Here is a 43,992-nt window from a genome sequence, read left to right as displayed (position 1 = left end):
GGTGTCTGGGTTCAGGACATCGTGAACGGCTGTCTCGGGACATCGTGAACGGCCCGCGCGTGTGGCGGCGGATGTCTCAGGACATCGTGAACGGTGGCCAAGTACGAAGTGCTGATCAAAGCCGTCACCGTCCAGAAGCTGTCCTACGGCGAGGTCGCCCGCCGTTACGGGGTCTCCAAGACCCTCGTGCATAAGCTGCACCACCGGTGGCTCGAGGAAGGAGACGGCGCGTTCGAGCCGAGATCGCGGCGCCCGCACGCCAGCCCGAACCGCACCGCCCCCACCGTGCGGGAGCGGATCCTCGCCCTGCGCGATCAGCTCGCCGCCGCTGGACTGGACAACGGCGCGGACACGATCGCGGAACTGCTCGCCCGGGAACGGGTCACCGTCTCCCGGGCAACGGTCTGGCGGATCCTCACCGCGGCCGGCCGGGTCAGCCCGCAGCCGCAGAAGCGGCCCCGCTCGTCCTGGCGCCGGTTCACCGCGGACCGCCCCAACGAGCTCTGGCAATCCGACTTCACCCACGTGACCCTCACCACCGGGCAAGAGGTCGAGGTCATCGGCTGGCTCGATGACCACTCCCGCTACCTGCTGCACCTGACCGCGCACCGCCGCGTCACCGGCCGCACCGTGACCGACACGTTCACCACCACCGCGACCGAACACGGCTACCCGGCCGCCACACTGACCGACAACGGCATGGTCTACACCACCCGCCTCGCCCGCGGCGGCCGAGGCCGCGGCGACGGCGGCGGGAACGGATTCGAGACCCTGCTCGCCACCCTGGGCATCACCCAGAAGAACGGGAAGCCGTTCAAACCCACCACGCAAGGCAAGATCGAAAGGTTCTGGCAGACGCTGAAGAAGCACCTCGCCACCCGACCAGCTCGGTCCCTGCTCGAGCTGCAGGCCACCCTCGACGCGTTCCGCGACCACTACAACCACGCCCGCCCACACCGCGCCATCGGCCGTCACACCCCCGCGTTCGCCTACCAGCTGATCCCGAAAGCGACCCCGACCGCGCCCGAGGACCCCGGCATCTGGCGCGTCCGCTACGACACCATCGACAACGACGGGAAGATCACCCTCCGCCACACCGGCCGCCTCTTGCACCTCGGCATCGGCAGAGCACACACCCGCGTCGAGATCATCTGCCTCGTCCACAACGACAACGCCACGATCATCGCCACGGCCACCGGCGAAATCCTCGCCGACTTCACCCTCGACCCCACCCGCAGCTACCAACGCAAAAACGGATGAACCCCCGAAACCGGGGGTTCATCCGTTCACGATGTCCTGAGACATCACAACCGTGCGCGAGGGGGGACTTGAACCCCCACGCCCTATGCGGGCACTAGCACCTCAAGCTAGCGCGTCTACCTATTCCGCCACCCGCGCTGGTGTTTTCGGCTGTTCCCAACCGAAGATCGAGATTAGCACGTTCCGGAGGGGTGCTCGAACCAGGGCGCACCTCGGGCGCGTCGCCGCCCTCCGATAGCCTGGGCTCATGCCCGACACCGATGCCGAACTGCCCGAGGTCGCCCGGATCGCCGCCGAGCTCATCCGCTTCGACACGTCGAACTTCGGCGGCGGCGACGCGCGGGGCGAGCGCGAGGCCGCCGAATACGTTGGCGCCTACCTGGAGTCGCTCGGACTCGAGCCCGAGTACTACGAGCCGATCCCGCGCCGCACCAACGTGATGGCCCGCGTGCGGGGACGCAACCGGGACAAGCCCGCCCTCGTCGTGCACGGCCATCTCGATGTCGTCCCGGCGATGGCCGACGACTGGTCGGTGGATCCGTTCGCGGGCGTCGTGCGCGACGGCATGCTCTGGGGCCGCGGCGCGGTCGACATGAAGAACATGGACGCGATGATCCTCACCTCGGTCGCGGAGATCCTCCGCGCGGGGGAGCAGCCCGAGCGCGATCTGATCCTGGCCTTCTTCGCCGACGAGGAGAACGGCGGCGTGGAGGGATCCGCGCTGGTCGTGCAGAACCGCCCCGAATGGTTCGCCGGGGCGACCGAGGCGATCAGCGAGGTCGGCGGCTACTCGATCCCCGTCGGAGACCGCCGTGCCTACCTGCTGCAGGTGGGTGAGAAGGCGCTCATGTGGATCCGGCTGGTCGCCCGCGGCCGCGCAGGGCACGGCAGCCGGTTCCACCCCGACAATGCGGTCACGAAGCTCGCCGAGGTCGTCGCGAAGATCGGCCGCACGCAGTGGCCGATCCGCCTGACCGACACCACGCGCGACTTCCTCGACCGGATGAGCGGGATCACCGGACTGCCGGTGGACGACCCTGACGCGCTCGTCGCCACGGCCGGCCCCGCGGAGGCGTTCCTGCGCTCGACCCTGCGCACGACCACGAACCCGACCGTGCTGCAGGCCGGATACAAGCACAACGTGATCCCCGAGCGTGCCGAGGCCCTCATCGACGTGCGCGTCATCCCGGGCATGGAGGACGAGGTGCTGGATCAGCTCCGCGCCCTCGTCGGCGAGGACGTCGAACTCGAGATGGTCGTGCAGGACATCGGCATGGAGACGCCGTTCGAGGGTTCCCTCGTCGACGCCATGGTCGCGGCCCTCGGCAGGCACGACCCCGGCGTCCCGGTGATCCCGTACCTGCTCGGCGCCGGCACCGACAACAAGGCGCTGAAGTGCCTGGGCATCACCGGCTACGGATTCGCGCCGCTGCGGCTGCCCGCCGATCTGGACTTCACCGGCATGTTCCACGGCATCGACGAGCGGGTCCCGGTGGAGTCGCTGGTGTTCGGCCAGCGGGTGCTCACCGATCTGCTGCGCACCTACTGACCGACGTTCCGACCGGCGTCCGCGCACCGAGCCCCTGCGGCCGGCGCACGACGCGAAAGCGATCCATGCACCTCCTCGAAGCCATCCTCCTCGGCATCGTGCAGGGACTCACCGAGTTCCTGCCGGTCTCGTCCAGCGCGCACCTGCGCATCGTCGGGGCGTTCCTGCCGCAGATCGAGGACCCCGGTGCCGAGTTCACCGCGATCACCCAGATCGGCACCGAGGCCGCGGTCGTGGTGTTCTTCTGGCGCGACATCGTGCGGATCGTGCGGCACTGGCTGCTCGCGCTGCGCGGACGGATCCCCCGGAACGACCCCGAAGCCCGGATGGGCTGGCTGATCATCATCGGCAGCATCCCGATCGTCGTGCTCGGGCTGGTCCTGAAGGACCAGATCGAGACCGTGTTCCGCGCGCTCTGGCTCGTCGCCGCGATGCTGATCGGGTTCGGCGTGCTGCTGGGCGTCGCGGACGCGATCGGCGCCCACCGGCGCCGGCTCGGGGATCTCACCCTCGGCCACGGCATCGTGTACGGGCTGGCGCAGTCGCTCGCCCTGATCCCCGGAGTGTCGCGCTCCGGGGGCACGATCACCGCGGGCCTGCTGCTCGGCTACGAGCGCGCGGCGGCCGCCCGGTACGCGTTCCTGCTCGCGATCCCCGCCGTGTTCGGATCCGGATTCTACGAACTGGTGAAGGGCATCGGCGCGCCCGGCGTGTTCTCGCCGGGCGAGACGCTCGCGGCGACCGGGATCGCGTTCGTGGTCGGCCTCGGCGTGATCGCCTTCTTCATGCGCTGGATCTCGCAGCGCAGCTTCCTGCCGTTCGTCGTCTACCGGATCCTGCTCGGCATCGCGCTGCTGATCCTGCTGGGCACGGGCGTTCTCAAGGGTTGACGGGCACCCCTCAGCGGGCGGCGGTCGCCCGACGCCCGGCGGCGCTCAGCGCTTGTGGTCGCCCGGACCCGGCTTGTGGTCGCCCGGACCCTCGCCGTTGCGCCGGAAGAACCGCTCGAAGGCCTGCGCGATCGCCTCGCCGGACGCGTCCGGGGACTCCCACGTGTCGCGCTTGGTCTCCAGCTGCTCGATGTAGGCGGCCATCTCCTCGTCCTCCGCGGCGGCGGCGTCGATCGTCGCCTCCCACATCGCCGCCTCGGTCGCGAGCTGACCGCGGGGCACGTCGACCCCGGTCACCTCGTGCAGCCGGTCCAGCAGCGCCAGCGTGGCCTTCGGGGAGGAGCCGCCGGTCTGCACGTAGTGCGGCACGTTCGCCCACAGCGACAGGGCCGGGATCCCCGCCTGCTCGGCGGCGTGCTCGAGCGCGGAGAGGATCCCGATCGGGCCCTCGTACGTGGAGCGCTCGATCCCCAGCGCCTCGCGCACCTCGGCGTTCTCGCTCGACGCGAAGATCGAGATCGGCCGGGTGTGCGGCACGTCCGAGAGCATCGCGCCGAGCGTCACGAACCCGGTGATGTCCTCGGTGAGCGCGACGTCGATGAACTCGGCGCTGAACGCCTGCCAGGCGCGCGCGGGCTCGGTCCCGGTGAGCAGCCAGAGCCGCGGCTCGGCCTGCTCGTCGGTCGGACGGAGCATGCGCGCCTCGGGCCAGCGCAGGCTGCGGGTGCCGTCGGTCGACCGCTTCAGCGTCGGTCGCGCCCACTGGTAGTCGAAGTACAGCTCGGGGTCGACGGCGTGCACCACGTCGTAGCCGTGGCCGGCGTCGATCTGACCGACGGCGGCGGTCGCGGCCTCTCCTGCGTCGTTCCACCCGTCGAAGGCGGCGACGACGATCCGGGATCCGAGTACCTGCACGACATTCCTCTCGGCCCGCGATCCACTCCGCGGGCTCCGTCCAGGGTAGCCCCCGCCGGCGGAACGGGCGCGGGCGATCGCTACGATGGAGCAGTGACACAGCACCCTCATGCGGTCCTCTGGGACATGGACGGAACCCTCGTCAACACCGAGCCCTACTGGATGGACGCCGAGACCGACCTCATCGAGTCCTTCGGCGGCACCTGGTCGCACGAGCAGGCGCTGGAGCTCGTCGGCAACGGGCTGATCGACAGCGCCATCGTGCTCCAGGGCGCGGGGGTGCGGATGGGCGCGGTCGAGATCGTCGACGAGCTCACCGAGCGCGTCAGGGTGCGTCTGCAGAAGGACGGCGTCCCGTTCCGTCCCGGCGCCCGGGAGATGCTGCGGGGCCTGCGGGACGCGGGGATCCGCACCGGGCTCGTGACGATGTCGCTGCGGCGCATGGCCGAGGACATCGTCGACCTGATCGGATTCGACGCCTTCGACGTGATCGTCGGCGGCGACGACGTCGAGCGCCCCAAACCGTTCCCCGACCCGTACCTCAGGGCGGCCGAACTCCTCGGCGTCGACATCGCCGACACGATCGCGCTGGAGGACTCCCGCACCGGACTCCAGGCTGCGGTCGCCTCGCAGGCGGTCGCGATCGGGGTGCCGCATCTGGTGGACCTGGACGGCGTCGGCGCCGACGCGATCTGGGACACCTTCGAGGGGCGCACCGTGGACGACCTCTTCGCCGAGTTCGGCCGTGCCCGCAGCTGCCGGGCGGGGGCCGCATCGTGACCTCGCAGCGGCCGAGCGGGCCGTTCCGCGAGGGCGACCGCGTGCAGCTGACCGGCCCGAAGGGCCGCATGCACACGATCACGCTGCGCGCCGAGGGCGAGCTGCACACCCACCACGGCGTGCTCTTCCACCGCGACCTGATCGGGCTCCCCGACGGATCCGTCGTGGCCAACAGCTCGGGCAACGAGTACCTGGCGCTGCGTCCGCTGCTGCGCGACTTCGTCATGTCGATGCCGCGCGGAGCCGCGATCGTCTACCCGAAGGACGCCGCGCAGATCGTCACGCAGGCCGACGTGTTCCCCGGGGCGACCGTGGTCGAGGCGGGGGTGGGGTCCGGCGCGCTGTCGCTCTCCCTGCTCCGCGCGATCGGGCCGACCGGGCGGCTGGTGTCGTTCGAGCGCCGCGACGATTTCGCCGAGGTCGCGACCGCCAACGTCGAGACGTTCCTCGGCGAACTGCCCGACTCCTGGCGCGTCGTCGTCGGCGACCTGCAGGAGGCGCTGCCGGGCGAGTTCGCCGCGGGAACGGTCGACCGGGTCGTGCTGGACATGCTGGCGCCGTGGGAATGCATCGACGTGGTCGCGGAGGCCCTCGCCCCCGGTGGTGTGGTGCTCTGCTACGTCGCGACGGCCACCCAGCTCTCCCGTGTGGCCGAGTACGTCCGCGGGACCGGGCTGTTCACCGACCCCGAGGCCTCGGAGACGATGGTGCGCGGCTGGCACGTCGAGGGACTCGCCGTCCGGCCGGATCACCGCATGGTCGCGCACACGGGATTCCTGATCACCGCACGCAGGCTCGCCCCCGGCGCGATCCCGCCCGACGTCAAACGCCGTGCCGCGAAGAAGCCGACCTACGGCGACGAGGACGTCGAGCTGTGGACTCCGGGCGCCGTGGGGGACCGGGAGATCACCGACAAGAACCTGCGCAAGCGGGTCCGAGAGGCCCAGCGTGCGGCGGGTGGAGCCCGGCTGGCCGCATCCGGTGACGCGGCGCCGGGGGCGGACGGAGCATCGGATCCATCCGCATAGACTGGAGCGCGTGCGTAAGACTGCCGCTGCTCTGATCACCCTCGGCCTCGCCGCCCTCGCGCTGACGGGCTGCTCCGGTGCCCCGTCGTTCGACGGCAAGGGCTGCCCGTCGAGCTCTTCGAGACTCACCGGATCGGTGACGGTCACGGGCGCGGTCGGGAAGGCTCCGACTGTGACCGTCGACACGCCCATGCACGTGCAGAGCACCACGGTCGACGTGCTGACCGCCGGCAAGGGGACGCGGATCACGGCGCAGCACCAGCCTCTCGTCGCCGACGTGGCGCTGTACAGCGGCCGGACCGGCAAGCAGCTCGTCGCGACCGAGTTCAACGGCGACACCTCCCGCGTCGGCGATGTCGCGAGCTGGGCGTCGCAGGCGAAGGGCATCGGCACGGCGCTGCAGTGCGCCACCGCGGGTTCGCGGATCATCGCGGGCATCCCGTTCGGCGACCTCTCCTCGCAGCTCGCCAGTGGCCTGAACCTGACCTCCGGCGACTCCGTCGTCGCGGTCGTCGACGTGCTCAAGGTCTACCTCCCGCACGCCGAGGGCTCGCTCGAGTACAACGACGCGCTGGGCCTGCCGACCGTGGTGCGCGCTCCCGACGGCCGCCCCGGCATCATCGTTCCCGACGCGAAGAAGCCGACGACCCTCGTCGCGCAGACCCTCATCCGCGGCAACGGTCCGAAGGTCAAGGACACCGACACCGTCCGCGTGCAGTACACCGGTGTGGACTGGGACACCCGCAAGGTCTTCGACTCCTCGTGGGACAAGCAGTCCGCGAGCTTCGCGCTGAACCAGGTCATCCCCGGGTTCGCCAAGGGCCTGACCGGCAAGACCGTGGGATCGCAGGTGATGCTCGTGGTGCCGCCCAAGGACGGCTACGGCGCGCAGGGCGGCGGTTCGGTCGGCCCGAACGCCACCCTCGTCTTCGTCGTCGACATCCTCGGCATCGACGCGCCCGCGGCCTCAGGACAGTAGATGGCAGCGCGGATCCCTGCGGAGGAGCGCCTGACGAATCTCGTCGTGGCGCTCATGGCCACGGAGATCGGCCTGACCAAGCAGCAGATCCTCGCGTCGGTGTCCGGATACCGGCAGCGCGGCGACGCGAAGCCGGATGCGCTGGAGAAGATGTTCGAGCGCGACAAGGACGAGCTGCGCGCGCTCGGCATCCCGATCGAGACGCTCGGAGACCACGCGGATCCGAACGACCTGCGTGAGGCGCGCTATCGCATTCCGAAAGCGGAATACGACCTGCCCGTCGACATCGACTTCACCCCCGCCGAACTCGCGGTGCTCCGCCTCGCCGGCAGCGTGTGGAGCGAGGAGTCGCTCTCGAACGACGCCCAGGCGGGCGTGCGCAAGATCCGCGCGCTCGGGATCGACGTGGACGAGCCGATCATCGGCTTCGCCCCCCGGATCACCGCCCGCGACGCGGCGTTCGCCCCCCTGCAGAGCGCGATCGAGCGCAGCACCGCCGTGGCCTTCGACTACCTGAAGCCGGGGGAGGAGGCGCCGCGCCGCCGCCATGTGCAGCCGCTCGCGCTGGTCGAGTACGAGGCGCGCTGGCACGTGTTCGGGCGGGATGTGGACGCCCACGGCGATCGCATGTTCCTGCTCACGCGCATCGTCGGCGACGTCGCCGTCACGAACGACGCGTTCCCCGCCGAGCTCCGCGAGGGCGCCGGTGAACGGGCCCTCGCGAGCCTCGAGGCGGTCGCTGCCGCGCACTCGGCTCTGCTCGAGGTCACCCCCGGCACGGAGGCCGCGCTCCGTCTCGGCCGCCGAGCCCACCCTGCGGTGCAGGGGATCCGGCTGCCGTACGTGGACCTGCACATCCTCGCCGACGAGCTCGCCTCATACGGACCCGAGGTCCGGGTGGTCGAGCCGGAACTGCTCCGCGACGCCGTGATCGCGCGGCTGCGGGCCGCGGCGGCGATGCACGCCGAGCCGCTCGCGACGGGCGGTGCCTGATGGCCGATCGCAAGCCGCTGCTGTCCTCGGACCGGGTGCGCGCCTACCTCACCCTCGTGCCGTACCTGCTCGAGCGCGGCGAGGTCTCGCTGGCCGAGGCGGCCGCCGAGTTCGACATGACCGTGCCGCAGATGCGCGCCATGGTCGAGAAGCTCACCGTCATCGGCCTGCCCGGTGACGAGGGCTACTGGCAGCCGCCGCAGGAGCTGTTCGACATCAACTGGGACCTGCTCGACGAGCAGGGCATCATCGAGATCACGAACGACGTGGGCCTGCGCCGGGTGCCGAAGTTCACCGCACGCGAGGCCGCGGCCCTCGTCGCGGGGCTGCAGCTCGCCTCCGCCGTGCCCGGCGTCGCCGACTCCGGCGTGGTCCAGGGACTCATCGCCAAACTCTCTCGCGGCGCGGCGGGCCTGCCCGCCGACGTGATCGTGGCGCCCGAGCCCGTGGACGAGGTGCGCACCCTCGTCGCCACCGCGCTGCAGGAGCACGTCGCCGTCTCGTTCACCTATCGCGCGCCGGACGCCGAGCCGACGACCCGCACCGTGGACCCGGTCACGGTGCTCATCACGAACGGCCAGTGGTACCTGCAGGGGTGGTGCCACCTGCGTCGCGCGATGCGCACCTTCCACCTGGACCGCGTGAGCGCCCCGCGCCTCACCGAGATCCCGATCGAGCACGGCGACGAGCCGGTGCCCGAGCTGTTCGCGGGCGACGGCGAGAGCGGCGAGGCGGTCATCCGGTTCCCGGAGAACCTGGCGCCGCTGCTGCGCGACTATCTCAGCCGGGCCGAGGCGCACGCGGACGACGGCGTCGTGACCGCGACCCTGCGCGTCGGCGACCCGCTCAGCCTGAAGCGCCTCGCCTCGCGGTTCGGCGGGGCGGTGGAGATCCTCGAGCCCGCCGCGGCCCGGGGCGCCGCAAGGGACTGGGCGCGCGCTGGGATTGCGCTGTACAGCGAACAAACCGCCCTATAGTGACGATAGACTTGCCGGAACTTCAACCTTCAGGAGATCACCATGTTCGCCGGACTGTCCGGATGGCACCTGCTCATCCTCCTCGCCATCGTTCTTCTGATCTTCGGTGCCGCCAAGCTCCCCGCGCTCGCCAAGAGCATGGGTCAGTCCGCCCGTGTCTTCAAGGGCGAGATGAACGCGATGAAGGACGAGGACGCAGCGCGCAAGAACGGCGAGAACGGGAAGCTCGACAGCAAGGCTGACGACACCACCCCGCCGTCGCCGCGCGACGACGACTCTTCGCGCTGATAGGCGTGGCCCGGGACTCCTCCGCGACGCCGAAGCAGAAGCCGAGTCGCGACCGCACGATGTCCCTCGGGGGACACCTGCTGGAGTTGCGCCGACGTCTCGTGATCGCCGCACTGGCGCTGGTGATCGCGATGGTGGTCGCGTTCCTGATCACGGATCCGATCATCAGCTTCATCACCGACCCGATCCGTCAGGTGGCGAAGGCACGCGGTGACGACTTCGCGGCGCTGAACTTCGGCACGGTGACCGCGGCGTTCGACATGCGCATGCGGATCGCCTTCGCGATCGGCATCTTCCTCTCCGCGCCCGTGTGGCTCTGGCAGATCTGGGCGTTCATCATGCCCGGCCTGACCAGGAAGGAGATCAAGTACACGCTCGGCTTCGTCGGAGCAGCGGTGCCGCTGTTCTTCGCCGGCTGCTACGTGGGCGTGCTCGTGATGCCCCACATCATCGAGTTGATGTGGGGGTTCACGCCCAAGGGCGCCGTGAACTTCTACGCCGCGCAGGACTACTACGACTTCGTCTTCAAGCTGATGATCGTGATCGGCGTCTCGTTCATCATCCCGGTGTTCCTCGTCGCCCTGAACCTGGCCGGGATCATGTCCGGCCGGGGGATCCTGAAGGCCTGGCGCATCGCGGTCCTCATCGCCTGCGTGTTCGCCGCGCTGGCCACGCCCGCGGCCGACATCGTCAGCATGCTCCTGCTCGCCGGGATCCTCATCGTCCTGTTCTTCGCGGCGGCCTTCCTCTCCATGCTGTTCGACCGGCGCAAGCGCAAGCGCGACAAGGAGTTCCTCGAGGGGTCCGCGGTATGACCTCGCCGGCGGATCGCTACGCCGCCGCCCGCGCCGCTCAGGACTACCCCGCGACGTCCGCCTTCGCCGATTCCCAGCGCTTCCGGCTCGACCCGTTCCAGATCGAGGGCTGCCACGCGCTCGAGCGGGGCAACAGCGTGCTCGTCGCGGCGCCGACCGGCGCGGGCAAGACCATCGTCGGAGAGTTCGCGATCCACCTGGCGATGACCGCGCCCGGGGACAAGGCGTTCTACACGACGCCGATGAAGGCCCTGTCGAACCAGAAGTTCCGCGAACTCGTGGACGTGTACGGCGCCGACGAGGTGGGCCTGCTCACCGGCGACGTGAACATCAACGGATCCGCCCGCATCGTCGTGATGACGACCGAGGTGCTGCGGAACATGATCTACGCGGACTCGCGCGCTCTCGACGGCCTGCGCTACGTGATCATGGACGAGGTGCACTACCTCGCCGACCGGTTCCGGGGTGCGGTGTGGGAAGAGGTCATCATCCACCTCCCGCCGAGCGTGCGCCTCGTGTCGCTGAGCGCGACCGTGTCCAACGCCGAGGAGTTCGGCGACTGGCTCGACACCGTCCGCGGCGGGACCGAGGTGATCGTGTCGGAGGTCCGTCCGGTGCCTCTCGAGCAGCACGTTCTCGTCCGCGACGATCTGGTACCGCTCTTCGACGGCCGCTCCGGCATGGCGACGGCCCAGGTGAACCAGGAGCTGCTGCGGATCCGTTCCTTCGGCGGACAGAACTACGAGCGCAACCGCAGCGCGCAGGAGTACCGCAGCGCGCGTCACGCCGGGGCACAGGCGAAGCGCCCCCCGCGCGGTGGCAGGCGCCCCGTGCGCTCCGCGAACGTGCGCCGGATCGAGCGCCTGGACCGTCCGCAGGTGGTCGATCTGCTCGACCGGGCGAACCTGCTGCCGGCGATCTTCTTCATCTTCAGCCGGGTGGGCTGCGACGCGGCGGTGCAGCAGGTGCGCCGCTCCGGGCTGCGCCTCACCACGGCCGAGGAACGGCAGGAGATCCGCGCGATCGTCGAGGACCGGGTGCGCACCCTCCGCGACGAGGATCTCGCGGTGCTGGGCTACTGGGACTGGCTGGACAACCTCGAACGCGGCGTCGCCTCGCACCATGCCGGACTGCTCCCCGCCTTCAAGGAGATCGTCGAGGAGCTCTACCAGCAGCGGCTGCTCAAGGTCGTCTTCGCGACCGAGACGCTCGCGCTCGGCATCAACATGCCCGCCCGCACCGTCGTGCTGGAGCGGATGGAGAAGTTCAACGGCGAGGCGCGGGTCGCGATCACGTCGGGGGAGTACACCCAGCTCACCGGGCGCGCAGGGCGGCGTGGAATCGACGTCGAGGGTCACGCGGTCGTGCAGTGGACCGAGGGCATGGACCCGCAGGCCGTGGCGGCGCTCGCATCCCGGCGCACGTACCCGCTGAACTCGAGCTTCCGGCCCACCTACAACATGGCGGTCAACCTGCTCGACCGGTTCGGCCGCACCCGCTCCCGGGAGGTCCTGGAGTCGTCGTTCGCCCAGTTCCAGGCTGACCGCGCCGTCGTCGGTCTCGCCCGCAGCGTGCGCGAGGCGGAGACGTCGCTCGAGGGCTACCTCGCGTCGATGACCTGCGACCGCGGCGACTTCACGGAGTACTCCGGGATCCGCCGCGAGCTCAGCGACCTGGAGAAGAAGAACCGCGCCGACCAGCAGGCGCCGCGCGGCGTGCGGGACAAGCGGCTGCAGAAGATCGAGTCGCTGCGCCGCGCGATGCAGCGGCACGCCTGCCACCGCTGTCCCGACCGGGAGGCGCACGCGCGCTGGGCGGAGCGGTACTGGAAGCTCAAGCGCGAGACCGACCGCACCCGCCGTCAGATCGAGAACCGCACCGGCACCGTGGCGCGGGTGTTCGACCGCGTGCTCGACGTGCTCGCCGAGGTCGGCTACGTGCAGGGCGATGGCGAGACGCTGACCCTCACCGACGCCGGGCGCACGATGCAGCGGATCTACGGCGAGCGCGACCTCCTCGTCGCGGAGTCGCTGCGCCGCGGCCTCTGGGACGGTCTGGACGGCCCGTCGCTCGCCGCGATGGCCTGCGCCCTCGTCTACGAGCCGCGGCGCGACGACGGATCCGCGGATCCGCGCGATCTGCCGCGCGGGCGCTTCCGGATCGCGTGGGAGCGCACCCAGGAGTTGTGGGCGGAGCTCGACGACCTGGAGCACGACAACCGGCTGCCCGGCTCGGACCGTCCGTCCGCCGGGCTCGCCGGCGCGATGTACGCCTGGGCGCGCGGCATGACCCTCGATGCCGTCCTGGAGGACGCCGACATGGCCGCCGGCGACTTCGTGCGCTGGGCCAAGCAGACCATCGACCTGCTCGACCAGCTCTCGATCGTCGCACCGAGCGCGGAGACCGCCCGGACCGCGCGCACGGCCCTGGACGGGGTCCGCCGCGGCATCGTCGCCTACTCCTCGATGTGATCGTGGCGACGCGCACCGACGCGCCGGCTGAGACCCGCGCCACCCCGGATCCGACCCGCCCGCTGCTGCCGCTGTGGGCGGCCCTGATCGCGGCGGCTGCGGCCGGAGTGCTGCTGAACGCGGCGTTCCCGGAACCGGCCATCTGGATCGCGGCGTTCCCCGCGATCGCCCTGCTGCTGATCGCCCTGATCGGGCGGCGGGCGTGGTCGTCGCTGCTCGTCGGCTTCGTCTACGGCGCCGTGTTCTACCTGATCCTGGTGTCCTGGACGTCGCGCTATCTGGGGCCGATCCCGTGGCTCGCCCTGGGACTTCTCGAGGGTGTGCTCACGGCGCTGGCGTTGATCCCGGTGACCCTCGCGTACCGGTGGATCCCCGTGCTCATCCGCCCCGGGCGGCTGCGCACCGCGGTGCTCTCGGTCGTTCTCGCCGCGCTGTGGATCGGGCGCGAGCTGTTCCTCGGCAACTGGCCGTACGGCGGCTTCCCGTGGGCGCGCATCGCGCTGACCCTGTCGGACACCCCGGCCGCGCGGGTCACGAGCTGGATCGGGATCAGCGGCCTCGGTTTCGTGATGGTGCTGATCGTGGCCCTCCTCGTGGAGCTGTTCCGATCCGGTCGGCGACCCCGGCCCCTCGGCGCGGCGGTGCCGGTGCTGCTGGCCGTGGCGCTCGCCCTCCTGCCCGCCTTCCCGACGTCGCCGAACGGCACCCTGCGGATCGGAGCGGTGCAGGGGAACGGCCCGACCGGCTACTTCGATCGGCGTGCGCCGATGTCGGTCATCGCCGCGCAGACGGCCGCGTCCGAACCGCTGTACGGCAAGGGCATGGATCTTCTGGTGTGGCCGGAGGGAGGGCTCGACGGGGACCCGTTCCAGGACGACCTGCTCGCGAACGGTCTCGACGACGTGGCCGACGGCGTGCGCGCGCCGATCCTCGCGAACGCCGCGACGCAGAAGGGCGACGAGTTCTTCAACACGTCGTTCCTGTGGCCGGCCGGGTCGCACGGCCATCTGAGCCGCTCGGACGTGCAGACGCACTCGAAGCGTCATCCTGTGCCGTTCGGCGAGTACGTGCCCGACCGCGCGTTCTACAACGCGATCGCACCCGAGCTGATCGGGCTGATCGGCCGCGGGTACACCCCGGGTGACGACGCGCCGGTGATCCGGGTCGGCAGGATCCCGGTCGGGTTGGCGATCTGCTTCGACGTGATCTACGACGACCTGATCGCCGAAGGCATCGACGGGGGAGCTCAGGTGCTCGTCTTCCAGACGAACAACGCCGACTTCCGCGGCACCGCCGAGAACCTCCAGCAGCTCGCGGTCGCCCGTATGCGGGCCGTCGAGACGGGCCGCGCGGTCGTGAACATCTCAACGGTCGGCACGAGCCAGGTCATCCGCCCGGACGGATCCACGCAGGCGTCGCTGCACGAGAATCGCCCCGGTGCGATGCTCGAGGATGTCGGGCTCCGCACCGGGGCGACGGCGGGTGTGATCCTGGGACCGTGGATCGAACAGGCTCTGCTCTGGGGCGGCCTGCTCGTCGTCGCGGCCGCGGGCGTGATCGCCCGGATGCGACGGCGGGGATCGGGCGCTTAGGCGCCGATCCTCTCACGGGTCGGGTCCTCACCGGCGCCACGGCGGGCGCGGATGAAGGCGAGGCGCTCCTCGAGGAGCTCCTCCAGCTCGGCACGGGTGCGACGCTCCAGGAGCATGTCCCAGTGCGTACGAGCGGTCTTGTCGCTGTTGTCCTCGACCTCGACGGACTTGCCGTCGATCTGCAGGCGCGCCTCGGCACCGCAGTTGCGGCACTCCCAGGTGGCGGGCGGCTCCGCGTCGGCGGCGAACATCAGCGTGGTCACGTGGCCACAGGTGTCACAGGAGTAGGAGGTCTGCTGACGCTCCATGAAGACGACGCCCTCTTCGCTCTGCAGGCTCTGGGCGCCGAGTCGGATTCCTCGAAGGCTGCGATCTGCCATTGTGTGGTCCTCTCGTCGCCCTCAGGTATACCCGGCCCGGCTGTGCAGGAGGTGCGAGGGGAGGAAACAATCACGGCTTTCACAGTCGATCCCCAGGCGGGGGTCGAGCAGTGGCACTGAGTACCACCAGGGGTCGGACTGGGTATCAGTTCGGCTGCAGGGTGCGGATCGCGACGTCCGCGCGGTCGGTCACGATCCCGTCGGCTCCGGCCGCGATCAGGATCTGCATCCGCTCGGGGTCGTTGACCGTCCACACGTGCACCTCGACGCCCGCGCGATGCGTGGCGCGGACCAGGGCCGGCGTGAACACGCGGAGCACGCCGAACCGCTCCGGGATCTGCACCGCGTCGATGCCGCGGAGGATCCGTCGGACCCAGGCGCCCAGCCGCAGCGTGGACGCGACGAGCAGCAGGGCGATGGTCACCTGGCCGGCCGAGGAGGCGGGCAGCAGCTCGGCGCCGGCCGCCGCCGCGGCGTCGAGAGCGGCACGGCGGTTGCGGTCGTGGAAGCTCGTGAGCAGGACGCGCGCGCCGTGCGGCGCCACGGCCCGGCCGATGCCCGCCGCGGCGTCCTCCGCCTTCACATCGATGTTGAACCGGAGCAGGGGGAACGCGTCCAACGCGTGCGGGAGCGTGAGAAGTCCGCCGTGGTGGGAGAACAGCTCTTCGAGCTCCCGGGTCCCGACCTCCGCGACCGGCCGCGGGTCGCCGAGCAGCCGCTCGAGGGTCTCGTCGTGGAAGAGCACGACGTCGCCGTCCGCCGTGAGCCGGCAGTCGGTCTCGATGTACTGCGCGCCGGCGGCATCGGCCGCGGCGAGCGCGAGTGCCGAGTTGTCGAACACGGAGGAGTCCTCGCCCGCTGCAGCCGGGAGGCCGCGATGAGCGAGGACTCGTGGCGTCGCCGCGCCCTCGAGGTACGGGTGCGTCACACGTCTCCCGAGGGTGCGGCGGACGGGGGAGTGACGGCTGCGGCGGCGGCCGCGCGCGTCGTCGGCGCGGATCCGGAGGCGACCGGGGGCTTCGGGGTGAACGGCGTGGTGCCGCCTGCGCCGGGCGTGAAGGCGCCGGAGAAGTTCTTCAGCGCCTCGGTGAACTCGCTGGGGATGATCCACAGCTTGCTCGACGCGCTCTCGCTGATCCTCGGCAGCATCTGCAGGTACTGGTAGGCGAGCAGCTTGTCGTCCGGCTGACCCTGGTGGATGGCGTTGAAGACGTTCTGGATCGCCTCCGCCTCGCCCTCGGCGCGGAGCACCGCGGCCTGCTTCTCGCCCTCGGCGCGGAGGATCTCCGCCTGCCGCTGGCCCTCGGCCTCGAGGATCTGCGACTGCTTCGTGCCCTCGGCGGTGAGGATCGCGGCACGACGGTCGCGCTCGGCGCGCATCTGCTTCTCCATCGAGTCCTGGATGGACACGGGCGGGTCGATCGCCTTCAGCTCCACGCGCGACACCCGGATGCCCCACTTGCCGGTGGCCTCGTCGAGCACGATCCGCAGCTGGCCGTTGATGTTGTCGCGGCTGGTCAGCGCCTCCTCGAGGTTCAGGCCGCCGACGACGTTGCGGAGCGTGGTCGTGGTGAGCTGCTCCACCGCGCCGAGGTAGTTCGCGATCTCGTAGGTCGCGGCGCGCGCGTCGGTGACCTGGAAGTAGACGACCGTGTCGATCGACACGACGAGGTTGTCCTCGGTGATCACCGGCTGCGGCGGGAACGAGACGACCTGCTCGCGCATGTCGATGAGCGGACGGAGCCGGTCGACGAACGGCACCAGCAGGTTCAGACCCGGGGAGAGGGTCTTGTGGTACCGGCCGAGGCGTTCGACGATGCCCGCCGTCGCCTGCGGGATGATCCTGATCGATCGGGCGATCGTCACCAGCACGAAGATGATGATCGCGATCGCGAGGACCCACCCGATGGCGGCCGGGATGAAGGATGCGCTGTCCATGAAGGGCTGCTCCTGGTTCTTCCTAGTCGTGGACGGAACGGACGTATGCGGTGGCGCCCTCGATCCGCGCGACCGTCACGGGGGCGCCGGGGGCGAGGGGCGTGATGACGGGGGCGTCGGAGGCGATGCGGGCCGTCCAGGTGTCGCCGTTGCTGAGCTTCACCTGGCCGCTGATCGACGTGACCTCCAGGAGGACGACGCCGCGCAGGCCGATCAGGGCGTCGACGTTGGACCGGGTCTGGTCCTCGCCGCGGTGCAGGCGGCGCAGCAGGGGAGGGCGCAGGAGGAAGATGAGCAGCGCCGCGGCGACCGCGGCCACGATCGCCTGAGCCCAGACCGGCCATCCCGTGAGCACCGAGACGAGCCCCGCGGCGCAGCCGAGGCCGAGCATGAGGAACGTCATGTCCAGGGTGAAGATCTCGATCACGAAGAACAGGACCATGAGGACCAGCCAGCCGATCCAGGCCCAGTCCTGGAACACCTGCAGGATCGTAGTCATACCACCCTCCTTTCGGTCAACCTATCACGCAGCCGTGAAGCGCCGACCCGTCGCGCGCCCCGGAATCACGCGGATTGGTAGGGTGTTCAGGTCTCATCTCCGCGCCCCGCGGCGCACCCCTTTCCGAGGAGCCCGATCGTGTCCCAGCCCCTTCCCGCCGAATCGCTGACCGGCAAGGTCGCCCTCGTCACCGGATCCTCGCGCGGCATCGGCGCCGACACGATCCGCTACTTCGCCGAGGCCGGCGCGGACGTCGTCATCAACTTCCGGAACAAGGCCCCGCGCGCGGAGAAGCTCGCCGCGGAGGTCCGCGAGCTCGGTCGTCGTGCCCTCGTCGTCGGCGCCGACCTGACCGACCCGGCGTCGGTCGCGGACATGTTCGCCGCGGTGAAGGCCGAGTTCGGCGGCCTGGACGTCCTCGTGCTCAACGCCTCCGGCGGCATGGAGGCGAACATGGGCGAGGACTACGCCCTCCGCCTCAACCGCGACGCCCAGGTGAACGTGCTGCAGACCGCGCTGCCGCTGCTGCGCGAGGGCGGGCGCATCGTGTTCGTCACGAGCCACCAGGCGCACTTCATCCGGACCACCCCGACCATGCCGGAGTACGAGCCTGTGGCGCTGTCCAAGCGTGCGGGCGAGGACGCTCTGCGTGAGCTCATCCCGTCGATCGAGGCGCAGGGCATTCAGTTCGTCGTCGTCTCCGGCGACATGATCGAGGGCACGATCACCGCGACGCTGCTGGAGCGCGCCAACCCCGGTGCGATCTCGCAGCGGCGCGAGTCGGCCGGACGCCTCTACAACGTGTCGGAGTTCGCCGCCGAGGTCGCACAGGCCGCGGTGGACCCGGTCCCCGCGGACAACACCCGCCTGATCGGCGACGTGAGCGGATTCGTCGCGGAGTAGACCCGTCTCAGACGGGAGGAGGCCCCGGACGCCATGCGTCCGGGGCCTGCTCCCGTACGGACCGGATCAGCCGTTGAGGGCGGCTGAGGCCGCCTTCGCGTCCTTGCCGATCGTCACGGCGCGGACGATCTGCGCGGCGCCGAGCACGACGAGCGCGATCCCCAGGATCCACCACAGCAGTGCGGCGGCATACAGCGGCGAGAACAGCACGACGATGCCGGCGACGATCCCGAGCAGTGCGTAGAGCAGCGTCCAGACCTTGGTGCCGTCCTGGCCCATCAGGGTGAGCGACACGACGCCGTCGACGATCCAGCTGATGCCGATGAAGATCGCGGTGACCAGGGCCAGGGTGACGGTGGCGGCGGGCAGGTTCGTGAAGGCGATGATGCCGGCGACGATGTAGACGACGCCGAGGAGGATGTGGCCAACCCGTGCCCACGCGCCGCCGCGGCCCGCGACGATGCCGAGGACGAGGTAGACGATGCCGCCCACGATCAGGTAGGCGGCGACGATCCCGGTGACGAGGATCGCCGACTTGGCCGGCCAGATCAGCAGGATGAGGCCCGCGATGAGGGCGATGACGCCGGAGACGGCGAGGAAGACGCGAAGCGACTTCACGAGGCTTTTGGCTTCGGAGACTGCATCGGACATGAGGAGCACCCTTTCTGAGAAGTTCCTGTGAGGGGACGGGCTCAGCGTAGCGCGACCGGGGGAGAGGGTGTGGGAAGCGCTGTCCCGGCGGTGGCACGCCGTGCGAGGATCGGAGGGTGACCCCGACCCCCGCGGACGACGACCGGCTGCGCGATCTCATCGCGCTGCGCAGGGTCCGGGATCGGATCGACCGCGAGTACGCGCAGCCCCTCGACGTCGAGGCTCTCGCCGCCGGCGTGCACATGTCGGCGGGGCATCTCAGCCGCCAGTTCAAGCTCGTCTACGGCGAGCCCCCGTACTCGTATCTCATGACGCGGCGGATCGAGCGCGCCATGGCGCTGCTCCGGCGCGGCGATGTGTCGGTCACGGAGGCGTGCTTCGCGGTCGGCTTCCAGTCGCTGGGCACGTTCAGCACGCGGTTCTCCGAGCTCGTGGGGGTTTCGCCGAGCCGGTATCGGGCGGATCCCGGCCTCGGCCCGGGGATCCCGTCGTGGGTGGAGAAGCAGGCCACCAGACCGATCAGGAATCGAGAAGCATCACGGGACGGCCGCGCGTAGCGTGACCGTCATGGACATCACGATCAACGCGAGCTTCCTGCCGCACACCGACGCCGAGGCGTCGCTGCACTTCTACCGCGACGTGCTCGGATTCGAGCTGCGCAAGGACGTCGGCTACCAGGAGATGCGCTGGCTGACCGTCGGACCGGTCGGGCAGCCTGACACGGCCATCGTGCTCACGCCGCCCGCGGTCGACCCCGGCATCAACGACGAAGAGCGCCGCACGATCTTCGAGCTGATGGCGAAGGGCAGCTTCGGCGGCATCGTCCTCGCGACGCCCGATGTCGACACGGCCTTCGCGGAGATCGAGGCGCGCGGGGCCGACGTCGTGCAGGAGCCGATCGACCAGCCGTACGGGATCCGCGACTGCGCGTTCCGCGACCCGGCGGGGAACATGATCCGCCTGCAGCAGGTCGCCTGAACCATCTAGCGGTGCCCGCCGCGACGTCGGCGGGCACCGCTAGTCTGTGTCCGCACGACCTGCGTCCGCCTTTCGCCCCGATCCGGAGAAGCCCGATGACCGAGCCTCACATCGCCGACACCCACGACGTCATCCGTGTGCAGGGTGCCAGGGAGAACAATCTGAAGGACGTGTCGATCGAGCTGCCCAAGCGACGGCTGATCGTGTTCACCGGGGTGTCCGGATCCGGGAAGAGCTCGCTCGTGTTCGACACGATCGCCGCCGAGTCGCGCCGCATGATCGACGAGACGTACAGCGCGTTCGTGCAGGGCTTCATGCCATCGGTGGCGCGCCCCGACGTCGATGTGCTCGAGGGGCTGACCACGGCGATCCTCGTCGACCAGGAGCGGCTCGGCGCCAACCCGCGCTCCACCGTCGGCACGGTGACCGACGCGAACGCGATGCTCCGGGTGCTGTTCAGCAAGCTCGGCACGCCGTACATCGGCGGGCCCACCGCGTTCTCCTTCAACATCCCGACGCAGAAGGCGAGCGGTGTGATGACCGGGCCGGGCGGGGAGAAGAAGATCGTCAAGGACGCGATCTACCTGGGCGGTATGTGCCCGCGCTGCGAGGGCAGGGGAGCGGTCTCGGACATCGATCTGGCGCAGGTCGTCGACGAGTCGCGGTCGCTCAACGAGGGCGCGATCATGGTGCCCGGGTACACCGCGGACGGCTGGATGGTGCGTCAGTTCGCCGAGTCCGGCTTCTATCCCGCCGACAAGCCGGTGGCGACGTTCACCGACAAGCAGCGGCAGTTGTTCCTCTACGGCGAGGTCACCAAGGTCAAGATCAACGGGATCAACATCACCTATGAAGGGCTGATCCCGAAGATCACGAAGTCGATGCTGTCGAAGGACATCGATGCGCTGCAGCCGCACATCCGCGCGTTCGTCGAGCGTGTGGCGACGTTCGCGACGTGCCCGGAGTGCGACGGCACGCGTCTCACCGAGGGCGCCCGCTCGTCCAAGATCGACGGCATCAGCATCGCGGATGCCTGCCGTATGCAGGTGACGGATCTCGCGGCGTGGATCCGCGGGCTGGATCTGCCCGGTGCCGGCCCGCTCCTGGACGCGCTGCGCGCCAACCTCGACGCGTTCGTGACGCTCGGGCTCGGCTACCTCTCGCTGGAGCGGCCGTCCGGCACGCTGTCCGGGGGAGAGGCGCAGCGGATCAAGATGCTCCGCCATCTCGGATCCTCGCTCACCGACGTCACGTACGTGTTCGACGAACCGACGATCGGTCTGCACCCGCACGACATCCAGCGGATGAACGGGCTGCTCGAGCAGCTGCGCGACAAGGGCAACACGGTGCTCGTGGTCGAGCACAAGCCCGAGACCATCGCGATCGCGGACCACGTGGTCGACCTCGGGCCCGGCGCGGGAAGCGCCGGCGGCCGGATCTGCTTCGAGGGGTCGGTCGAGGGGCTCCGCCGCAGCGGCACCCTCACCGGCCAGCACCTGGACGACCGCGCGTCGCTCAAGCCGGGCGTGCGCGCGCGCCGCGGTGCGATCGAGGTCCGCGGCGCGACCACGAACAACCTGCAAGGGGTCGACGTCGACGTGCCGCTGGGCGTGCTCACTGTCGTCACCGGGGTCGCCGGCTCGGGCAAGAGCTCGCTGATCCACGGATCGGTGGCGAAGGGCGAGGGCGTGGTGTCGATCGACCAGACCGCGATCCGCGGATCCCGCCGCAGCAACCCCGCCACCTACACGGGCCTGCTGGAGCCGATCCGGAAGGCGTTCGCGAAGGCGAACGGCGTCAAGCCCGCGTTGTTCAGCGCGAATTCGGAGGGTGCGTGCCCGACCTGCAAGGGGTCCGGGGTGATCGTCACCGAGCTCGGGTTCATGGACACCGTGGAGAGTCCGTGCGAGGACTGCGGCGGAAAGCGTTTCCAGGCCGGGGTGCTCGACTACAAGCTCGCCGGGCTCGACATCACCGAGGTGCTGGACATGCCGGTGGCGCGGGCGCACGAGTTCTTCGCCGGGGGGGAGGCGAGGATCCCCGCCGCGGCGGCGATCCTCAGCCGGCTCGAGGATGTCGGCCTCGGCTACCTGTCGCTCGGTCAGCCGCTGTCGACCCTGTCCGGAGGCGAGCGCCAGCGCATCAAGCTCGCCTCGCAGATGGCGGACGGGGCGGAGGTATACGTGCTGGACGAGCCGACGACCGGCCTGCACCTCGCCGACGTGCAGAACCTGCTCGGGCTGCTGGACCGGCTGGTCGACTCGGGCAAATCCGTCATCGTGATCGAGCACCACCAGGCCGTGATGGCGCACGCCGACTGGATCATCGACGTCGGCCCGGGCGCGGGCCACGACGGCGGACGGATCGTCTACGAAGGCACCCCGGCCGAGCTCGTCGCAGCGAAGTCGACACTGACCGGTGAACATCTGGCCGCGTACGTGGGGGCGTGATAACGGCCGGGAGTCGTTATGTCAGTTTCCGTCGAATGATCTCCAACGAGAGCTCCGGGTGAGAATGGCTTCCGGCTCGGCAACGTCCGGGCGCCCGGAGCGCTCGACAGGATCGCATTCACCCTGCTCCGGCTTCCGAACGGCATTGCAATCCTCGCCGAGTTCGGCGCCCAGCCGGCGAACGCGTTGTGCCCGTCGGAACCCGGCGTGACCCGCGCCGGCCCCGGACGAGGTCGAGCATGGCTCGTACTCTTCCTGGCAGGCGAGATAACACCGATAATGCACATTATGTCAGCCCGAAGATGGCCCATTCCCGCCAGACGCGAATACGACACTCGGCACGACTCCCCTTGTGCGGTCCAAAAGCTGGTCGGCCTGGAGAGCTTCCGAGAAGCGACCGACCGGCAGCGAGGTCGTCTCCATACTTTCTGGGTTTTGCCTGTGACCAGGTATTTCCCGAACCTCGTTCGCATGGCACAGATGCGCCTGCAGCAGCTCACGGTCACCGCGACAAACATCACCATCGCCGTCACCGACGACACCCCACCCCGTCACCCCGTTGACCGCGTTCTCAGAGAGCATCTCGCGGCACTTCCCCACCGGACAACATCCGCACCGCGACAACCAGTGGTTGTTTCCGACGGGCGCCCCGGCCAACACCTGCACCAGAAGACCCTGATGAACAAACTCCGCGACACCGGCATCGACCTCCGCGGCGCCCGCAACGGCTCCCTCCGAGCACTCAAGTCACCGACAAACACCACCAGAAAGCCGGCCCCGCCTTCATCGACTACGCCAGCCGGCGCGAACGAACCTGACACAACGTCTCGGTCCACCGATCGATCCCGCTGTTAGCGTGTGATCCATGTTCACAATCGACCAGGTGACCGCCGTTCAGGCCTTCTTTCGAGCTGCGGGGTTCGACGGACAACTGCGCATCACGAAGATGCAAAGGCCCGACCAGATCACGTTCGCCTTCGAGCCTGAATCTCTGATTGCTCTCCGTCTGAAGGCGGGGCAGGATCTCGAGCACATAGTCCAGCAGATCCTCCGAATCCAGGTCCAGATCATTCCCGAGGGCCAACCGTGGAACAGCAAGCGACCGTTCGATCTGAGCCTGGTCGGCCCGGCACAAGCCAGCCCTGCGCAGAGTCGTGCCGACAAACCTGCTACCGAAGAGGAGGCCGGTGAGTCACTCTCCATCGAAGAGGGCTTTCGCGCAGCCTTCTTCATCGTCGACCAATACATGAGCCTCGAGGAAGAACCGGACGAAGGCCTGGCGCTTTTCCATACCTACATGGTCTCCGATCCGGCACGCTGGAGTGATTGGAAAGAGTCCATCGAAAAGGCTCGTGCTGACCCATCTGCAGCGAGCGAATACCTTCACGATTGGCGGTTTCGATTTGCTCCCCCGGAAAGTTTTGAGGGCCCCTGATCAGCCAGAATTGGCCGGCGGGGAATCCGCCGGTCATCACATGTAAGGGGCTATTGGCGGAACTTGCAGATTGCGGACACTCCCCTGGGTCGAACAGCCAGACGCGTTCTTGCGGATCACCGACGAATGGCTCTCGATGGTCCATCGCCGCGCATCTGGAGCAACTCAAACAGAGCGATTCGGGCACGAATAGCGGAAGACCGGATACCCCACTCGCCCAGTTGAAGATGGCCTGTTCCCGGTAGATGCGAGTACCGACACCCGGGCGCCTCTCGCCGGTCCTGAAACGCGGCTCCGGCCGGCGATTCACCTGGAGGTGCAAGCGTGACGGTTACACGGGAAGCTAGGACGTCCGCATCGGCGGCGTTTCCGTGAGAAAACAAGTTTGCTGATTCGGTTGCCGCGTTGCTCGATCATCCAGATCCGCGCGTTCGTCTTCGTGAAGACCATGACGATCGAATCCGGGTTGGTCAGCCCCGAATGCTGACGCGGTTCCGGGGTCCTGCTCCGCCGCGCAGCCTCAGGACCCCTTGAACACGATGGTCGACATCAGCCAGACCGTGCCCGCCAGGGTGGTCGCACCGGCGTTCGCCGTCGCGCCGGTCGCGATCAGCTGGTCCTCCACGAGCAGGTCCATGTCGGCCGCCCCGCCGATGGTCGCGCGCGTCGTGAAGCCCGTGCTCGGGTTCGGGGTGACCCCGAATCCCGAGTCGGTGTAGAAGCCGAGTGCGAGACCGTTCGCCGTCGCCGCGGCGGTCGCTCCGGACGTGACGGTGGTGGTCGACGCCGCAGTGCCGGTCGCGGTCTTGGACGCCTGCACGGCACCGGTTCCGGCGGCGGTCGACAGTCCCGTGTACTCGAGCGCGGCGATCCCCATGTCGGTCGAGCCGGTCGCGGTCACCGTGATGGTGGGTTTCGTGCCGCCGCCCGCGGTGATCGGCGCGCTCCACACGCTCTGCTCGGTGTGCTCCGAACCTATGAAATGCTGCAGCTCGGTGTAGGTGTTGCCGGCCGAGTCGGTGACCGCGCTGGCCGTGGCGTTGGCCCCTGACCACACGCCCACTTCGACGATGAGGCGGTCGCCGACGGTGATCGCGTTCGACATCGTGACGGTCCGGGTCGCGGTGCCGCCGCCGTGCGCTGTGACGCTCTGCACGAACTGCGGCGCCGTGGTGCCGGGCGTGACGGAGTTGGATGCCGCGGATGCCGGACCTGTGCCGACCGCGTTCCTGGCCGTCACGGCGAAGGTGTACGCCGTGCCGTTGGTGAGGCCCGTGATCGTCGTCGTGTTGGCGGGCGGGTTGCCGGTGATCGTCGTGGGCGTCTGCGCGGTGGTCCCGATGTACGGGGTCACGGTGTACGACGTGATCGACGAGCCGCCGTCGGCGGGGGCCGTCCAGTTCACCGTCGCCTGGCTGCTGCCGCTCACGGCCGTGACGCCGGTCGGGGCCCCCGGCGCGGTCGCGGCTGCGCCGATGTGCACCATCGATGCGACCGACGGAACCCCGCTGCCGTTGACGATGAACATCATGTAGTCGCCGGGAGGGGCGGTGGTCGCGCTGCCCGGCGCCGTGACCGACAACGTGGAGCTCCCGGCAGTGAAGGTCAGGGGCACGAAGTGCTGGCCCATGTCGGCCTGGTGCGTGTCAGCGGCGAGCGAGACGAGGTTGACCGCCGAGATCGAGGCCGCGTCGGGCGTGTTCACCGTGATCGTGCCGCCGTAGGTCGTGGATCCGGTCGCGGAGCCGATGGTCGGCCGCGGGCCATTGAACAGGTAGCCGGGCGAGTAGATCTGGGCGGAGTACTGACCGGGGTTGGTGAGGTCGTTCTCGTGCCCCCCACCGGCGACGAGCACGCGGCCGTCGGGCATCAGGACGGCGGTCGAGTGGTAGTTGCGAGCCGCCGACATCGAGGGCCCGAGGGTCCAGGTCTCGGTCGCAGGATCCCAGATCTCGGCCGTCAGAATGCCGGTCGTGACGGTGGTCTGGTCGCTGGTCTGCTCGCCGCCGACCGCGAGGACCCTGCCGTCGGCGAGCATCGTGAGCGTGTGGTAGACGCGCGCGGTGTTCATCGGCGCCGTCTGCCGCCAGGTCGGAGTCGCCGCGTTCAGGTCGATGACCGAGGTCAGCGCCGAGGCGTTCGCCACGCTGGTCACGCTCGCCGCTCCCCCGCTGTAGAGGAGCTTGCCGGGCCGGTACATCACCGGCGATCCGTTCACGACGTCGCTTGCTCCGACCGGGGTCCACGTCTTCGCGTTCACGTCGAGCACGTACGAGACGTCCTCGGAAGGCCCCATCGCGAAGACCTTGCCACTGGGCATCACGTACGAGAACGGGTACTCCTCCTCGTGGATCTGCGACGTGTTCACCCCGGTCAGCAGTGTCCACGTGTTGGTCGTCGGGTCGTAGACCTCGGGGGTGTCCGCCCAGTGGTTCGCGTCGGTCGAGTTGCCGCTCAGAGCGAGGTGACGGCCGTCCGGGAGCAGCAGCACCGTCGGATACCAACGCGACATGTTCATGTCGGCGACCTTCGACCACGCGCCGGTCGCCGGATCGAAGATGGACGTCGTCGGGATGCCGATCTCCGTGGTGCCGTGGCCGCCCGCGATGAAGATCCGTCCGTCGGACATGTGCGTGTTGCCCGAGCAGAAGATGCTCGCGGGCGCGTTCACGGTGGTGAAGGTGTTCGTGGTCGGATCCCACACCATGGTCGGTGTCGGGTTCTGCCACCCGTCGAACAGCAGGTACTTCCCGTTGTTGAGCTGGATGTTGTGGATGGCGACGAGCGGCCAGGTCTGCAGGGCGCCCCACTGGCCTTGGGCGGTGACCGTCGGGGTGACGGCCGCGGATTGCGCGGAGGCGGGTCCCGTGCCGACGGCGTTCGTGGCCTTGACCGTGAAGGTGTAGGCGGTGCCGTTGGTGAGCCCGGTGACCGTTGCCGTGGCCGCCGGGGGCGTTCCCGTCACGGTCTTCGTGGCCTGCGCGCTCGTGCCGATGTAGGGCGTCACCGTGTAGCCGGTGATCGCGGACCCGCCGCTGTCGGGTGCGGTCCACGACACGGTCGCCAGCCCGTTGCCTGCCGTGGCCGTGACACCGGACGGCGCCGCCGGCACGGTGGGGGCGGTTCCTCCGGCTGCGGTGAAGACGACAGTCGCCATGAGCCAGATCGTGTTCGCCCCCGTCGCGGCACCGGCGTTGGGGGTGGCGCCCGTGGCGGCCGTCTGGTCCTCGACGAGCAGATCCATGTCGGACGCGCCGGTGATGGATGCGCGTCCCGTGAACCCGCTCGACGGCGTCGGCGTCGTGCCGAATCCGGAGTCGGCGTAGAACCCGAGCGCGAGGCCCGCGGTCGTGGTCGCCGCGGTGGCCCCGGAGGACTCCGTGGCGGCGCCGGTGGTGGTACCCGTGGCAGTCTTGGCCACGTCCACGGCGCCGGCGCCGGTCGAGAGTCCGGCGTACTCCAGCGCGGCCACACCGATGTCGCCGCCGGCCGTGCCCGTCGCGGTGATCGTGGGCTTCGTGCCCCCGCCGGCCGTGATGGGCGCCGTCCACACGGTCTCCTCGGTGCCGTCGGCCGCGGTGAAGCGCACGACCGCGGTGTACGTGTTGCCGGCGCTGTCGGTGACGGAGCTGATGGTGGGGTGCGCGGCGGCCCAGATGCCGACCTCCACGATCATCCGGTCGCCGGTGGTGATCGCGGCCGTCGGGGTCACCGCGCGCGTGGATCCGGAGCCGTGCCCGGTGACCTGCTGCACGAACGCGATGGCAGGGGCCGTCGACGGCGTGACCGCGTTCGAGTGCGCGGACTCCGCACTGGTGCCGATGCTGTTGGTCGCCTTCACCGTGAACGTGTAGGCGGTGCCGTTGGTCAGCCCGGTCACGGTCGCCGTCGTCACGGGCGGTGCGCCGGTGACCGTCGTGGACGGCTGCGCCGTCGTCCCGATGTACGGCGTGACCGTGTAGCTCGTGATGGGGTCGCCGCCGCTGCTGGGAGCGGTCCACGACACCGTGGCCTGCGTGTTGCCGCCGACCGCCGTCACCCCGGTGGGCGCGGCGGGCGCGGTGGGCTGTGTTCCGGTCAGCGAGACGTCGTCGAGGTACATCCACGTGTCATCCGGCGGGTTCGATCCGTCCTGCTGCACGTCGAACCACAACACGACGTTCTGACCGGCGTACGCGCTGGTGTCGAAGGTGACCTGCGTCCACGCCCGCGTGTTGGAGTTGCTCTTGAGCACCGACGCGAGCACCGTGCCCGTCGTGCTGCGGATCTGCGCTTCCTGCCAGTCGTATTGGCACGCCGACCCGGAGCAGAGGGCATCCGTCGTGGCCGGCCAGTACCAGAAGCTCAGCGTGCTCGTCCCGGTGGGCACGGTGACCTGCTGGCTCAGCGACCCGCTTCCGTTCGGCTCGGTCCCCGACACGGTACCGAGCAGCGCCGACCCGGTTCCGGAGTGCACCGTGGTCGTGCTCGCCGCGCCGGGCGGGGTGCCGGCGGCCGTCCACAGGCTGATGCCGGACTCGAAGCCGCCGTTCTGCACGACCGAGGCGGTCGCGGCTGCGGGCACAGAGCGGGATGCCGCATCGGCCGCACCTGCCGGCGGCGCGGCCGCGGGCAGGAGCGCGACCCCGACCAGGGCCGTCACCGCCAGCAGCACCACGCGTCGCCGTGTACGCGATGAATCGCCGAGATCGCCGAAATTCGAGCGGGCCATGACCGACCGCCTTCAACCCCCAGGCGGACCATGGGCCCGCGTATCCTCGTTGCACGCGGCAACGGCGCCATCGGATCCTGGGGAGCCCTGGCGGGGCGATCTCTGGCGCTGGACCAGAGCATAGACCTGCACGGCGCGACACGGAAGGTCCGGGCGGAAGCACGGTCGGAGTTCCTGTGGGCCCCCATTCGGGCGAAGGGGTCTCCTGAGACGGCTCAGTCGTCGAGCTCGATCTCGATGAAGCCCCCGACGATGCGCGTGCGGAAGGTCCGCAGCAGCAGAGCCGGATCCGAGTAGCACTCCCCCGTGCCGAGGTCGTAGATCTCCTTGTGCAGGGGCGAGGCGACAGTCGGCCGATCGCCGCGGGACCCGACGATGCCCCGTGCCATGACCGGTGCGCCGTCGGCCGCAGGATCGGCGTGCTCGACGGCATAGACCTCGCGCGGGGAGAGGAGGAACACGGCGATCTGCCTCATCCGGACCAGCACGGCCTCACCCCAGGACGGCTCGAGGTCGTCGACGCGGCACACGCGCTCCCACGCGGTGCGCGCCAAAGGGTGCGAGGGGGCGACGCGGGGCCTGGTCTGCGTGATGGCGGTCATGCGACGACGATAGGGCGCGTGTGTTTCGGCCGTGGTCGCCGCGTGTGTCGACCGTGTGAATGTCCCCTCACAGGCGCGCGCCCGCCCTGTGCGAGCGCTGTCATGCGCCGGTTACATTGCGGAAACGGTCGGGAAACCGCCCGATCCTACGCTCGGAACCACCGAACCGGAGGGGGCACGTATGACGTCCCGCAACACGCTCATCGTCGGCGGCGGCCCCGCCGCCCACCGGCTCGTGGAGGCCCTGCTGTCGCGCTTCGCCGATGAGCCGGCCGCAGCGCATCGCATCACGGTCCTCGCCGAGGAGCCGCATCTCCCGTACGACCGCGTGCAGCTGAGCAAGCGCCTCGCGGACGGAACCGCCGATCTCACCCTGGACCCGGCGTCGTGCTGGGACCACTCGGCGGTCTCGCTGCGCATCGGCGAGGCCGCGGTGTCGGTCGATCGCGCGGCCAAGACCGTGACGACGTCCACCGGCGACGTGCTCGGCTACGACGACCTGGTGCTGGCGACGGGATCCGCCGCACCCGTTCCGGAGATCCCCGGGGCCGCGACCGCCCGCGTGTACCGCACGATCGACGACGTGGATGCGCTCGTCGCCGAGGTCGCTGCGCTCGGCGACGAGCTCGGCCGCGCCCCGCGCGTCGCCGTCGCGGGCGGCGGTCTGCTCGGGCTGGAGGCCGCGGGAGGCGTCGCCGCACTCGGTGCCGATGCCGTGATCATCCACTCCGGCGGCTGGCTGATGTCCGCTCAGCTCGACGAGGGTGCAGGTCAGGCCCTGGGCCGGTTGATCGCGGCTCGCGGGGTCGACCTGCACCTCGGCACCCGGCCGCAGAAGATCCTGCTCGGCCCCGAAAGCCGCCCGGTCGAGGTGGTCTGCACCGACGGCCGCACGGTCCCGGCCGACATCGTGGTGTTCGCGATCGGCATCAGGGCGCGCGATGAACTCGCCGCGGCCGCGGGCGTCGAGACGGCGCCGCGCGGCGGGGTGATCGTGGATGAGGCCTGCCGCAGCTCGGATCCGTCGATCTGGGCGATCGGCGAGGTCGCCGCCATCGAAGGTCGCACGATCGGACTGGTCGCACCGGCCAACGCGATGGCCGAGACCGTCGCCGACCGGCTGCTCGGCGGCGATGCCGCGTTCACGACGATCGACGACGCCACGAAGCTCAAGCTCTCCGGCGTCGATGTGGCGAGCTTCGGCGACGCGTTCGCCCGCGAGCCCGGTGCGCTCGAGATCGTGTACGCCGATCCCGCGCGCGGGCTGTACCAGAAGCTGGTCGTGAGCGACGACGCCCGCACTCTGCTCGGCGGCGTGTTCGTCGGCGACGCCACCCCGTACCTCGGCCTGCGTCCGCTGCTCGGCCGGGTCCTCGATGCCGAGCCCGCCGCGTATCTGTCCGCCGCGGGTGCCGAGCCGCCGTCCGGCGGCGCACTTCCGGACGACGCGATGGTGTGCTCCTGCAACAACGTCACCGCAGGGACGGTGCGCACGGCGGTCGGCGACGGCTGCCACGACCTCGCCGAGCTGAAGACCTGCACCCGCGCGGGCACCCAGTGCGGATCCTGTCTCCCGCTGGTGAAGAAGCTCCTCGACGCCGAGCTCAGCGCCGCAGGCGCGACGGTCTCGCGTGCGCTGTGCGAGCATTTCGAGCTGTCCCGGCAGGAGCTCTTCGAGTCCGTGCACGTGCTCGGGCTCACGAGCTGGGATGAGACGATCACCCGTCTCGGGCGCGGGCGCGGCTGCGACATCTGCAAGCCCGCGGTCGGCTCGATCCTGGCCACCCAGCACGGTCAGTACCTGCTCGACGGCGGGCGCGGCCCGCTGCAGGACACGAACGACCGCGCCCTGGCCAACATGCAGAAGGACGGCACCTACTCGGTCGTCCCGCGCATCCCCGGCGGCGAGATCACCCCCGAGAAGCTCGGTGTGATCGCCCGCGTCGCCCAGGACTTCGGGCTGTACACGAAGATCACCGGCGGTCAGCGGATCGATCTCTTCGGCGCACGGTTGGATCAGCTCCCGGACATCTGGCGGGTGCTGGTGGACGCCGGTTTCGAATCCGGTCAGGCGTACGGCAAGGCGCTGCGGAACGTGAAGAGCTGCGTCGGATCCACGTGGTGCCGGTACGGCGTGCAGGACTCGGTGGGGATGGCGATCGCCCTGGAGCTGCGCTACCGCGGCCTGCGCAGCCCGCACAAGCTCAAGTTCGGCGTCTCCGGATGCGCCCGCGAATGCGCCGAGGCGCGCGGCAAGGACGTGGGCGTGATCGCGACCGATCAGGGCTGGAACCTCTACGTCGGCGGGAACGGCGGCTTTCAGCCCGCCCATGCGCAGCTGCTCGCCTCGGATCTGGACGACGACACCCTCGTGCGCTACATCGACCGGTACCTCATGTACTACATCCGCACCGCCGACCGGCTGCAGCGCACCGCGCGCTGGATCGAGGATCTGGACGGCGGCCTCGACCATGTCCGCGATGTCGTGGTGCACGACTCCCTGGGCCTCGCCGCCGAGCTCGAGGCTGCGGTGGCGCAGCACGTCGACACCTATGCGGACGAGTGGGCGGCGACGCTCGCCGACCCCGAGCGGCTGCGCCGGTTCCGCTCCTTCGTGAACGAGCCCGGTCTCGCGGATCCCTCCATCGCGCGCGTCGAGGAACGTGGACAGCTGCGGCCGGCGAAGGCCGAAGAGCGCGCGGCCGGCGTGGTGCCGCTCGCCGGGACGACGATCCCCGTGCGCGCCGACGCGATGTCCGCCCGGGAGTCGTCATGACCGCGCCGGTCGGCTCCGTCGTCCTCGTCGGTGGCGGACCGGGCGACCCCGATCTGCTCACGGTCGGCGCGGTCCGCGCGCTGCAGGACGCCGACGTGGTGCTGTATGACCGGCTCGCCCCTTACGCCGTGCTCGACGAGCTCGCGCCCCAGGCGGAGCTCGTCGACGTCGGGAAGCGCCCCGGTCATCATGCGATCCCGCAGGAGGAGATCGAACGCCTCCTGATCGAACGGGCGCTCGCGGGAGCGAGGGTCGTGCGCTTCAAGGGCGGGGATCCGTTCGTGTTCGGCCGGGGCGGCGAGGAGGCCGCCGCCTGCCACGCGGCCGGCGTGCCGGTGCGGGTCATCCCCGGGGTGACGAGCGCGATCTCAGTGCCCGCGACCGCCGGCATCCCGGTCACGCACCGCAGCCTGTCGCGGCTGTTCACGGTGGTATCCGGACACGCTCCGCTGTCCGCGGCGGAGGCGGAGCACCTCGCCGGGCTGGGCGGCACCATCATCGTGCTCATGGGCGTCTCGAATCTTCCGTCGATCAGCGCAGCGCTGATGCGCCACGGGATGCCTCAGGGCACGCCCGTCGCGATCGTCGAGCGCGGGTTCACCGCGGCGCAGCGCACGACCGTCTCCGACCTCGCCGGCATCCGCGAGGCGGCGGACGCCGCCGGTGTGCACTCCCCCGCGGTGATCGTGATCGGCGAGGTCGTGCGGCTCGTCCAGGAGCGGGATCCGGAGGCCGTCGCGCTGCTCGCGGACGCCACGGCGCGCGCCGGGGACGCGCCATGACGCCCGTCGACTCCGCCGCGCCGGTGACCGGATTCGGGCCGGAACAGCTGTCCGGCTTCCGGATCGGCGTGACCAGCGACCGCCGTTCGGCCGACCTCATCGACGCGTTGGAGCGCCGCGGCGCGTCCGTGCTGCACGCCCCCACGGTGCGGATGCGGCATGCGGACGACGACGGGCCGGTCATCGCCGACACCCGCGACATCGTCGCCGCAGAACCGGACCTCCTGCTGGCGACGACCAGCTACGGCATGCGGCGCTGGTTCGAGGTCGCCGATGCGGCGGGGTTCGGCGCGAGGCTGCAGGACGCCCTGTCCGCGGCGACGATCCTGGTGCGCGGTCCCAAGGCGCGCGGGGCGGTGCGCGCGGCGGGGCTCGACGACGAGGGCATGAGCGACGAGGAGACCACGGCGTCCCTCGTGGACCGCGCGATCGCCGAGTTCGGCGCGGGCACGACCGTCGCGGTGCAGCTGCACGGCCAGACCGACCACGAGCAGCTGAGACGGCTGGAACAGGCCGGGATGCACGTGCTCACCGTGGCGCCCTACGCGTGGTCGAATGCGGACGACGACGATGAGCGGGTCACCCGGCTCGTCGAGGCGATCGCGACCCGGCAGCTGGACTGCGTCACCTTCACCAGCGCCCCCGCGGTCGACGGCTTGTTCATCGCCGCCCTCGCCCGCGGCCGCCATGACGAGGTCGTGGCCGCCCTGCGCCGTGACGTCGTCGCCGCGAGCGTCGGTCCGGTGACGTCCGCGCCCCTGCTCGGCGCGGGGATCGCGGCGCTGCAGCCCGACCGCTTCCGCATGGGAGCGCTCATCCGCCTCGTCTGCGAACACCTCGCGGACCGCGCGACGCTGCGTGTGCGCACGCGACACGGGGACGTGCAGCTGCGTGGCACCGTCGCCGTGGTGGACGGCACGCCGGTGCGGCTCACGCCCACCTCGGTGACGCTGTTCCGCGCGCTGGTCGCCGCAAAGGGCGCCGTGGTGTCGCGACGCGAGCTCTCCGAATCCGTGGACGGCGACGAGCACACGATGGAGGTCTCGCTCAGCCGGCTGCGGCAGAGCCTCGCGACGCCGGGCCTCGTCGCCACCGTGGTGAAGCGCGGGTACCGGCTCGACGTCTGAGCACCCGCTCCCGGCCCCCCTTCGCCGGCCCGCACGCGGCCCTCCACGCGCCACGCGACAACAGGCGAACACGCGGAATCAGGCGGAACGGATCCGGATCCGCCTGATCCGACGTGATCGCCTGAATAGGCGTGCGCCCTGCGCCCGCCTTCTCAGGCCACCGGGGTGGCCGCCAGCAGCGCCGCGATCCGTCCCTTGCAGCCGCCGCAGCCCGTGCCGGCACGCGTGCATCCGCCGACCTCCTCGACGGTGCCGCACCCGCTCGACACCGCGTCGGCGATGCGGCCCGCCGTCACCCCGTTGCACCAGCACACGGTGGCCTCCGGCCCGAGCGGGTCGTCGGTCGCGACGACCGCGCCGGCGTCGGCCGCATCCAGTCGCAGCAGCGTCGCGGGGTCGGCCACGAGCGCCGCGCGCCGCTCGAACAGCAGCGTGAGCTCGGCCCCCGCGCGAGGCAGGCCGACCGAGACGAACCCGGCGAGCACGCCGTCGCGGACGACGGTCTTCAGATACGCCCCCCGCGCCGCGTCGATCCACACGCTGACCTCGGCGTCGGCGTCCCAGGGCTCCGCCGCGTACGCGCCGCCCGACACGACGTCGATCCCGGTCGCCTTGAGCATGAGCGCGGTGGGGCGCTCATGCCGCGCGACCGTCGCCACCGGGCTCGCGGCGAACCCCGCCGCCTCCTCGCGCAGCCGGCGCGCGACGGCCGCGGCCTGCCGCCAGCCCGGGCCGATCATCCCGCTGGGCGCCCCCGGCACGCGACCTGCGGCATCGGCGTCTTCGGGGTCCGCGATCTGCGCGCAGTCCCCGATCGCGAACACGTCCGGATCCGTCCAGCTGCGCAGGTCGGCGTCCACGAGCACGCCGGTCGCGCACGCCAGCCCGGCGGCGAGCGCGAGTTCGACCCGCGGGGCGACGCCGCAGGAGAGCACGAGCAGGTCCCCGCGCAGGTAGGCGCCGTCGGCGCACACGATCCCGTCGAACACCCGGCCCGCCGGGGTGTCCCTGAGCTCGACGGTCTCGGCACGTGCATGCGCGACGATCCGCAGTCCCAGCCCGCGAGCCGCACGCGCGAGCATGCGGCCGCCGGCCTCGTCGAGGTTGCGCGCCATCGGCGCCGCGCCGTGGTGCACCACCGTGACCCGCGCCCCGTGCTCGGCGGCGAGCAGCGCGAACTCCATGCCGAGCACGCCGGCGCCGAGCACGACGACCGCTCCTCCCCCGGCGACGACCGGCGCCACGGCCTCGGCGTCGGCGATGTCGCGCATCGCGAGTACACCCGCGGGCAGCGGACGGTGCCCGCCGTCGCGGCCGGCCGTCGGCGCCGCGCCGCGCTCGTGCCGGGTGCGCTCCAGTCCGCCCAGGGTCGGCACGTTCGCGCGCGCGCCCGTGGCCAGCACGAGGCGATCCCAGCCGATGTCGTCGCCGGCCGAGGTGCGCACCCGCCGCCCGGGGCGGTCGATCGCGATCACGGTCTCGTCGAGTCTGATGCGCACTCCCGCCGCCTGCGCCGCGCGGGTGTCGGCGATCTCGAGGCGCTCCCGCGAGGTGGCGCCCACGGCGTACTCGGCGAGCAGCACCCGGTTGTACGCGTCCTCCGCCTCGGCGCCCAGCACGGTGAGAGACACCCGCCCCCCCGTCACCGCGGGCAGCAGCTCCTCGACGAAGCGGGCGCCGACCGGACCGTAGCCGATCAGCACGACGCGCAGCGAGGCGGTCATGCGTGCACCTGCGCGGCACGCACCTGCGCGGCACCCACCGGCGCGGCCCCGCCCCGTCGCCGGCCCGCGGCGACGACGACCGTCGTGCGCTTGAACTCCGGCATGCCCGAGATCGGATCCGTCTCTGCGGCGGTGAGCAGGTTCGCGCACTCCGCGTCGGCGAAATGGAACGGCAGGAACACCGTGTCGAGGCGGATCCGCTCGGTGAGGAGGGCGTCGGCGACGACGCGTCCGCGCCGGTTGCGCACCGTGACCGGATCCCCGTCGGCGATGCCGAGGCGGGCCGCCGTGGCCGGGTGCAGCTCGGCCCGGGCGCGGGGCTGCGCCTCGGCCAGTTCGGCGACCAGACGGGTCTGCGCCCCGGACTGGTAGTGCTCGAGCAGGCGACCCGTGATGAGCGTGAGCACGGCGGGCGCGCCCTCCCCCGGCATCGCTCGTTCGAACGGCGCCTCCTCGAGCGGGTCCGGGTCGCGGTCCCGCGGCTGCACCGGCACCAGCCGCGCCCGGCCGTCCGGGTGCGCGAACCGCTCGAGGAAGAGACGCGGAGTCCCCTCCGAGCCCGCGGGATAGGGCCAGTGCGCGGCGACGCCGTCGTCGAGCTGGGCGTCGAGCTGCGCATGGCTCAGCCCGGAGTAGTCCGCGATCCCGCCCGCGGAGGCGCGGGCGAGCTCCGCGAACACGAGCGCCGGATCCGTCGGCCACTGGGACGGCGCGTCCAGACGCGCCGCGAGGTCGGCGAGGATCTCGAGCTCGCTGCGCACCCCGGCGGGCGGGACCAGCGCGCGGCGGCGACGGATGATCCGCCCCTCGAGCGTCGTCAGCGTGCCTTCCTCCTCGGCCCACTGCGTGACCGGGAGCACGACGTCGGCGAGGGCCGCGGTCTCCGAGAGCACGAAGTCGCACACCACGAGCAGGTCGAGCGCGCCCAGGCCCGATCTCACCGCCTCCGCGTCGGGGCCGGAGATCACGACGTTCGCGCCGTGCACGAGCAGCGCACGCACGCCCTCGGGCCGGCCGAGCATGCCGAGCAGCTGCACGGCCGGAACGCCCGGTCCGGGCAGGCTGTCCGGATCCACACCCCAGACGGCCGCGACCGCTGCCCGGTCGGCGGGATCGGCGATCTTCCGGTACCCCGGCAGCTGGTCGCTCTTCTGCCCGTGCTCGCGTCCGCCCTGACCGTTGCCCTGACCGGTCAGCGTGCCGTAGCCAGACCCGGGCCGTCCCGGCAGCCCGAGCACGAGGGCGAGGTTGATCGCCGCCGTCGCGGTGTCGGTGCCGTCGACGTGCTGCTCTACGCCCCGCCCGGTGAGGATGTAGGTGCCGCGGCCGCGGGCGAGCCGGTGCGCCGTTTCGCGCAGCGCGGCGACCGGCACCCCCGTCGCCGCCTGCACCCGCTCGGGCCACCACGGCGCGACGCTGCGGCGCAGCACGTCGGCCCCGGTGGTGCGTGCTGCGAGGTAGTCGCCATCGGCGAGCCCGTCCGCGAGTACCACGTGGGTCAGCCCGAGCAGCAGCACGAGGTCGGTGCCGGGAGCGGGCTGCAGGTGCGTACCTGCGCCGTCCGCGGTGAGCTCGGCGGTCTGCGAGCGGCGCGGATCCACGACGATCAGGCCGCCGGCGGCGCGGGCGCCCGCGAGGTGCGCGAGCAGCGGCGGCATCGTCGCCGCGACGTTCGAGCCGAGCAGCAGGATCGTGTCGGCGTCATCGAGGTCGGAGACGGGGAAGGGCAGACCGCGGTCGATCCCGAAGGCGCGGTTCCCTGCCGCCGCCGCGGACGACATGCAGAACCGGCCGTTGTAGTCGATGCGCGAGGTGCCGAGCGCCAGTCGGGCGAACTTGCCGAGCAGGTAGGCCTTCTCGTTGGTGAGCCCGCCGCCGCCGAACACGGCGACCGCGTCGGGCCCGTCCTCCTGGCGGATCGCGCGCAGTGAGGACACGATCCGCCCGAGCGCCTCGTCCCAGCCCGCCGGCCGAAGCACGCCGTCCTCGCGGATCAGCGGCGTGGTGAGCCGCTCCGGGGAGGCGAGCAGCGCGGCCGAGGTCCACCCCTTTTTGCACAGCCCGCCGCGGTTGGTCGGGAACATCCGCCCCTCCACGCGCACCGGGGCGGAGACGTCCGGATCCGGAGTGAGCGTCATGGCGCACTGCAGGGCGCAGTACGGGCAGTGGGTGTCCGCCGTGGAGGGCGAGGCGGCGGCCGTCCGCGGCGGGGAGGCGGTCATCGCGATCCCTCAGATCCGCGTCCCACGGCGGCGCCCGCGCAGCAGCACGACGACCGTCACGGCGCACAGCACGGCATAGGCGAGCACGAACCAGCCGAGGCCGGCGGCGTAGCCACCGGTCGCCGCCTTGGAGAGCCCGAGCGCCTGCGGGACGAGGAAGCCGCCGTAGGCGCCGAGCGCGGAGACGATCCCGAGAGCGGCCGCGGCGGCGCGTTGCGTGGCGGCGTCCCCCGACGAGGAGTGCGTGCCGCCCCCGGACCGCAGCGCGAACAGCGTCGGGATCATCCGGTACGTCGCGCCGTTGCCGGCGCCGCTGGCGACGAACAGCAGCAGGAAGCAGCCGAGGAACAGCCAGAACGAGTGCAGCGGCAGGGTGAGCACGACCGCGAGTGCTCCGAGCGCCATCACCGCGAACGCCGCGATCGTCACGGCGCTGCCGCCGAACCGGTCGGCCAGCCGTCCGCCGAAGGGGCGGGCGAGGGATCCGACCAGAGCCCCGACGAACGCGAGCGACAGCATGGCGCCTCCGACGGGGAAGGCGGTGAAGACGGGGAACTGGTCCGCGATGAGCTTCGGGAACACGGCGGAGAACCCGATGAACGAGCCGAACGTGCCGATGTAGAGCAGCGCCATGAGCCACAGCTCCGGGTAGCGCAGCGCGGCCAGGGAGGCCGAGATGTCGGCACGGGCGCTGGTGAGGTTGTCCATCCGGAGCCAGGCGCCCGCCGCGGCGATCAGGATCAGCGGCACCCAGATGAGACCGGCCGACGGAAGATGCAGAGCGGCTCCGGCGCCCAAAGTGATCACGATCGGCACGGCGAACTGCGCGACGGCCGCGCCGAGGTTGCCTCCGGCCGCGTTGAGCCCCAGCGCCCAGCCCTTCTGCCGCTGCGGGTAGAAGAACGTGATATTCGCCATCGAGCTCGCGAAGTTTCCGCCGCCGAGTCCGGCGAGCGCGGCGACCGTCAGCATCACGGGGAACGACGTGGCGGGGTTGGAGACGCACAGTGCGAGTCCGAGCGCGGGGATCAGGAGCAGCAACGCCGAGACCACGGTCCAGTTGCGTCCGCCGAAGCGCGGCACCATGAACGTGTAGGGGAAGCGCAGGGTCGCGCCGACCAGGCTCGGGATCGAGATCAGCCAGAACGTCTCCGAGACGGTGAAGTGTAATCCCGCCGCGGGCAGCGCCACGACCACGATCGACCAGAGCTGCCAGATCACGAAGCCGAGGAACTCTGCGAAGATCGACCAGCGCAGGTTGCGCTGCGCGATGGCGGATCCGCCGGTGCGCCACTGTTCGAGGTCCTCGGCGTTCCATCCGGAGATCCATCGTCCGGGCAGGAACGCGAGCGCGGAGCCCGTCGCCGGGCTCTCGGCCGTGTGGGTGGGCGTGCTGTTCGTGGCGATGCCGGTCATGCGGACCTCCCAGGGTTGCGTGTGCGACCACGCTAGGAACTCCGTGTTTCCGACTTTCGCGCGCACCGTAACGACTGCGTGTCGAACTCCTCTCCGACGGGGCGTGCTGCTGTGAGGTGCCGCGTGCGCCGCATCTGTCGCGGTTCTCGTGCTGGTCGTTCCCGTCCGGCGTAGTGTGATCCGCGTGACGCGGTGACCGCCCTCGCGCGCGCGACCGGCTCGACTCCATGCGGACGGAGGCACGTGACATGTCGAACGCTGCAGCATCGATGGACGGCGCGCCGCGGCGCACGACGGTGGTGATCGTGGGCGGCGGGCCGGCCGGTCTCGTCCTCGGGCTGCTGCTCGCCCGCGCCGGGGTCGCCGTGACCGTGCTCGAGAAGCACGCCGATTTCCTCCGTGACTTCCGCGGTGACACCGTGCACCCGACGACGCTGGCGCTCCTCGACGATCTCGGGCTGTTCGATCGGTTCGACCGGATCCCGCAGTCGCTCATCGGCCGGGTGGCGTTCCCCGGGCAGGACGGCGAGGACGTCGTGCTGGCGGACATCACCCGACTCCCCCTGCGACACCGATATATCGCGATGGTCCCGCAGTGGGACCTGCTCGACCTGCTCGCCGAGGCCGCGGCCGCCGAGCCCGGCTTCACCCTGCTCACCGAGCACGAGGCGACCGGCGTGGTCCGCGGCGGTGGCAGGGTGAACGGCGTCGAGTACTCCTCGCCGGGCGGCACCGGACGGATCCTGGCCGACCTCACGGTCGCCTGCGACGGACGCTGGTCCACCGTCCGCCGCGCCGTCGGGTTCCCCACGCAGGAGTTCCCGATCGGCTTCGACGTGTGGTGGTACCGGGTCGACACGCCCGGCCGGCTCGGCGAATCCCTGCTGCCGCGGATGAAGGGCGGACACGGGGCCATCGCGATCCCGCGCGAGGGGTACGTGCAGATCGCGGCGATCGGGAAGAAGGGCACCGACGCCGAGGTGCGCGCACGCGGCATCGAGGCGTTGCGGTCGCAGACGGCGGAGCTCCTCCCCGAGCTCAAGGACTACGTCGGTTCGATCGCCTCGATGGACGACGTGAAGCACCTCGACGTGCGCCTCGACCGGCTGCGTCGCTGGCACGCGAACGGCGTCCTCTGCATCGGGGATGCCGCGCACGCGATGTCCCCCGTCGGCGGCGTGGGGATCAACCTCGCGGTCCAGGACGCGGTGGCGACCGCGCGGCTGCTCGCCACTCCCCTGCGGAACGGACTCCTCGCCGGACCGCGATCCGGCCGCATCCTGGCTCGGGTGCAACGACGCCGGATGTTCCCGACCATCGTCATCCAGGGCATGCAGCGGCTCCTGCACGCACGGGTCGTGATGCCCGCGCTCGACGGCGCGACGATCCGACCATCGGCCCGGCTCGTGGCCCTCCTCCGGCGTGTCCCGATCCTCACCGCGATCCCCGCGCTGCTCATCGGCGTCGGTCCGCGGCCCGAACGGGCACCCGGGTGGGCGCGTCGCAGACCGTGACGTCGGTCCGCCCGCGCACCGCCATGCCGGAATTCCCGCGGACGGACCGTTCCCCCTCGGGCTGGAGCGTGAGATAACTGAGCTATGCAGATTCCCCGCCCCTCGGAGGACGCCAAGGAGTTCTTCCGATCGATCGTCCCCTTGACGCCCGGCGTCGAGGTCAAGCCCATGTTCGGCAACCTCGGCGCGTTCGTGAACGGCAACATGTTCGCCGGCCTGTTCGGCGACGACATCGGCGTACGGCTGCTCGACGAGGAATCCGTCGCCGAACTCGCCGCGATCCCCGGCACCGGCCCGTTCGGGCCCGCCGAGCGCGCCATGGGCGGCTACACGTCGCTGCCGCGTGACTGGCAGCAGGCGCCGGATCGGGTCTCGGAATGGATCGGGATCGCCCTGGAACAGGTCGGTCGGATGCCCGCCAAGCAGCCCAAGCCGCGGGCGACTCGGAAGAAGGCGTAGACCATGGCATCCACGTTCACCGGCTGGTCGCCGGCCGCGGCCGACTTCTATCGCGGGCTCGAGGCGGACAACTCCAAGGCGTACTGGACCGAGCACCGCCCGGTCTACGACGACGAGGTGCTCGCGCCGATGCAGGCGCTCCTGGCGGACCTCGCCGACGAGTTCGGCGAGGGGAAGATCTTCCGCCCGAACCGCGACATCCGCTTCAGCACGGACAAGTCGCCGTACAAGACGTCGATCAGCGCCATGCTCGGGCAGGGGTACGTCGAGTTCTCCGCGCGCGGGATCGGCGTCGGGGCGGGCTGCCACATGATGGCACCGGATCAGCTCGCCCGGATGCGCTCCGCCGTGGCGGACGACACGACCGGACCGGAGCTCGAGGGGATCCTCGCGACGCTCACCGACGGCGGCATCGATGTCATCGCGCACGAGCGTCTCGCCACCGCGCCCCGCGGCTTCCCGAAGGATCACCCGCGGGCCGACCTGCTGCGCAACAAGGATCTCGCCGCGTGGAAGCAGTGGCCGGCGACGGAGACCTGGCTGCACACGGCAGAGGCCGAATCCCGCATCGTGGACGTGCTCCGCGCCTCCCGCCCGCTCGTGGACTGGCTCGACGAGAACGTCGGAGCCACCACGCTCGAACGCCGGCGCTGATCCCCGCCGTGCGCGTCCCCGGGCATCGGCTGCCCGCCGATCGCCCCTGGGCGATGCCTGCGCTGCGGGTTAGCATCGGGCCATGACGGTGCGCAGGATGGATCATGTCGGCCTCGTCGTGGAGGACCTCGACGCCGCGGTCGCGTTCTTCACAGCCCTCGGCCTCGGTGCGGAGGGACGGACGACCGTCGAAGGCGACTGGGTCGATCGGATCGTCGGGCTGACCGACGTCCGCTCGGACATCGTTATGATGCGCACGCCCGACGGTCGAAGCCGCATCGAGCTCTCGACGTTCCAGAGGCCGGTCGCCGACAGCCCGGCCCCGTGGGCACCCGCGAACGTGCCGGGCATCCCCCGGCTCACGTTCGTCGTCGACGATCTGCAGGACACGATGGACCGCCTGCGCCCCCACGGCGCCGAGCTCGTCGGCGGCATCGCGCAATACCTCGATCTGCTGCTCTACTGCTACGTCCGCGGCCCCGCCGGGGTGATCGTCGGCCTGGTCGAGGAGTTCGGCGCATCCGACCAGGACGCGCGATCAAACTCATAGGACTTCCATAGGCACGCCTTATGGATCCTGCTCCCCCGCCGGGCGGATACTGACGATCATGAGCGAAGCGGACGAGTCGCCGGCGGCGTTGAGCGTACACGACCTGAAGGTCGTCTACGGGAGCCAGGTGGCCGTGGCCGGGATCGCGCTGCGGATCGAGCACGGTGAGATCTTCGGCCTCCTCGGACCCAATGGCGCGGGCAAGACCAGCACCCTCAGTGCGATCGAGGGTCTCGTCGCACCGCGCAGCGGCGAGATCCGGATCAACGGCGTCGACGCCCGCCGGGATCCGGTCTCCGCGAAGGCGCACATGGGCGTGCAGCTGCAGTCGTCGAGCTTCCAGCCGGAGCTGAGCATCGAGCAGATCGCGCGGCTCTTCGGCGGCCTCTACGGGGTGCGGCTCTCCCGCGCGCAGATCTCGGCGCACCTGCGGGAGATCGGTCTCGACCAGGAGTCGGGCAAGCGGTTCAAGCAGCTGTCCGGCGGCCAGCAGCAGCGCCTCGCGCTCTACATCGCCACGATCCACGACCCCACGCTCCTGCTCCTGGACGAACCGACCGCCGGGCTCGATCCGCAGTCGAGACGGGCGCTCTGGCGACGGATCGAGGGGCTGCGCCGCGCCGGAAGCAGCATCCTGCTCACAACGCACTCGATGGAGGAGGCCCAGGCCGTGTGCGACCGGGTCGCGATCATCGACCACGGCGCGGTGCTCACCGTCGGGACCCCGGCGGACCTCATCGCGATGCACCGGGAGGATCCGCGGGTCCTCGAGGTGTCCCACGGGGACGTGACCCTCGAAGACGTCTTCATCGGACTGACGGGAAGTGATATCCGTGACTGAGAGCGTCGCACCCTCGGACGCCCGCATCCTCCGCCCGCCGGTCGGTCTCGCCCTGGCGAGCCTCTTCCGCGCCGACGCGCTCGTGCTGCTGCGCAGCCGCGTCTCGGCGGTGCTGAGCATCCTGCTGCCCGTCGTCATCGTCGTCGTGACCTCGTTCGGCAAGGCGAACAGACTGGGTGGCGGCGCCCAGGTGGTCGGGCTGGCGCTGACCCTGGGACTGGTCACCTCGTGCCTGCTCGGCTACAGCCTGAACCTCGCGCACGACCGGGAGGTGGGAGTGCTGCAGCGGCTGCGGGTGAGCCCGGCCCCGACCTGGACGGTCATGGTCAGCCGGCTGGTCGTGCAGGTGGCCTCGAACATGATCGGCTCGATCATCGTGATCATCGTGGGCGCGATCGTGCACGGGCTGACCCTCGGCGCCGGGCAGTACCTGCTGATGCTCGGGATCGCCGTCCTCGGCGCCGCCGTGTTCCTCTCGCTCGGTCAGGCGCTCGTCGCCCTCGTGCGCACCACCTCCGCGATCAACGCGATCGGGCGGATCCTGTTCATCGTTCTCGTCCTGATCGGGCTGCTGGGCGGCACCGGCATCCTCGGGGACGTCGTGAAGTCGATCTCGGGATGGACGCCGGTCGGCGCCCTGATGAACCTGTTCACGGACGCGGCCGCGGGGACCGGCTGGGCGGATCAGGACACCTACGCGATGATCGCCTGCGTCGGCTACATCGCGGTGTTCTCGTTCCTCGGCATCCGCTGGTTCCGCTGGGACTCGCACTGACGTTGTGACGACAGTGCCGGCGGCGGCGGCTCAGCGCCGCGGCGTCCAGCCGGGTGGGAGCGGACCGC

The 43,992-nt window shown here is 70.7% G+C and carries 38 protein-coding genes and 1 tRNA gene (1 of these 39 only partly in view); 26 read left to right on the top strand and 13 right to left on the bottom strand.

The window, feature by feature from the left end:
* Window positions 1-93: 93 nt before the first annotated feature.
* Complete coding sequence (locus RBR11_RS02895; RefSeq protein WP_308487778.1) at window positions 94-1,260, top strand: IS481 family transposase; 1,167 nt, start codon at window positions 94-96, stop codon at window positions 1,258-1,260.
* Between the two features lie 53 nt (window positions 1,261-1,313).
* On the opposite strand, the gene RBR11_RS02890 is transcribed toward RBR11_RS02895, so the two are convergent.
* A tRNA-Leu gene (locus RBR11_RS02890) sits at window positions 1,314-1,398 on the bottom strand.
* 109 nt (window positions 1,399-1,507) lie between these two features.
* Here RBR11_RS02890 and RBR11_RS02885 point away from each other — a divergent pair.
* Window positions 1,508-2,809: a M20/M25/M40 family metallo-hydrolase gene (locus RBR11_RS02885; protein ID WP_308487777.1), complete on the top strand. Its 1,302-nt coding sequence runs from the start codon at window positions 1,508-1,510 to the stop codon at window positions 2,807-2,809.
* A 65-nt stretch (window positions 2,810-2,874) separates the two neighbouring features.
* Window positions 2,875-3,699 carry an undecaprenyl-diphosphate phosphatase gene (locus tag RBR11_RS02880; protein WP_308487776.1) on the top strand — a complete coding sequence of 275 codons (825 nt, stop codon included), beginning with the start codon at window positions 2,875-2,877 and terminating at the stop codon, window positions 3,697-3,699.
* Window positions 3,700-3,744: 45 nt separating this feature from the next.
* On the opposite strand, the gene RBR11_RS02875 is transcribed toward RBR11_RS02880, so the two are convergent.
* Window positions 3,745-4,614, bottom strand: coding sequence for a PAC2 family protein (locus tag RBR11_RS02875; protein ID WP_308487775.1), 870 nt, complete (start codon window positions 4,612-4,614; stop codon window positions 3,745-3,747).
* A 93-nt stretch (window positions 4,615-4,707) separates the two neighbouring features.
* Between RBR11_RS02875 and RBR11_RS02870 the strand changes: the two genes are divergently transcribed.
* Genes RBR11_RS02870 through lnt form a run of 9 tightly spaced genes read left to right on the top strand, consistent with a single transcriptional unit; the run spans window position 4,708 to window position 14,537 of the window.
* Window positions 4,708-5,394, top strand: a complete 687-nt coding sequence (locus RBR11_RS02870; RefSeq protein WP_373889759.1) for an HAD family hydrolase — start codon at window positions 4,708-4,710, stop codon at window positions 5,392-5,394.
* Window positions 5,391-6,422, top strand: coding sequence for a tRNA (adenine-N1)-methyltransferase (locus RBR11_RS02865; protein WP_373889758.1), 1,032 nt, complete (start codon window positions 5,391-5,393; stop codon window positions 6,420-6,422). Before RBR11_RS02870 ends, RBR11_RS02865 begins: the two co-directional genes overlap by 4 nt.
* Window positions 6,423-6,432: 10 nt before the next feature.
* The gene (locus tag RBR11_RS02860; protein WP_308487774.1) at window positions 6,433-7,401 is read left to right on the top strand and encodes an FKBP-type peptidyl-prolyl cis-trans isomerase; all 969 of its coding nucleotides are present in this window, start codon (window positions 6,433-6,435) and stop codon (window positions 7,399-7,401) included.
* Entirely contained in the window at window positions 7,402-8,394 is a 993-nt protein-coding gene (locus tag RBR11_RS02855) for a helix-turn-helix transcriptional regulator (protein WP_308487773.1), read from the top strand.
* Window positions 8,394-9,371 (top strand): helix-turn-helix transcriptional regulator, encoded by a 978-nt coding sequence (locus tag RBR11_RS02850; RefSeq protein WP_308487772.1) that lies wholly within the window; start codon window positions 8,394-8,396, stop codon window positions 9,369-9,371. Before RBR11_RS02855 ends, RBR11_RS02850 begins: the two co-directional genes overlap by 1 nt.
* Before the next feature lie 42 nt (window positions 9,372-9,413).
* Entirely contained in the window at window positions 9,414-9,659 is a 246-nt protein-coding gene (tatA, locus tag RBR11_RS02845; RefSeq protein ID WP_308487771.1) for a twin-arginine translocase TatA/TatE family subunit, read from the top strand.
* Window positions 9,660-9,718: 59 nt separating this feature from the next.
* Window positions 9,719-10,474, top strand: a complete 756-nt coding sequence (tatC, locus tag RBR11_RS02840; protein ID WP_308487803.1) for a twin-arginine translocase subunit TatC — start codon at window positions 9,719-9,721, stop codon at window positions 10,472-10,474.
* Entirely contained in the window at window positions 10,471-12,945 is a 2,475-nt protein-coding gene (locus tag RBR11_RS02835) for a DEAD/DEAH box helicase (protein WP_308487770.1), read from the top strand. Before tatC ends, RBR11_RS02835 begins: the two co-directional genes overlap by 4 nt.
* 2 nt (window positions 12,946-12,947) lie before the next feature.
* Complete coding sequence (gene lnt, locus RBR11_RS02830) at window positions 12,948-14,537, top strand: apolipoprotein N-acyltransferase (RefSeq protein ID WP_308487769.1); 1,590 nt, start codon at window positions 12,948-12,950, stop codon at window positions 14,535-14,537.
* Here lnt and RBR11_RS02825 read toward each other — a convergent pair.
* From RBR11_RS02825 to RBR11_RS02810, 4 genes are all read right to left on the bottom strand, one after another.
* Window positions 14,534-14,917, bottom strand: coding sequence for an RNA polymerase-binding protein RbpA (locus RBR11_RS02825; RefSeq protein ID WP_308487768.1), 384 nt, complete (start codon window positions 14,915-14,917; stop codon window positions 14,534-14,536). The genes lnt and RBR11_RS02825 overlap by 4 nt on opposite strands.
* A 145-nt stretch (window positions 14,918-15,062) precedes the next feature.
* Complete coding sequence (locus RBR11_RS02820) at window positions 15,063-15,845, bottom strand: glycerophosphodiester phosphodiesterase family protein (RefSeq protein WP_308487767.1); 783 nt, start codon at window positions 15,843-15,845, stop codon at window positions 15,063-15,065.
* On the bottom strand, window positions 15,842-16,855 hold the full coding sequence (locus RBR11_RS02815) for an SPFH domain-containing protein (protein WP_308487766.1): 1,014 nt from the start codon (window positions 16,853-16,855) through the stop codon (window positions 15,842-15,844). The genes RBR11_RS02820 and RBR11_RS02815 overlap by 4 nt, the downstream gene beginning before the upstream one ends.
* A gap of 22 nt (window positions 16,856-16,877) precedes the next feature.
* Entirely contained in the window at window positions 16,878-17,354 is a 477-nt protein-coding gene (locus RBR11_RS02810; protein WP_308487765.1) for an NfeD family protein, read from the bottom strand.
* A 138-nt stretch (window positions 17,355-17,492) separates the two neighbouring features.
* Here RBR11_RS02810 and RBR11_RS02805 point away from each other — a divergent pair, with 138 nt between their 5' ends.
* Window positions 17,493-18,257: an SDR family oxidoreductase gene (locus tag RBR11_RS02805; protein ID WP_308487764.1), complete on the top strand. Its 765-nt coding sequence runs from the start codon at window positions 17,493-17,495 to the stop codon at window positions 18,255-18,257.
* Between the two features lie 66 nt (window positions 18,258-18,323).
* Here the strand turns inward: RBR11_RS02805 and RBR11_RS02800 are convergent, their stop codons facing one another.
* Window positions 18,324-18,908 carry an HdeD family acid-resistance protein gene (locus RBR11_RS02800; RefSeq protein ID WP_308487763.1) on the bottom strand — a complete coding sequence of 195 codons (585 nt, stop codon included), beginning with the start codon at window positions 18,906-18,908 and terminating at the stop codon, window positions 18,324-18,326.
* A 116-nt stretch (window positions 18,909-19,024) separates the two neighbouring features.
* Here RBR11_RS02800 and RBR11_RS02795 point away from each other — a divergent pair, with 116 nt between their 5' ends.
* The 4 genes from RBR11_RS02795 (at window position 19,025) to RBR11_RS02780 (ending at window position 23,771) form a co-directional block, all read left to right on the top strand.
* A complete protein-coding gene (locus tag RBR11_RS02795) occupies window positions 19,025-19,465 on the top strand; it encodes a helix-turn-helix transcriptional regulator (protein WP_308487762.1) in 441 nt (146 codons plus the stop codon).
* Window positions 19,466-19,475: 10 nt separating this feature from the next.
* Window positions 19,476-19,886, top strand: a complete 411-nt coding sequence (locus RBR11_RS02790) for a VOC family protein (RefSeq protein WP_373889757.1) — start codon at window positions 19,476-19,478, stop codon at window positions 19,884-19,886.
* Between the two features lie 95 nt (window positions 19,887-19,981).
* The gene (locus RBR11_RS02785) at window positions 19,982-22,336 is read left to right on the top strand and encodes an excinuclease ABC subunit UvrA (protein ID WP_308487760.1); all 2,355 of its coding nucleotides are present in this window, start codon (window positions 19,982-19,984) and stop codon (window positions 22,334-22,336) included.
* A gap of 865 nt (window positions 22,337-23,201) precedes the next feature.
* Window positions 23,202-23,771 carry a hypothetical protein gene (locus RBR11_RS02780; protein ID WP_308487759.1) on the top strand — a complete coding sequence of 190 codons (570 nt, stop codon included), beginning with the start codon at window positions 23,202-23,204 and terminating at the stop codon, window positions 23,769-23,771.
* A gap of 520 nt (window positions 23,772-24,291) precedes the next feature.
* Here the strand turns inward: RBR11_RS02780 and RBR11_RS02775 are convergent.
* Together RBR11_RS02775 and nirD are read right to left on the bottom strand one after the other, a co-directional pair.
* On the bottom strand, window positions 24,292-28,482 hold the full coding sequence (locus RBR11_RS02775) for a fibronectin type III domain-containing protein (protein ID WP_308487758.1): 4,191 nt from the start codon (window positions 28,480-28,482) through the stop codon (window positions 24,292-24,294).
* A 215-nt stretch (window positions 28,483-28,697) separates the two neighbouring features.
* On the bottom strand, window positions 28,698-29,084 hold the full coding sequence (nirD, locus tag RBR11_RS02770; RefSeq protein ID WP_308487757.1) for a nitrite reductase small subunit NirD: 387 nt from the start codon (window positions 29,082-29,084) through the stop codon (window positions 28,698-28,700).
* Between the two features lie 181 nt (window positions 29,085-29,265).
* Here nirD and nirB point away from each other — a divergent pair, with 181 nt between their 5' ends.
* From nirB to RBR11_RS02755, 3 genes are read left to right on the top strand one after another with little or no spacing between them, the layout of a single operon-like run.
* Window positions 29,266-31,860 carry a nitrite reductase large subunit NirB gene (gene nirB, locus RBR11_RS02765; protein ID WP_308487756.1) on the top strand — a complete coding sequence of 865 codons (2,595 nt, stop codon included), beginning with the start codon at window positions 29,266-29,268 and terminating at the stop codon, window positions 31,858-31,860.
* A complete protein-coding gene (gene cobA, locus RBR11_RS02760) occupies window positions 31,857-32,642 on the top strand; it encodes a uroporphyrinogen-III C-methyltransferase (RefSeq protein WP_308487754.1) in 786 nt (261 codons plus the stop codon). Before nirB ends, cobA begins: the two co-directional genes overlap by 4 nt.
* On the top strand, window positions 32,639-33,769 hold the full coding sequence (locus RBR11_RS02755; RefSeq protein WP_308487753.1) for a uroporphyrinogen-III synthase: 1,131 nt from the start codon (window positions 32,639-32,641) through the stop codon (window positions 33,767-33,769). Before cobA ends, RBR11_RS02755 begins: the two co-directional genes overlap by 4 nt.
* A 152-nt stretch (window positions 33,770-33,921) precedes the next feature.
* On the opposite strand, the gene RBR11_RS02750 is transcribed toward RBR11_RS02755, so the two are convergent.
* From RBR11_RS02750 to RBR11_RS02740, 3 genes are read right to left on the bottom strand one after another with little or no spacing between them, the layout of a single operon-like run.
* The gene (locus RBR11_RS02750; RefSeq protein WP_308487752.1) at window positions 33,922-35,493 is read right to left on the bottom strand and encodes an FAD-dependent oxidoreductase; all 1,572 of its coding nucleotides are present in this window, start codon (window positions 35,491-35,493) and stop codon (window positions 33,922-33,924) included.
* Entirely contained in the window at window positions 35,490-37,715 is a 2,226-nt protein-coding gene (locus tag RBR11_RS02745) for a molybdopterin oxidoreductase family protein (protein ID WP_308487751.1), read from the bottom strand. Before RBR11_RS02745 ends, RBR11_RS02750 begins: the two co-directional genes overlap by 4 nt.
* 9 nt (window positions 37,716-37,724) lie before the next feature.
* Window positions 37,725-39,131: an MFS transporter gene (locus tag RBR11_RS02740; protein WP_308487750.1), complete on the bottom strand. Its 1,407-nt coding sequence runs from the start codon at window positions 39,129-39,131 to the stop codon at window positions 37,725-37,727.
* A 248-nt stretch (window positions 39,132-39,379) separates the two neighbouring features.
* On the opposite strand from RBR11_RS02740, the gene RBR11_RS02735 reads away from it, so the two are divergent.
* From RBR11_RS02735 to RBR11_RS02710, 6 genes are all read left to right on the top strand, one after another.
* The gene (locus RBR11_RS02735; protein ID WP_308487749.1) at window positions 39,380-40,645 is read left to right on the top strand and encodes an FAD-dependent oxidoreductase; all 1,266 of its coding nucleotides are present in this window, start codon (window positions 39,380-39,382) and stop codon (window positions 40,643-40,645) included.
* An 84-nt stretch (window positions 40,646-40,729) separates the two neighbouring features.
* Complete coding sequence (locus RBR11_RS02730; protein WP_308487748.1) at window positions 40,730-41,104, top strand: TfoX/Sxy family protein; 375 nt, start codon at window positions 40,730-40,732, stop codon at window positions 41,102-41,104.
* Window positions 41,105-41,107: 3 nt separating this feature from the next.
* Entirely contained in the window at window positions 41,108-41,758 is a 651-nt protein-coding gene (locus tag RBR11_RS02725) for a DUF2461 domain-containing protein (protein ID WP_308487747.1), read from the top strand.
* 82 nt (window positions 41,759-41,840) lie between these two features.
* On the top strand, window positions 41,841-42,308 hold the full coding sequence (locus RBR11_RS02720) for a VOC family protein (protein ID WP_308487746.1): 468 nt from the start codon (window positions 41,841-41,843) through the stop codon (window positions 42,306-42,308).
* A 58-nt stretch (window positions 42,309-42,366) separates the two neighbouring features.
* The gene (locus tag RBR11_RS02715; RefSeq protein ID WP_308487745.1) at window positions 42,367-43,149 is read left to right on the top strand and encodes an ABC transporter ATP-binding protein; all 783 of its coding nucleotides are present in this window, start codon (window positions 42,367-42,369) and stop codon (window positions 43,147-43,149) included.
* A complete protein-coding gene (locus RBR11_RS02710; RefSeq protein ID WP_308487744.1) occupies window positions 43,142-43,924 on the top strand; it encodes an ABC transporter permease in 783 nt (260 codons plus the stop codon). The genes RBR11_RS02715 and RBR11_RS02710 overlap by 8 nt, the downstream gene beginning before the upstream one ends.
* 30 nt (window positions 43,925-43,954) lie before the next feature.
* Here RBR11_RS02710 and RBR11_RS02705 read toward each other — a convergent pair whose 3' ends face one another.
* On the bottom strand, window positions 43,955-43,992 hold the 3' end of the coding sequence (locus RBR11_RS02705; protein WP_308487743.1) for a formylglycine-generating enzyme family protein. The gene runs 706 nt beyond the window's last position; only the last 38 of its 744 coding nucleotides appear in the window; its start codon lies beyond the right edge, outside the window; its stop codon occupies window positions 43,955-43,957.

The organism is Microbacterium capsulatum (assembly GCF_030865425.1).
In the GTDB taxonomy this organism is placed as follows: domain Bacteria; phylum Actinomycetota; class Actinomycetes; order Actinomycetales; family Microbacteriaceae; genus Microbacterium; species Microbacterium capsulatum.
Note: the sequence above shows the minus strand (reverse complement) of the source record. Positions and strands in the feature narration are given on the sequence as shown.

Bases quoted from the DNA above. Each gene is read 5' to 3' on its own strand.
- RBR11_RS02885 (WP_308487777.1), top strand. From the start codon at position 1,508: ATGCCCGACACCGATGCCGAACTGCCCGAGGTCGCCCGGATCGCCGCC.
- RBR11_RS02880 (WP_308487776.1), top strand. From the start codon at position 2,875: ATGCACCTCCTCGAAGCCATCCTCCTCGGCATCGTGCAGGGACTCACC.
- RBR11_RS02855 (WP_308487773.1), top strand. From the start codon at position 7,402: ATGGCAGCGCGGATCCCTGCGGAGGAGCGCCTGACGAATCTCGTCGTG.
- RBR11_RS02850 (WP_308487772.1), top strand. From the start codon at position 8,394: ATGGCCGATCGCAAGCCGCTGCTGTCCTCGGACCGGGTGCGCGCCTAC.
- tatA (WP_308487771.1), top strand. From the start codon at position 9,414: ATGTTCGCCGGACTGTCCGGATGGCACCTGCTCATCCTCCTCGCCATC.
- tatC (WP_308487803.1), top strand. From the start codon at position 9,719: ATGTCCCTCGGGGGACACCTGCTGGAGTTGCGCCGACGTCTCGTGATC.
- RBR11_RS02835 (WP_308487770.1), top strand. From the start codon at position 10,471: ATGACCTCGCCGGCGGATCGCTACGCCGCCGCCCGCGCCGCTCAGGAC.
- RBR11_RS02825 (WP_308487768.1), bottom strand. From the start codon at position 14,917: ATGGCAGATCGCAGCCTTCGAGGAATCCGACTCGGCGCCCAGAGCCTG.
- RBR11_RS02815 (WP_308487766.1), bottom strand. From the start codon at position 16,855: ATGGACAGCGCATCCTTCATCCCGGCCGCCATCGGGTGGGTCCTCGCG.
- RBR11_RS02810 (WP_308487765.1), bottom strand. From the start codon at position 17,354: ATGACTACGATCCTGCAGGTGTTCCAGGACTGGGCCTGGATCGGCTGG.
- RBR11_RS02800 (WP_308487763.1), bottom strand. From the start codon at position 18,908: ATGTCCGATGCAGTCTCCGAAGCCAAAAGCCTCGTGAAGTCGCTTCGC.
- RBR11_RS02790 (WP_373889757.1), top strand. From the start codon at position 19,476: ATGGACATCACGATCAACGCGAGCTTCCTGCCGCACACCGACGCCGAG.
- RBR11_RS02785 (WP_308487760.1), top strand. From the start codon at position 19,982: ATGACCGAGCCTCACATCGCCGACACCCACGACGTCATCCGTGTGCAG.
- RBR11_RS02780 (WP_308487759.1), top strand. From the start codon at position 23,202: ATGTTCACAATCGACCAGGTGACCGCCGTTCAGGCCTTCTTTCGAGCT.
- RBR11_RS02775 (WP_308487758.1), bottom strand. From the start codon at position 28,482: ATGGCCCGCTCGAATTTCGGCGATCTCGGCGATTCATCGCGTACACGG.
- nirD (WP_308487757.1), bottom strand. From the start codon at position 29,084: ATGACCGCCATCACGCAGACCAGGCCCCGCGTCGCCCCCTCGCACCCT.
- nirB (WP_308487756.1), top strand. From the start codon at position 29,266: ATGACGTCCCGCAACACGCTCATCGTCGGCGGCGGCCCCGCCGCCCAC.
- cobA (WP_308487754.1), top strand. From the start codon at position 31,857: ATGACCGCGCCGGTCGGCTCCGTCGTCCTCGTCGGTGGCGGACCGGGC.
- RBR11_RS02755 (WP_308487753.1), top strand. From the start codon at position 32,639: ATGACGCCCGTCGACTCCGCCGCGCCGGTGACCGGATTCGGGCCGGAA.
- RBR11_RS02750 (WP_308487752.1), bottom strand. From the start codon at position 35,493: ATGACCGCCTCGCTGCGCGTCGTGCTGATCGGCTACGGTCCGGTCGGC.
- RBR11_RS02745 (WP_308487751.1), bottom strand. From the start codon at position 37,715: ATGACCGCCTCCCCGCCGCGGACGGCCGCCGCCTCGCCCTCCACGGCG.
- RBR11_RS02740 (WP_308487750.1), bottom strand. From the start codon at position 39,131: ATGACCGGCATCGCCACGAACAGCACGCCCACCCACACGGCCGAGAGC.
- RBR11_RS02735 (WP_308487749.1), top strand. From the start codon at position 39,380: ATGTCGAACGCTGCAGCATCGATGGACGGCGCGCCGCGGCGCACGACG.
- RBR11_RS02730 (WP_308487748.1), top strand. From the start codon at position 40,730: ATGCAGATTCCCCGCCCCTCGGAGGACGCCAAGGAGTTCTTCCGATCG.
- RBR11_RS02725 (WP_308487747.1), top strand. From the start codon at position 41,108: ATGGCATCCACGTTCACCGGCTGGTCGCCGGCCGCGGCCGACTTCTAT.
- RBR11_RS02720 (WP_308487746.1), top strand. From the start codon at position 41,841: ATGACGGTGCGCAGGATGGATCATGTCGGCCTCGTCGTGGAGGACCTC.
- RBR11_RS02715 (WP_308487745.1), top strand. From the start codon at position 42,367: ATGAGCGAAGCGGACGAGTCGCCGGCGGCGTTGAGCGTACACGACCTG.